Origin of the sequence: Bacillus sp. ISL-18, assembly GCF_018613415.1 — a bacterium.
GTDB lineage: Bacteria > Bacillota > Bacilli > Bacillales > Cytobacillaceae > Neobacillus.
Window position 1 is genome coordinate 1 of the sequence record NZ_JAGGQG010000022.1, and the last position, 57,671, is coordinate 57,671.

Genomic DNA, 57,671 nt, shown 5'->3' on the forward strand with positions numbered 1-57,671 from the left:
TTGATCTCCTACCCCTTTGTAATATAAACTCTGATCATAGGGGGGACCAAGCATAATCACCGCTTTGTACTTGAGTATACTTTTGTCATTTCCTTTTACTTCAATGTTTTCCCGAATATGGACGAGGGGACAGGTCCCTTGTCCCATGAGACTACTTGTCCAATACTCTATCCCTAGCAACTAGAGGAAGGAAAGCTGATAGATGTTAAATACAATGCTGTCCTCTTGCTGTAAGCTGTAAGCATGCACACAGAATAAATATAGAGTGAATCCTGATACAAAATATACGGCAATGATTATCATAAAGAAATAGTGAGCTCAATGGATTTTTCTGTATTTGACATTTATTACAAAAAATGTTAAAGAGAATTATTTTTGTTCGGTGTAAAGGATTTGTAACTTTTCATCTTGATGATCACTGAGAGCAGGGATAGTATTACATTGTGTGTGTTTACACACTAGGAGGCAATACAAATGGAAAAAGGTAATGTAAAATGGTTTAATGGCGAAAAAGGCTTCGGATTCATTGAACGTGAAGGTGGAGTCGATGTATTCGTTCATTTCTCAGCGATTCAAGGAGAAGGTTACAAAACTTTAGAAGAAGGTCAAGCAGTGACTTTTGATGTGGAGCAAGGTCAACGTGGACCTCAAGCTTCAAACGTACGTAAAGCTGCTTAATTTTATAAAACAGGGAAGGCAGGCTCTTTTATGGGAGTCTGCTTTTCTTTTTTCTGTGAAACAAAGAACCCCCACTCATAAAGGGGTAGGGGGGATAAAGATTGTGATGAATTGCACTTAAAGTAACGGCTGCTTTAGCACAATAAGCAATAAAAATGTAGAGCCTTAAAATATGCAAGTTTTTTGCACTACTTGCGTATTTTGGCTCATTTTACATTCATAATACATACTGCCGTTTATCGCATTTTTTAATTGCCAAATACATTAAATCCTATTTGTGATTCTAAACGGGTAAATAGTTAATTTTCTAAAAATTTTCCTTGAAACTTACTTGTAAAAAATAGACAATAAAGTAGTAATTTGTTTTACCGTTTATTGCAAAATTCGCTAGTAATCTATGGAGAAAGGGTAGGGTTATGGAAACAGCAAAGAGAATTGGTACAGAATTTGAACAAGCACGTACCCCGCGTCAAAAGAAATTGATTTTACTTGGGATTCTTGTTCTTATACTCATTTTGGTTATGGTAAGTTTAGCAATAATGGAATTTAATAAAAGAGATTTAAAGAAGTTAGTCTTTATTAGTCCAACAGAAAAAACATTTATAAGAACAAAAACAGTGCCGGCTCGTGTTGTACAAAGTGATACGGAAACGATTTATGTAAATGCATCAAAAGGATCTATTAAAGAGATTTTTGTAAAAGAAGGGGAAACGGTTGCTAAAGGACAACAGCTCTTTTCTTATGAAGGCACAGCATTAAAGGCAGAACTCGGACAAGCAGAAATAAATAAACAATTAGCAGAAACGAGTGCTCAACAGCTGAAAGAGCAAATCACATCGTTAGAAACGGATTTACTGGAAGTTGAGTCTACTACTACACCTGTTACAATTGACCCAACCAATCTAACTGATGTGGGTGATTCAGGTACTATAGCTAATCAATCTATCCTGTCACTCAATGCTGAACTAAATACAGTAAAAGCTGACGCTCGTGCCGCAGAATTAAAGGTAGAAAAATATACGTTGGAGGCTGAAAAGCTCAAAGCCGAACTCGATTCATTAATTGTCTCGAGCAACACTGCAGGAGTAATCGTTAACTTTAACAAAAATGTAGGGCAAGGTTTCCAAGCAAAAGAAAATCAGCAATTAGCGATCATGGAAATCGCATCGAATGCACCGTTTAAAATAGAAGGAAAGCTAACCGAAGCAGAAAAGGCTAAAATTACTCAGGGCCAACCGATAACAGTAACGTCTATTGTCGTTGCTAACAAGAAGTGGAACGGGAAAATAACGGAGGTAAGTGATTATCCTACATATAAAGCACCGGTTAAAAAGGAAAAAGATTCACAAACTGAACCGGTTCCGTCCTATTCTTTTAAAGCAAGTCTTGATTCACAAAAAGGACTATATCCTGGCTACGCTACCTCACTGGACGTGGTTGTGGAGTCAAAACAATTTCTAGCAGTTCCTGAAACAAGTATCATAGGGATTGGAAAATCGACTTATGTAATGGTAGAAAAGAAAGGTATTCTACATAAACAAAAGGTAGAAACGGGTCAAAAAAGAGGTCAATGGGTTGCGATCGTTCAGGGGTTAAAAGGAGAAGACAAGGTAGGAGTCAATCCATCCTGGATTGTCCACCTTGGAACACTTATTAACCTAAATTAAGCAATAATTTAGAGCATTACGTAATTAATCATACACACATTTCAACCAACTGCTTCAGCAGTAAAGTCGGTTGAAGGGGAGAAAACTTCATTTCACAACCTAATTTGCATTGATTTTAACAAGCATTTTGACATTAAAATAGCAATAAAAAATAGCAACTGAATTAGTCAGTTGCTATTTTTTATTCTTCTATTTATATTTACACTTTAATTCATTACAGTTTTTAACTGTTTGTTTTGATTTCTTAAAAACAACCCAACAATACCGAGTACGATAAACAAAGTAAAAAATAAAATAGGTAACTGATAAAAAGTCCAAGGATTTGGAGCATAATAATTTAATTGATGATGTTCTTCAATTGTATTTTCATATGAGGCTTTATATTCATATTGTACAATCCAATGTCCCTTTGCCATTATTACAGTTCCTAAGTCATAATCACTTGGCATAATTTGTTCTATATTTTTAATCACTTGATTGTTCCCAATTACAATCGCTGCTTTTTTATAGTCTAATGGGAAATGCGTCATAGGCGTTCCAATCGATACATCATTTTTCTCTAACCACCCTTTTGAATCTTCCATCGGGAAAACGGCTAATAAATTCAATTGACTTGGATATTTTTTAAAAATGTCCATCAATTGTTTTTCTTCTGCATCATTTATTTTATTAGTAGTGTCAAGAGGATCGAAAACTTCATTGAAGATAGCATTTTTTTCTGTTTCTACTTTCCCAAATTGTTCACCCTTTTTGTAAAAGTGTTCGGCTTCTATCCAGGAAGAAATAAGCGTTATTATGCCAAAAACAAAGAAAACCAGTACAAACGATAATAGATAATTAGTAAATTTCTTTTGTACTCTGAAGAATTCGGATAATCCTTTTACAATTTGGGTTTTGCCACCGAAATTTTCAATTGCGATACGGATAGCTTCTTCTTCCGTTTTTCCGTTCGCCTTTAACTCTTCAACGGCTTCAACTAAATGGGAACGCATTTCTTGCCTTATATCTTCTATTTCTTGTTTGTCTCCCGCAACATCTTTGTAAATAGAATTTACATATTTATCAATTTGTTTAAAAGTTATTCTCCCCCTTCTATAAATGTATCAATAACTTTTTTTACGAATCGCCACTCCTTACGCTTTTCTTCAAAACCTTCTTCGCCTAATGGTGTAAGTTTATAATATTTTCTTCTTCCACCAGGACCTTGTTCATCTCCCCAGTAGGATTCAATCCATTTATTTTTTTCCAATCGCTTTAAAGATAGGTAAAACGTACCCTCTTTTAGTTCAAATTGTTCTTCGCTTTTTTCACGAACCAATTTCGCTAATTCATATCCGTACATATCCCTGTTATGTAATAACGATAAAATTAATGTATCAATGTGACCTTTTAAAACCTCTTTATTAACTTCCAACTTTTGACACCTCCAAATTTAGTTATAAAATATATTACTTAATAATGCAAGGTATTCCTTCAAAAAAAGTTGAAAATACATCCTACCAATCCACAACAGTTTTAACACAGGCTTCAACAACACCGCATAAATTTATGGGGTGTCTCCAATTTGTCTGCGTATTGATGCGCGAATTAGAAAATTGAATCCTCAAAAACATCGCTATGACAATAGCAACAATTCCCAACATAAATCGGCTATAATAAATACTAATAAAAGAAGGTGGTGAGGAAAAGTGGAAAAAACGCTTAATTTGATTTTGACTGAACAAAAAAGACAGGGAGATTTATTGCATCAATTAATTAATACAGTTGCAGCATCGGATGGAAAGATTTTTGAATTGAACGGGAAAATTACTGAAATGGAAGGAAAGATTTTTAAATTAAACGGGAAAATTACCGAAATGGACGGAAAGATTTCTGAATTGAACGAGAAAATTACCGAAATGGACGAAAAAATCACTCAAACAACTGAAAAAGTTACCGAATTAAACGGAAAAGTGAACTCAATTGAAAAAAAACTAGATTCCGTCTTCGAGGAAGTTAAACAAATAAAGGTAACAATGGCAACAAAACATGACCTCGAATACTATGATCAAATGATTTCAGAGCATTCCAGGGAAATTTATAAACTAAAAAATCATTAAACCTCTCCAATTAGACTCCTCAACAATATACTAAAATTCATTCTAACCTTCTTAAATTCAGTTTAATAGAAAATGAACGGAATCAAGTTGATGATTTGTTAAAAAATGTAGCTAAGCCAGTTCAGTAATATCAAGGATTCTAACGAATTCCTATTTTTCTGTAGACCAGAGTGCACTCGGTCTTTTTTTGTGCATATTCTTTGTAAAGCTTTTAAAAGAGTAGAGATGGCACTAATAAAATTTAAATTCTTTTGTCCAATCAAAAAAAATCTTTAACACATGTTATATAGTAAAAACTGAAAATGAGGGAAACCATGCTTGCAAATCAGATTATTTCAACAGGTTTACAATGTTTAGGAACTCCTTATGTGTTTAACGCTCCATCTTTTCAAACAGATTCATTCGTAGGGGTTCCGATTTCTTTTGATCAAATCAAGAAAGGAGATTTACTATTTTTTACGACCAGAGAGCGAAAAAATAGGCAAGGGCTATCAAGAATGGGACATGTAGCCATTTATATTGGACAAGATCAGATGTTTCATACTTATAGACAAGGAAAAAAAGTGTTGATCTCAGAATTAAACTCGTATTGGAAGAAATCATTTATTGGAGCTAAAAGGGTATTGTAGGAAATGTTAAAAAGATTTAATGTTAGTAAATTAACAACGAGGAATTGTCTAGCTATTTATGGAATATTACTATCATATCTATGTGTGAAAGGACGAATATGATATGTTTATTTCAGTTACTAGGTTGCATTTAAAAGGTAAGCGAATGTTACCGAGCTTTTTTTTTCATACCATTAAATCGATTATTCAGTCAAAAAAAGCAGAGGGATTAAAATTTTCTTCTTTTAATAATGAAGGATGGGACACATACTGGACTCTGACTGTATGGGAAAGCAAGGAACATATGAAGGTCTATCGAAATAATGGTAGTCATTTAAAAGCGATGAAAATATCACGAAATATTGCAGATAAATTAGAATCAATTAATTGGGAAGAAGATACGATTCCTTCATGGAATGAGTGTAAAGACAGGTTATATATGAAGTTTGGCAGAATTGAGTGAGGTTGAATTTTCTAAAACGAATGGGTGCCATGCTTTAAGAGTAAGCGTAAAACTGTACCCACATTCTCAATTCATATTAATAATGGGATAATCTCCTTAAAATAAAATTTCAAGGAGATTTTTATATGGCCATAACTCATTTACAAGCAGAGCGGGAGAACCGGATTGCAGCCTAACTAGTGGACAAACCCAATCAAACTGGTGTAGGAAAAATGATTTAATCTTGCATAAGTAAAATGGCACGAGGAACAGCTTAGCCTTATGCAGCATAATAGATTCGGTGCTTCTAGCGAAAAAACCATTGATTCCTGTTGATTGTGTAGTCTTTAACAAGTTATCTATGTAATACTACAAGCTCCCATCTCCATGTAGGTGGGGGTTTTACGGTTACATAGGAACCGTTTATGCGCCGTTTGTCACGGGGTGCCAAATAGAACCGTACACGTGGAAATACTGAACCTATTAGTATAACAAATATATCCATTCGTAATAAGAGAGTATACTGACTAATAATATTAAAATTTCAAATAGTTTTTTAGGTTGTTTCTTCTGCGACCCGAAGTGTATAGTCTATTAAAGCGGTTTCACCTTGGGTTTAGGCTTCTACTTACATAAGGCTTCTTTACTAATTGAAGCCCATCATCGCTTTAATTTTTCAAAAGGGGGAATTGTAGGAGTGAAAAAAAGAGGATTTGCAGCAGTTGTATTGGTAGTTTTCTTCCTTGTTACCGCAACCTTTGTAGGCGCCAAAGCATTGTACGAAACTAAGCCTGTGCCAAAAGGGGAGCGGCACAACATCTCAGAGATTATTCCTTCTAGCGCTAAATGGGAAAAGGTAGTCGTAAGTGATGAGAAAAGATTTATGGAAGGCATCAACTTCGACAAAAACGGGAAAATGTGGATGGTCAGTCCGATGACCAACGAACTCCTTACAGTCGAAGGGGATAAGGCTAAATTTGTTGAAAAAATTGATGGGGCTGTCGGGGCGAAATTCCACAAAGATGGACGCCTATATATCACTTCAATCACCGGAAAACTTCTTGCCTATGACCCTAAAACAGGAAAAGTGAAGACCATTCTTGATAAATACAAAGGGCTTAATGACCTGGTATTTGATCAGGCTGGCGGTCTTTATTTTACCGAGCCAATTGGCTCTAATGTACTCGATCCAGTCGGAAAAGTCTACTATTTGCCTCCAGGTAAGGATGAACCAGTACTGTTTGCAGATCATATTGCTTATCCAAATGGGGTCGCTATTTCTGCTGATGGCCAGCGGGTTTATATTTCTGAATTTGGCAAAAACAGAGTGGTTTCCGTTCCTTCCAAGACCGCTGCGGCATCACCTGAAACTCCATTTGTTTTCGGTCAGTATGAGGGCGGAATTGGGCCGGATGGATTAGCTGTCGATGCGGAGGGCAATTTATATGTAGCGCATTTCCAAGCAGGTGAAATCGTTGTCCAAGATCCAAGCGGATTTAAATACGGGACCATCCGTTTGCCTGAAAGTGCCGGGACATTTACCACGAATCTAACCTTCCATGACGGCTACTTGTATATTACTGAATCCTCCAAAAGTGAAGTCTGGCGAATCAAGGTTAATAAGGATGGGTTAACGCCGTACGGTTTGCAATAAAAATAACAGGGGGTCAGACCCACGTATAGTAAAAACGGTCACGCAAAGCTTGCGTGACCAAAAAATTTAATTGGGTTATATAGTTAATAATTAACAAAGTTCCTTGCAGAGGTTTCTTGCGGTAGCCATTGGCTGGACCAGATGGTTATAGATGATTTCCGGGTCATATCCCAGCAGCAAATCAAAAACTCTCCCTTTAAGATATTATCGCCTGTTAAAGGGAGAGTTTAATTTTAAGTAGTCACCAAAAGAATTTGAGAAATACCTAGATAAATATTTTGGTTACTATTTGATTGTCGATAAAACATAGATCATATACCAAACTATAAAATTTATAAACCTGTTTAATTGAGCTTACTTAAATTCACTTAAGTAAGCTTTTTTTGTAAGTGTTACTGCTAAGATTCTGTCCTATGTATGACGTACAAAGAAGATTGCTTTGGATTCTTCACTATCACTATTCCCGACGCATGGATGCACATTTATCTTGTGAAAGGAAAGCTACCGCTTATCTTGGTTTTAAATCAAATTTAGACGAAACAATGAACAAATAACTGTTTCACTAAATGGAAAAGGGGTAGATACAATATTGTACTTTTAATGGTAGGTAGTTAACGAACAAGATCAATGTGCAAAGGAGGTATAGTATAGGCCATGGAAAATTATGAATACCTAAATGCGTGGGCGAATATTAGTGAATTATTATATTATGCTGCACACGAAGAGTAACAGATTGGAAAAAGTACGGAAATTGCAAAACACAAGATTTTATTTTGAAGAACAATAGGTAGAGGATAAGAAAAAGGGTGAACCACCAGTTGAAGGTGTTCGCCCTTTTTATTTTATCTTTGGACTTTGGAGTGACCTCTTATAGGGAGCTATCCTAATACTTTTAATAAATTTACTTATTAAATTTATATGTATAGATATTACCATTATAAAAAGTCTCAAAATACCCAAGAACGCTATCCTTGCCATCAAATGAAACGGTAGTAATTGCTTTTGATTTCAGAAGGGCCCCTTGGTCGATTTGCAATAGTCTTTTCTGTTCAGGGGTAGGCAAAACGGCCTCCATCTCTAATTCACTGCCAACAACTGTATAGCTTAAAGATTTCAAGTAATCATAAAAGGAGTGATTTAAAGCTTCTACATTGATTGCAGGTAGGACTTCTGTAGATACATAGTTATAGCTTATAGCTATTGGAGTACCATTACCTGTTCGTAATCTAACAAAATAATGAACAAAAACATTTTCTTTTAAATTTAATTTTTTTGAAATCACAGGGATCTCGTTCGATTTTATTAGTTCATAGGTAAGGAGCTTAGATCCAGGTAATAGCCCAATACTCTTCATATCTTCTGTGAAACTAGATTGACTTTCCAATGACTTGGTAACATGTGAGGAAGATACAAAGCTGCCTTTTCCAGAAATCCGCGTGATTTGTTTTTTTTTCAACAAGCCTATTTAGAGCTTTATTTATGGTCATTCTACTGTAACCAAAGAGTTCTGCTAGCTGTTCTTCCGTTTCAATCTGATCACCTACTTTTAGATATATAGGAAATAGCCGTATTTTGATTTTTTATTCAAAAATACGGCTTATTTCAATATATTGTCACATGAAGGGAAATTTTTCGGCTAGAACTAACACAATAAGTTGAGGAAGAAATCCAGAAGTCTATTGCATGTATTCATAAAGCTATGGGTTAGGAATTAACTTTTTTAGATACAGCCAATGCCTACAGTCATTTTTTTAAAACATAACTAATAAAAAAATAATCTTCTGAAAAATAATCAGAAATATTTAATTTTTTTAAATATTATCTATTGACGATATTGGTTTCCGACGTTAATATGGTAAATATAAGGCAAACCTATTAGAGCTGCTAAGAAATTCATTTGATGAACCTATTTATTAAAAATTTTGAATACGCATTCAAAAAAATATTGAATACGCATTCAAAGTGACAGTAATAGATGAGGAGGTTTTTATTGATAAATGATAATTTAATATAAATAAAAATTGAGTAAAAGAAAGTTTGACTATTGCTTTTATAATCGTATTTCTAAAGAGGGGAACAGCATGATCGTAAACAAGTCCATTAAAGAAATTATCGATGGGTATCGAGTTAAACAATTTTCTCCGGTTGAGGTTTTTAGAGAGCTAGTAGACCAAGCCAAAACTATTAATCCTAAACTAAATGCTTTTATAACTATTAATGAAGATTTAGGCTTACAGCAGGCAATAAGATCTGAAAAGAAATTAATGGCTGGCGACGATTTAGGTGTACTTGAGGGAATTCCAATCTCCTTTAAAGATAATATTGACACAAAAGGCATCTTAACAACTAGCGGTTCTCCTATTCATAAAAATCGAATACCTAAGCGTAATGCATATGCAGTGAAATTGCTACAAGATGAAGGCGCAGTCAATATTGGGAAAAATAATCTGTATGAATTTGCATTTGGTATTACTTCAAAAAATCCGTTTTTCGGAGATACCATAAATCCATGGAATAATCGCGTTACGGCTGGTGGTTCTAGCAGTGGTTCAGCTGCGGCAGTTGCTGCTAATCTTTGTTTCGGATCGATTGGAACAGATACAGCTGGTTCTATCCGAGTCCCTTCTTCATGTTGTGGTGTTGTTGGATTAAAACCATCTCGCGATTTAATAAGTAACCAGGGTATTACTATATTATCTCATTCACTTGATCATGTTGGTCCAATCGCCCGAAATGTTGAGGATTTATCCATAATAATGGAAGCTTTTACAAAAAACTCTTTCGGCAAAAATTGTATTTGTGATCTTAGAGGAATGAGGATTGGGATACCTAAGTTATACTTTCAAAATCAAGTAGATAGTCTTGTAATAACATATTTTAATCGTGCATTACATGCACTAGAAGATTTAGGTGCAATTATTATTGAAATTGATATGCCTATTGCAGATGACTCTCGAGATACAGCTCATGTGATTGCTACTTCAGAAGTATGGTATGTACACCGAGATTTAATTCAATCACCGCTTAGTGAATATAGTGATGGCGCTAGAAAAACTTTTGAAAAGAGTAAATCGATCTCTGCCCACACGTACTTAGAAGGATTAAACAAGCAAATCCAATTGGATCAAAGAATAACGAGTCTATTTGAGAATATCGATATACTGGTTACTCCAACAATACCTGTAATACCGACAGAGATTAATGTAACGGATGTAGAATTAGGAGGTGAAAGGGAATCTGTTGATGAAAGCTTAATTCGATTCACCAACTTATTTAATCTGACTGGTCATCCGGCACTGTCCATTCCGTGCGGCTTATCACATGAGTCTATACCAATTGGATTACAATTTATTGCCAACCATTTTAGAGAGGACCTCTTAATCAAGACGGCCTATTCATATGAACAAGCCTATTTATTAGAATTCTATAATAAAAGAATAGAAATGGTAAAAAAACTAAAAGAAAAAGCACTTACTTAAATCCATAGAGATTAGGTAGGAAAAAGCAGGAGAAGGAAGACTGGTTTTTATTTTAGAAAATCTTGAATGCGTATTCAAAATAGGTGCTAACCTTCCTGTATTAAATAAATTAGGTTTAAATTGAATGCGTATTCAAACAATCGTCCTACATTACACCACAGACAATACATACCTTTCCATTACATTACACATCTAGAGTAACCTCCATTTAGTTTTGAAAAAATCCATAGATCAATCAATTATTATTAAATTTTGTATGTTTGCCCCAATTATTGCTATTTTTGAAATCACTAAAAGAAAATTGATATTTAAGACGTTAATAAAGAAAGGAACTTGCGAATGAAACTAAGAAATGGATTTCGAATGATTACAGTTTTCATTTTAATTGCAGTCCTTATGATTACGGGTTGCAGCAAATCCTCCAACAGTAATGAAGGTGGAGAATCTCTTAAGGGAAAGACCGTAACCGTTTTATTATCAGCAGGTGGAGTGGGGCAATTCAATGCTTGGAAAGAAAGATCAAAAGAGTTCACGAAAAAGACTGGTATTAAAGTGAAATTCATCGAAACTCCTTACGAAAATTTATTAGAAAATATTACAACAGACGGTATTGCAAATAGAGGTGAGTATGACCTTGTCGTCCATTTGGATACAATGGGTTCATCGATTTCACAGTTTTTAGAACCTCTTGATCCTTACGTGAAAAAAGACAAATTTGACTTAAACAGATGGCCAAAGTCAGTTCTTGATTTATCTACGTTTGACGGCAAACTTGTTAGCTTACCTGTAAGGGCTCACGTCCAAATGTTATTTTATCGTAAAGACATTTTTAAGAAATTAAATCTGCAGCCACCTGCAACATGGAGTGAGCTGGAATCAGATAGTAAAAAAATAACTGAAAATACAGGACTTTCGGGCATCGTCCCTTACTATGCATCAGGAAATAATGGCCAAAACCTTTATATGTGGACTGCTTATCTGTGGAGTAATGGCGGCGACATTTTTGACAAAAATATGAAACCGACCTTTGCCACAAAAGAGGGTGTGGAGGCAACACAAAAATATATTGATCTCCTCGTAAAAGATAAGGTGGCACCTCCTGGTTCTGTAACATTTGGCGAACAAGATTCCCGGACATACTTCAAGCAAGGCAAGGGAGCCATGTGGATTGGCTGGTGGTGGGTTTATCCTGAGTTTAATAGTCAAGAGTCTGCTGCCAAGGAAGTCGCTGGAAATGTCGGCTTTGCACCGGTTCCGGGATGGGAGGGTAAAGAAAGTCAGGCAAATGTATCCACTTTCCCTTTGGCAATGATGAAAGGTTCTAAAAATAAGGATGCAGCCTGGGAGGTTTTAAAATGGATTGCTGAACCTAGTGAAGAACTGGATATGGTAACCAAGACATTGAAAAATGAAGTTCCTGCTACCGTCCAATCTACCGTGGTTACACAAACTGCCAACCTTCGAAATAAAGAATTAAATGATTTAAGCGGCGGATTTTATAATGTAGCTGCAGATAATTTTGAAAATGCGCGGACATTACCGAAGATTAAGGAATGGCCTCAGGTAGCTGATATTTTAAGTGCTGCCATTTCTAAGATGGCGACAGGCGGATCTGTGGAAGCGAATCTGCAGGCAGCGTCTAAGAAGGTGGAGCAGCTTTTAGATAAAGCTGGATATTATAAGTGAGTTTTTAGAGAATGCCCGGTCCAAAGTGGTTTAGATGGAAACTTTCTAAACCACTTAGGAAAGGGTGAAATGAAAGAAATTTGATAACCCTACTCCAAAGATTAGGAGGGAGTTTTATTGATGAAAAATAGTTTTAAGTATATTTTGCTGGCTCCTGCACTCATTCTGATATTATTAACTACCATTTACCCTTTACTAAAGTCTTTTTGGATTAGTCTTCACAATTGGGACTTAAAGGTATCAGCAGAAATGGGGCCATTTGTTGGGGCTGATAATTATATTCGAGCCTTTTCTGATTCGCAATTTTGGAACAGTGTGTTCATTACATTAATTTTTACTGTATGTACGGTTATTCTAACTCTAGTAATTGGAATTGCAGTTGCCCTCTTATTAAGCAAGGAAAAACGCTTTCTGTCTTATTTAAGAGCAGTAATCATTATTCCTTTTGCCATGAGTGCAGCTCTGATCGGTTATTCTTGGCGTTTTATGTTAAATTCCGATTACGGTTTGTTCAATAAGATCCTGGATCTTTTTATTCCAGCCCAATCACACACAGTTTGGCTAGGAACCCCTCTAACATCCATAGCAGCACTTGTTTCAGTGGTTGTTTGGATATGGCTTCCATTTATGAGCCTAATGTTTATAAGCGGTTTAATGGGGATGTCAAGAGAAGTTTTTGAAGCAGCTGAGATGGATGGAGCTTCTCCATTTCGAACTCTTATACATATAACACTGCCGATGCTTAGGCCAATTATATTAATAGCTGCGATTCTCATGACCATGTTTGCTCTTAAAGCATTTGACCCTGTTGTCACCCTCACTCAAGGAGGACCTGGTAATTCAACTGAAGTACTTAATTTCCTTATTTATAAAATTGGCTTCCGTTATTTTGACATGGGATATGCCTCTGCGCTTGGTTATATTTTAGCTCTAATCACAATCGGATTTGTCATCATATACATGAGAAGGCTTGTGAAGGGAGACGATTGGAACTAATGAGTAACGCACTAGATTTAAGTAAGAAAGAAGATAAAACCAACTTATTGAAAGAAGAAATAAATATAAATAAAGCGTCAAAGAAAAATTCCTTGCGAACTTTCGCTTCCTTTCTTGAAAGCATTGGTGTGTTACTAGTCGTTATCTTCCTTTTCCTTCCTATCATTTGGATTATGTTAACGGCCTTTAAGCCAGAACATGAAGTGTATACCACTAGTATTCTTTTTAAGCCTACACTAGATAATTTCAAAGCCGTTTTTAGCCCGTCTTTCAATTTGGGTAAATATTACTCTAATAGCATCAGTGTTGTCCTAGTGACACTACTAGTAACTATGCCGGTAAGTATTCTCGCCTCCTATAGTCTATCAAGATTTAAAATACCAGGGAAACAACTAATCATGTTTGCAATTCTAGCAACTCAGTTTATTCCGTTGATTGTAAATGTCATTCCATATTTTATTATGTTTAGAAATTGGGGTTTGCTAGATACAACCTTAGCTCTCATCATTGTCAATCTAGGTCATACCATCCCTTATGCCATTTGGTTAATTAAAGGCTTTTTGGATCGAATCCCGATTGATATGGAAGAAGCAGCCACTATTGATGGTGCTAATCGACTTCAGATTATTTGGCATGTGCTGTTGCCAATGGCCAAACCTGGAATTATCACAGCCAGTGTTTTCTGCTTTGTCATCATATGGAATGAATTTATGTTCGCATTAATATTAACTAATCAGGATGCGGTCACATTGCCTGTAGCATTATCATTCTTTAATGGTGAAAAAGGTGTTTTATGGAATCAAATGGCTGCAGCTGGAATCATTTTTGTACTCCCAACTGTTATCTTTATGCTCATTGTACGAAAGCAATTCATTTTAGGGATGACATCAGGGGCAGTTAAATAAATTTGATTAATATTTGTATACTACTAAATCATTTTAAAGGTAGGTCCTTCAAATGGAAAACACGTTGATAAAAGAAGAATCCAGAGTAATTGAAAAGGGGCAAGAAAAAGCAGCAAAAGTAAAGCGGTCAAAGAATTATGGTAACTTGATTTTTTATGCAGATGCAAATGAAGTTAATATGATTGATTCTAAAGATGATTATGACTATATCCATATTAGTGAAAATGAACAGAAAAAACAAAGCATGAGAGGGTTTAATGAAGAGTATAACAATATCGTTGATTACATTGTAAAAATCACAAGACAAATTTGGAAAGAAAAAGACATTGGCTTAATCTATGATACTTACAGTACTGGGGTAAGTGTGCATAAAGGTTTAATCAATAGTCATGGCATTAATGAGGTCATATCAGGTACGCTGCAGACATTACATGCGTTTCCTGACCGAAAAGGATTAGGATGGAGTGTCATTTGGTCCGGTAATGATCAGGATGGATTTTTTACTTCCCATCGCGGCCGATCGATTGCGACAAATCTAGGAGATAGCTATTATGGTCCGGCTACTGGAAAGAAAGTAATTTTTCGAACAACTGCCGACTGCTTAATTCAAGCAAATAAAATATATGAAGAATGGCTTGTCATGGATACTTTTCATTTGGTTCAACAGCTTGGTTTAGATCCTATTGAAGTTGCTAAAAAGATTGCAATTGGAACACAAAAATTGTCACCGGCATTAAAATTCGGTAATCCAGAGACTGCTGAGATGGGATTGCCACCAAAGGTATTTGTTCCATCCTCTGATGAGTTTGAAATTGGCGAATTTATGCTTGAGCTTTTTAACAGGGTATGGGAAAGACGTTCCTTTAATTATGTGAAGAAGTTCTATGAGGAAAAAGCGGTTGTTCATTATGTTTGCAATAAGGACTTAGTCGGTATCACTGAAATTCAAGGAATGTTTATTAGTTTGTTCGCTTCCGTGCCGAATGCAAAGTTAATCCTAGAACGAATTACCTGTAATAAAAGAGATTCCGAACAAGATTGGGACGTGGCTGTTCGTTGGAGATTACAAGGGATCCATGAAGGAACCGGTTATTTTGGCCAGCCAAGCGGTAAAGCAATTGAGATTGCAGGTATGAATCATTATAAAATTCGTAACGAAAAAATTACTGAAGAATGGTTTTTATTTGACGGGATGGAAGTTCTTCGCCAAATTTATCTGCCTGATTCTGACGAGACAGAAGAAGGAACACAGGGGGCGGAAGACGGGAATTTTACTGGTGTTTCCTAATCTAGTTGGAGTTTATTCATAATGGTATTTTAATGGATTCGCTTTAATAGTAATAAAACAAATTTAAAACTCAGCACACATTATGAGGAGGGATTCAATTGGAATATATAAAACAGGCTCAAATAAATGAACCAAACATCATCAACAACGTTGAACAAACGGTTAAAGATATTATCGCCACCGTTCGATCTGAGGGTGATGCAGGAGTAAAGAATTACGAAAAAAAGTTTAGTCATTCAGATCGTGACGTAAGAGTAAGTGAAGATGAAATCGAAAGAAGTATCAAGGCTTTATCCAGTGATGTTAAGGAATTAATTGACCGCGTTGTTGAACGGATTTCTACCTTTTCAAAGGCCCAGCTGGAATGTATCTTGCCGTTGGAGAAGGAATTTGGCCCAGGAATTCAAATGGGGCATCGAATTGTTCCAATCGAAAAAGTGGGAGCGTACGTTCCGGGTGGCCGGTTTCCGCTGTTGTCATCTGGTCCGATGGTAGTTGCTCCGGCAAAAGTAGCAGGAGCTAAAAAAATTGTTGCCTGTAGCCCGGCAAATTACGAAGGAGGAATTCACCCTGCCGTTCTTTACGGACTTGTCCGTTCGGGTGCAACTGACATTTTTGCCATTGGAGGAGCTCAAGCTATCGCTGCAATGGCCTACGGTACCGAATCGGTTCCAGAGGTAGATATTATTGGCGGTCCAGGAAATCGCTTCGTAGCGGAGGCAAAACGCCAAGTATTCGGAAAAGTAGGGATTGATCTTATTGCAGGCCCAAGTGAAGTCTTAGTTTTTGCTGATGAGTCAGCAGAGCCAAAGAATTGTGCTGCGGATCTCTTGGCACAGGCCGAACACGATCCCCATGCACGTGCTATTTTTGTAACGACGTCCCGTACAAAAGCCTATCAAACAATGGAAGAGATTGATCGTTTACTTGATGTATTCTCGCCAAATTCACCAGCACATGAATCATGGGCGAACTTAGGTGAAGTCATTCTTGCTGAAACCTTACAGGAAGGGATCGATATTTGTAATGAATATGCAATCGAGCATCTTCATTTACATTTAAAAAACAGCAGAGATTTAATGGATCGTCTTTACAATTACGGTTCTTTATTCATTGATTCAGATAGTTCGGTCGTTTTTTCAGATAAGGTTTCCGGAACGAATCATACTCTTCCTACCAATAAGGCTGCCAGGTATACCGGCGGACTATGGGTTGGTAGTTATATTAAAGTCATTACTCACCAGCAAATTACCGGTGAGGGAGTTCATCTTTTAGCTTCACATGCCACCAAACAATCAGAAATAGAGGGATTAGAAGGCCATCAATTATCAGCAGCAATAAGGTTATCTAGTATTAAATCCTAATGGTTCTTAAATCATTATATTAAAAAACTTGAATCAAAGCATTCAAGCTTATTACCTAATAATAGGCTGCAAAGGCCCTTATCAATGATTTAACTCTGTAGTTTGGAGTAGAAAGTGAAACATCTTAAGCGGAAATCAACAGCCAAGTTTAACAAAGCCAAAGGAAAAATGGAGTGGTTAATATGGTGAAATTATTAAAAGTTGGGAAGTCGAAGGAAGAAATTGCTGAAACAGAGTTAAATGTATCTCAAACCGTGAAGAGGATGATTGATGAAGTGAAGAAAAAAGGCGATCATGCGGTACGAGAATATTCCAAAAAACTAGATAAGTGGTCTCCGGAAAGTTTTAAATTATCAAACGAGCAAGTTGAGGAAATTATCAATTCCTTACCTGAGGATACCATTAATGATATTAAGTTTGCACAAGCCCAAGTTAGAAGATTTGCAGAAGCGCAAAAATCAGCCTTACGGGAAATTGAGGTTGAAACATTACCAGGCGTCATACTAGGACATAAAAATATACCTGTTGGGAGTGTTGGATGCTATATTCCAGGAGGAAGGTATCCAATGGTCGCGTCTGCTCACATGAGTGTTTTAACGGCAAAAGTTGCAGGGGTCAATCGAGTAATCGCCTGCACACCGCCTATCAACGGGGAGATTCCGGCAGCAACTATTGCGGCCATGTCTTTGGCTGGGGCAGATGAAATATATATCCTCGGAGGAGTACAGGCATTAGCCGCAATGGCTTTAGGTACTGAAACCATCGAACCTGTCGATATGATCGTTGGACCAGGAAATGCTTTTGTTGCTGAAGCAAAACGGCAGCTGTTTGGAATTGTGGGGATCGACCTTCTTGCCGGGCCAACGGAAACCCTAGTCATTGCTGATGAAAAAGCAGACCCGGAAATGATCGCCTGCGATATTCTTGGTCAATCTGAACATGGTCCTACGTCACCGGGAGCTCTCATTACAACCTCTGAAAAGATTGCCAAGGAAACCTTACTCGAAATCGAAAGGCAATTAGCTGTGTTACCTACAGCAGACGTGGCACGGATTGCGTGGGAAGAAAACGGGATGGTTCTTCTTGTTGAAGATGAAGAAGAGGCAGTGATCGAAGCGAACAAGTTAGCATTTGAACATGTAGAGATCTTAACAGAGAATCCTGATTATTTTTTGGAAAATCTAAAGAATTATGGAGCTTTATTTTTGGGTCCGGAAACAAACGTAGCCTATGGTGATAAAGTAATTGGAACAAACCACACGCTGCCAACTAAAAAGGCGGCAAAATACACAGGCGGTTTATGGGTTGGTAAGTTTATTAAAACATGTACCTATCAAAAATGCACGCCTGAAGCCAGTGCATTGATCGGGGAATATGCTGCCCGTCTTTGCCAATTAGAAAATTTTATGGGTCATCGTGAACAAGCCTTGCTGCGCGTAAGACGCTATGGAAATAAAAATGTATTGAGCTAAATTATGTACTGAATCCTATTATATTTCTATTTAAACTCTAGCAGGATTTTAAAAATAGCAAGAACCATTTTATGGATATTTGGGAGGTATTTGATGTTAATGACAATTGTTAAAGAAGAATTTAAAAAGAGAGTGATTCGGTTTGATGAGCTGGTGGCAGATAAGGCTGCTTTTATTGATGCAAAGACTCCCGGCTCCGACAAAAAAGAAAACTTCACGATTATTGGACCGGGTGTATCGGAAAGCAGTAATCGGGTCATTAATTTAGAGGAAGCTCATGGGTTTAACTTTGGAGCTGCTGCTATGCCTAATGGAACCAAAAATTCGCTCCACTCGCACTTAACAGCAGAAGTGTTTATTGTGGCCAAGGGAACCTGGCGATTTTTCTGGGGGAATGATGGGAAAGAAGGGGAGGCCATCTTAAAGGCAGGAGATGTTTTCTCCATTCCGACAAAGATATTCAGAGCCTTCGAAAATATTGGCTCTGACGACGGATTTTTATACTGTATTTTAGGTGAAGATAATCCAGGAAAGGTAACTTGGGCCCCACAAGTCCTAAGGGCTGCCGAAGGATATGGGCTGGTGTTGCTGGAAGATGGCCGCCTAATCGATACAACAGCCGGTCAGGAAGTTCCTGCAGACGCAAAAGTAGTTAAACCAATAAGTAGTGCAGAACTTGCTTTGATTCCAAAAATCAGTGAGGAAGAAATGAGTAAACAGATTTTTCGTTTTCAAGAGCGAGTCCCACACTCGGAATCTTTTCTGGACTGCCGTATTCCAGGCGGAGAGAAGAAAAGCTATGGACTGATTGGACCAGGAATGGCTGAAGCTGTTGATCGATCAACTCTTTTAAGTTACAAACATTCCTTTAATTTAGAACTAATCGAAGCTGAACCCGGGAATGGTTTCAAGTCCTTTAAACTTTCGAATAAACAAGTGGTATTTGTTCAAAAAGGAGAATGGAAAATTTCACTGGGTGAAAAGGGAGAAGAAGGAGAAGTAGTCTTAACGGAAAAGGATATCATGTCGGTCCCTGTGGATGTTTATCGTCAAATAGAGTGTGTGGGCAAAGATACTGGAATTCTATTTATCATCAATAGCGGGGATGATCGCCCGATATTAGAATGGGCACCTGAAGTAATTAATGCTGCTCAAAAAACAGGATTACAACTTGATGAAAATAATAGATTGATTAAATGATAGTATAAATTTGATACCCATAAGCTTTTTGTAATAAGAAAGCTTATGGGTACAAATAGTATCATACTGAAATTAAAAAGAAAGGACGCTGCTTTAGGGGGGAATAGTTACAGATGGATTATTTTACAGACTTAAGAAACCAAAAAGTAATGATAACAGGTGGAAGTAAAGGGATTGGAAGAGATATTGCCATTTCTTTTGCCAAGTTAGGTGCAAAGGTGGTTATTACAGGGAGAGACGAATCCGCGCTGTCTAAAACGACAGAGCAGTTAAAAGAATTCCAACCGGATTGCTTCTACATTGTCTGCGATATGCAGGATGTTAAAGGTATTTATAAAATGGTTGATGAAGCTGTCGAGCGGTTAAATGGTCTTGACGTTCTAGTTAATAATGCAGGAATTAATATCCCGAAACCAGCTTTAGAGGTTTCGGAAGAAGATTGGGATCAAGTTCTTGATACAAATCTAAAAGGAGTTTTCTTTTGCTCGCAGCGGGCCGGGAAACACATGATTCCTCATCGAAAGGGAAAGATTATCAATATTGTTTCACAAATGGCATTTGTGGGATATATTAAACGTGTATCCTACTGTTCTAGTAAAGGCGGCGCAGTTCAGTTGACAAAAGCATTAGCCATTGAATGGGCCCCATTTAATATTAAAGTGAATGCCGTTGCCCCAACCTTTATTGAAACAGACTTTACAATAAAAATGTTTGAGGACCAAGATTTCTACCAGGATGTGATTAGTAGAATCCCATTGGGAAAATTGGCCCGGCCCACTGATGTAACTGGTTCAGTATTGTTTTTAGCTTCGAATATGTCTGATTTTATTACTGGAGAGACCATTCGAGTAGATGGAGGCTGGACAGCAATTTAATCGTGAAGGACTTTAAGCTTGAAAATCAAATATAAACATTACAGTATCATAAATTTAATGATACTTGGTAGAATACAGTTATATCTACTTAGTTGAAAGGAAAAAAACAATATGATAGGTAGAGTAACAGCGGATGATGTGGCAAAGAAAGCAGGTGTCTCACAGTCTACGGTTTCCAGAGTTTTAAATAATTATCCCTTTATAAAAGAATCCACAAGAGAAAAGGTCCTTTCGGCCATCTCAGAGTTAGGTTTTACCCGAGATGAGATCGCGAGGAGTCTTGTTGAAAAGAAAACAAATGCTATTGGTTTAATTCTTGGGGATATTTCCAATCCGTTTTTTGCGGAGTCTGCTGGAGTCATTATTGAACAGGCACAGAAATTAGAATATGATGTGGTGATTTGTAATACCAACCATAATGATGATAACTTGGAAAAATCTATACACACCCTGATTGGAAAAAGAGTAGACGGAATCCTTATTGCTTCTGTGAAACGGGACGATACGAGAGTCAAGCATCTACACGAAAAGGGATTTCCAATTGTTTTATATAATAGTAGTATTGATGACCCGATGGCGAATTTTGTGGTGATTGATAATATCAAAGGTGCAAAAATGGCCGTAAAATATTTGCTTCAGCTCGGTCATAAAAAAATTGCCTATATTGCGGGTCCATTTAAGTATTTAACCACCTATCAGAGATATATTGGATATAAAGAAGCCATTTTGGAAAATGGAATCTCACTAGAACAAGATTTCGTATATAATGGAGATTTTTCTTATCATAAGATTTTTGAATTTACAAAAGAACTATTAACCCAAAAAAATAGACCTACTGCCTTTTTAGCTGTATCAGATCAAATGGCACTCGCCATTTTGGATGCAGCCGCAAGTTTAAATTTAAAAATCCCCGAAGATGTATCGGTAATAGGGTTTGATGACATTCGTTTAGCCAGCAATCAATTTATTGGATTAACAACCGTTTCCCAGCATATGGAAAAAATGGCTTCTCTTGCGCTGGAGAAATTAATCGATTTAATTGATGATCGACCAAACTCATCTGAACCTGTTCAAATAGTTCTTGAGCCTGAACTAATGATTCGTAAGACAACATCAAATAAAACTTGATCACAGTTGATTGATTTTTTTTAATCAACGTTGCCAATATTCTCTGGCCAAAGATATAGAATAAACACCTCTATAGGGGTTGTCCTTTTTTCCCTAAAAAAGATGGTTTGAGCATTTTATTTAAAGAAAGGGTTTGTGATGACAAAGGAACGCTTAATATTTTTACCTGGGACATTGTGTAATGAACTACTTTGGACAGAGCAAATAGATCAATTATCCGATATTGCAGAAATCCATGTCGGTGACTTAACTAATGATGATAGCATTCAGGAAATGGCTAAATCTATTTTAGAAGAGGCGCCAGAAAAGTTTTCGTTAGCTGGTTTGTCGATGGGTGGAATTGTAGCATTGGAATTAATCCATCAAGCACCTGAAAGAGTAAAGAAATTAGCTCTATTGGATACCAATCCACATCCTCCTAAATCAGAACAGATAAAAGGATGGAATCAATTTATTCAAATGGCAAAAGACGGAAAATATATGGATGTTACGGATCAATATCTCTTGCCTTCACTGATTCATCCTGAGCGCCACAAGGACTTGAAACTAATTCATACGATTCGGCAAATGGCAGAGGACGTTGGACCAGAAGCGATGATAAGGCAAATGAAAGCGCTCATGTCACGTCCTGATGTTCTGAAGCAGCACTTACATCAGATTAAGTGTCCGACACTTGTTCTTCTTGGCCGGCAGGATGCACTATGTTCGCTAGAAATGCATGAATATCTTAATTCCAATATCGCTAATGCCATGCTTACAATTATTGAAGATTGCGGTCACCTAAGTACATTGGAAAAGCCAGCGGAAACGGCATCAGCTTTACGTAACTGGCTTCTTTGTTAAGTCGGGATTCACTCCGATCTGATTCCAAGAAGTATGATAACAAACAGAACAAGCACGTTAAGTTTGATTGTCAGTGATATTTCCCATCCCTTTTTACGGAAACAGCGAAACAATTCAAAAGGAGCACATATTGCTGTCAGTCATTTGGTTGAGTTAGGACTTAAAACGTATCTCTTTTATTTCAGACCCTTCTAATTATTCCACTTTTTATCAAAGACTTGAAGGTTACAAGCTTGCACTAAATAAATATAATCTCTCCTCCGAGTATTTTTTTCACATCTTCTGGATCAAATGGCGATTTTTATAAGGTTGCGGCACCGGTTACAATTGTCCCTGAATGAATAATTAATAAAACAATATAGTTGCTTTATGCAAATTGAATGAAATTTGGAGGAAAATGAAGTGATAAATAAAGTAAAACAAAAAATCATGAATGGAGAAAATGTAGTAGGGGTTTTCCTGGGAATTTATGCACCTGCTCTTATCGAAATGATTGGCTTTGCGGGTTATGATTTTGTTGTAATAGATGATGAGCATGGAGCTTTCAGTCATTCAGAGATTGAAAACATGATAAGGGCGGCAGAATTAGTAGATTTAGTGCCTATTGTCAGAGTTTCGTATGATGCTTCAAGTATACAAAAAGCGTTGGACCGTGGAGCCAAAGGTATCCAGGTACCAATGGTTAACAATAAGGAAGATGCGGAACTTGTAATAAGAAGAGCTAAATTTCCCCCATATGGACAGAGAGGGGCTGCTTTTGCTATTCGGGCGGCCCGTTTCGGAAAAGATGGAGGGGAAGCTTATTTTAAGAATACAGATGAGAACATCTTAATTTCCATTCATATTGAAACGCCTGAAGCGGTACAAAACTTTAGAGAAATAATGAGTGTTCCTGGAATTGATATGGCCTTTATTGGTTCAACTGATTTATCAGTTAATATGGGTTTTAAGGCAGAGGGAGCAGGTCATCCTGATGTTCAGGAGGCAATCCATGAGTTGTTCCGGATTGGAAAAGAGGAAGGCTATAAAATAGGGACTGTAGCTGCTAACTCGACAGGAGTGATAAAAGGCTTTGAGTCCGGGGCTTGCTATATCGGTATCACGGCGACTTCTGTTATCTCGAATGCACTGGAACAAGTGATTAATGAACCGAGAAAGACAAAAAGATAATAAAGGAACAGTTTTCATATACTTTGACTTTAAAAAATTTATATCCCAAAATTGAGCGTAGGCTAAAGTGTTGATCGGTATAACCATAATAAAGATGAATTAATTGAATCTAGAAGAATGATCATTTTGGGTATGAGCAGTGCAAGTCTGCATTAATGGAAGGAACATTAAAAGTACTGGAAGGTTAGATACAGTGTAACTGGATATGAATAAGAGGAATTCCTTCATGCATGGCGTTTATCATTTTATTGAAATAACAAAACCATTTAGGCAGGATTATTATTTTGATTGGAGCCTTATGCTATAATAAATGGAAATTTTCTAAGAACTAAAACCTTCAAAAGGAGTGTTGATTTTGACAATAAAAACGATTACGCCAAAAGAACTAGAAGAGAGACTGAAAGGAAATGACCAAACTTACATACTTGATGTCCGCGCAGAGGAAAAATACAATGATTTTCACATTGAAGCGCCTAGGGGCAAAAACTTTAATATTCCAAAAACCACGATCTTTGAACTTGAGGAAAAAAGAGAGGAAGAAGTCGCATCATTACCTAAAAACCATGAAATCGTCGTAACCTGTACAACAGGAAACTCTGCCAAAAAATGTGCTGCCATTTTGTCTGAAAAAAACTATAATGTTGTATTGCTAGAAGGCGGAATAACTGCCTGGAAAGAGTATCTGCAATCACAAAAATGAAAATAATATGGGTTTTAGTATGTAATTAGAAAAGTCTTTAATTTGACATTAAGATTTTCTCCATTAACCTCAAAACACCAAAATGTCCAATAAGAATAAGGAAACAGAAGGATATATAGTGTAATTATCCAAGTGGGAGGAGGGGATGTCAGGGAATCTTCTCCTTCAATATTTCCATTTGTGAGTATCCTTTTTTTTGGTCCTGTTGTGTTTATTATATGGTTTTTAATAAAGATTCTAATAATACAGCAGGAAAAGAACAATTAGCCATGTAATTTATACATTCAACCAATCCCACTCAAATCTTTCACCTTTATACTCAAAACCAATCGGTTTAGATTGAATCATTCCTGCTGCGCGCTTTTCGTTCAACTTCTCCTCGTAATACTGAAAAAATTTCTCTTTTAAGATTCCATTGAAGTAAGCAATAGAATTTTTTACAGCCTTTGTTAATTTAAGTTTTCGAATTAGCTGCTTGAAGGATTGGATGGCAAGGTTAACCATTAGATCCGTTTCCTGATGTAGTTCATAGCCATAGGCAATGATATGGGCCATACGCCAATATTCCTCGATCACTTTTGCATCTGGAAAGAAGCATTTAACGATTTCAACAAAGGGTTGTGGAATACGATTGCTCACATAAGTGTGATCCAAATGAATCGGTTCTTCTTTACGTTTTTTTATCTTTTGATCTTTTTCAGTTTTTAAAAGATCACTAGTTTCTTTAGGGCGGTTCATGCTTTCATGTTTGGGTGGTTCATTAGAAGGAAAACGATTAAATACATAGAGATTGCTGGACTGAGAGCCGTTCTTTCTTTCGGTTTCATAGACAGTGAAAATCCCCATTTGTTTCCCTTTAAGAACCATTCGTTTAAAAGTCGAACGGGAAAGGATGTTTTCTTTACATTCTCGGTTAATCGCTTTTAAAATCGTCCCAATCTTGGCATTACAAACACCAGGAATCTTGGCAGAGAACCGCACAAGTCTCTTTAATCCAATTAATTCACCCTTTGAAAAATCCTTTTTGTGATCAAGCAGCCACATTTCCATATGGCGGTTGAACTCCTGTAAACTTTCGAATTGCGAAAACGATTCAAATCCCTCAATTGTCCCAGATTTTAAATTCATCCGATTAGCCACCTTTTCACCTTCATCTAGGCCAGCTAACGTGTTAAACACACATTTCCGGCATTTCTAAGATACTGGTTTTGGCGATGGAATTCGAATTTCAAAATTTCTAATTTGGGGCCACTTTTTGCATATAAAGCATTTATTTGCCACCAAAATTGAAAATTTGGAGCCGTTTTTTTGCCATTTTGGGTATTTTTATATCAATTTTATTTTTTTGAATAATAGGTGGACCTATATTTAGATTACGGGGGGAGTTTAATAAGGGAAGTGAGGTTGTGCGGATATTTTTCAAAAGATGTTCACACCATTGTCCTTTTTCTTTATTGAACCATCTATAACATGGAAGATGGCCAGAAGATAAATGCTGTTCAATAGAGCTGTTTTGATTCCTCTATTGGATTGCCCAATAAAGGATAGATATAATGGAGTTTAAGCAAATGCGGCAGGAAAGGAATTATACGATGACATTTTTGGGAAAAATAAAACCACACTTACTAAGCAATGATTTTTTAATTCAAGAAACGGTACTTAATGCACTGCACGATTTTCCTAATGTTCCGGAAGAATGGACAGTAGAACTTTTGAAAGAAGCGTTTAACAATAAAGAAAAGCAAACCTCCATTCTCATCTTTGTAGAAAATCAGAAAATCAATGAAAAGTCAGTCAAAATTCTGATTGAAAATATCCCGGAGATGGATCAGTCCAAGGTCCATTTAGTATTGAATTTGTTAGAACGTATTGACCCGGAACTTGCGCTAAAAAATAAGGAGCCTCTGAAAAAATATATTCGAAGGGAAATGTGGCCGTTATATGAGCTAGTCGTAAACGGGACGGAAGAGGAAGTTTATACAGAATATGGGGGAATGTTAAATGATCTTGAGCGTGCTGCATCTTACCAACATGATCTATACATAAAGGCGAAAAAACTGGCAGTATGTATTGTGCAAAACGGCTGGATTACGGAAGACGAAATTGATTTAGTTCTTATGGAGGAATTAAAAGAGCAATGGTTTTCATTTAATGGGATTTTGACAATTTATATGGTCGGATTATTAAAACTGGAAAAGTATATTCCTTTACTGACAAGTTTGTTAATCCGTGATGATGATATCCTGTTAGAAGAAGTCGCAACTGCATTAATTGGTTTTCAATCGGATGAGGTTGTGAAACAGGCAGTACCTTACTTAAGACAATCGGAATCGATTATATTTGCTGCTTCCGTTGTGGAAATATTAAATCAGATCTCGCGGTTCGGGTTTTAAGAGAAGCCTATCATGAGGCAGAAAAAATCGATGATCAAGATATACTGTTTGAAGCCCTCTGTCATCAGTTTTCCATAAAGGCACTACCCGAAATAAGTAATCATATGAAAAAAGAGTATTCCTCTGGCCTTGTGGATATTGAACAAACGGTTTATGGTTACTATTCAATTTTAGGTCTGCAGCACCCTGACATTGAGTTATGGAAACAAGTTGCTATGGGGAGTGAGCTGCATTATAGAAATGCTAGCAATCAAAAGAATCTGAAACAAAGTGTCCCTGTCCGAAAAGAAAATAAAGTAGGCCGAAATGACCCATGTCCATGTGGAAGTGGGAAAAAATATAAAAAGTGTTGCGGTTGATATTGATATATTAATTACAATGGATAATGAGAAACGGCTGATATCTGTATATTCAGCCGTTTTTTATTAAATAGGTGCTAATCAAGCCGTAAATTGCTAATTATAGGAAGAACTCTATTCCAGTTCCAAACAAGTCATTACTCCAATAGTTGCAGCAATCAGAAGTCTTAACTAAAAATAAAGAGGTTTATATACAAGCTGTTGCGTTCTTAAATAGTTGTTTAAAATAAAATTGAACATAAATGCAGACTATTTCTTGACTGCATGGATATAATGGACCGTTTCAAAGGCGGTCAAATAATCCGTCCGGTTACGGAAGAATCGATGGTTTATGGCAGTTGGCGATAAGTGTTCATAAATTAGCAAACCTGCATCTTCAAGTATTTTCTCGATTTCAAGATAGGAGAAGCACGATTTCATTGGTTCACCACCAACCACAGCCAGCTTAAGCATATTTTCCACTCGATTTGAAAATCCTTTTTCCATAAAAAGATTTTCATCTGCATAATCAAAAACAATTGAACTTCCCTCTGGCATAATGGTAAAAAGTTCATTTAACAAGCGAGTGAGTTCCTCTTTCGTAAGATAAAAGGAGACACCCAGAAGACTGAACAACGTTATTTTTTTTTCAAAATCTTTTTCCTGAATGTTTTCAAAAGAATATTGTTTGGTAAAGTCCACCGGGATCAAATGAAGATTTTTTGGAATCTCTAAATTAGCTTGAGAAAGCCTGCTCTTTTTAAATGCCTGTGTAGCAGGATGGTCCATTTCATAGATTTCCAGGGAATTTTCTAATTCCGGATGCCGGAAACAGAATGTATCCATTCCTGCCCCGAGGATTACATATTGTTGCAATCCCAACTTTATTTCATTTACTAAAACTTCCTCGCAATAAGCTGCACGAGCAAGCGGAGTAGGAGATAGCTGGACTTGGGTGATCCATTTTAAGATTTCTCCAGGATGGTCTTTAAACTTCTCAGCAATCTCCCTGTTGAAAAAATGTATCCCATTAATCATATTATCGCTGATGTCTGCAAATTCTTGTTCAGAGATTAGTTTTTTCGCGACAAAATCATCAAAAACCTTAGGAGTGTCATGTTTACTGTGGTATGCTCGGCTGAATGCTGAAACTAAGGAAGTTACACTTGGTTCATTTGCTTTCATTCAATTGCCTCCCATAACAAAAATAAAGATTCCCCTGGCCAGGAGAATCTTATTATATACAGTAATTTTTATTTTGTAAATTATAGCATAAATAGATTCTTTTGTCAAGAATTTTATCGTATGAAGTTAGCCCATCTTCAGGTGTTTGTAAGAATTTTAGAAACTACAAAACTTTTAAATAAAAAACTACATGGTTATAATAAAACCATATAAAAAAAGGTCAACCAGAAATATCTGGCTAACCAAATAATACGAACGGGTGCTTGAGTTCAACAATATTTGGCTGCTAAGTAAGCTTTTATTGTTGTTCCACTACCATGAAAAGTAACATCTGTGAGTTCTGAAAAATGACAATACTTAAATAGACGCGGACAGCCCTCATTTCGAAGAAATGGTTCGAACGCTTCATGAGGGATACTTTCAACTAAATAATTGGCGCGTGTAACTGGTGTATAGATTGAATCTATTGGTATGAATACTCCTACTTGAAGGCCATCACGTTTGTTTTGCTCTGGAGGAACATAACCATGTCCACGTTTTGCAGTTAGGCGCATTCTAAAATGTACATTTTCTTCAAGGGTAGCAAGATGTAAATCGGGAATTAAGATTTCTACATCACTATCATGAGAAATATACCTGCTGTTGATATATAAATGGATAGGACGAGTTCTCGGAGACCCAGTAAGTTTGGACCAAATTTCAACTTGACATAATGTTTCATTAATAGTAAAATCATTTTCATAAATAAATTGATTAAATTGTTTCTCTAACTAAATAGATTACTTTAGCATAAGGTTAATAACTATCTATTGATTCAATGAAAAAGTAAATCTATAACAAAAAGGGAATCTGTAAATATACCTCTTTAGGAATGAATACTATATTACATAATTAGGTAGACTATTAAAAGGCCTGAATGGCCCGTTAAAAGTAAACCGACAATTTTCAAAGTTTAATGGTTTTGACCATTATGCTTAAAAATTGTCGGTTTTTTTGTTTTTTATAAAACAGAAAGGAATACAGCGTAATGAAGGAAATCGGTCAAAGTCATATTTTCATAATGTTGGTTTATTCTATCCACCGATGGAGGGAAGAAAAATGTTAAATTTACTGCCAGAAATATTTTTTGTATTGCTTGCGATATCGGTGCTTAGTGCACTGTTCCTGTTATATCCAAGGGTTCCACTGTCTTTTGTTCGGCTTCACGTCGGTATCACTTTGTTGCCTCCACTGGCTGCCCTAATGGTCCTTGTTACCACCAAGGAGACCATAATTTATGGTCCCTGGTGGCTTGATTCCTTATCATGGATGCTGGTATTGTTTGTCCTTACCATCGGTTTTATCGTGCAGCGCTATTCTGTTCGTTACTTTCTTGGTGATCGTTCCTATCGAAAATATTTTGCCTTGCTGACTATTACTACTACTGCTGATTCAGTTGTCTGGCTAAGTAATGATCTTCGCCTATTGCTGATTTGCTGGGGGGTTACACTCCTGGGGCTAATACTACTGATAAGATTAAAAAAGGAGTGGAGTGTTGCTAGAAACGCAGCTAAACAATCAGGACGACTATTTGCAATAGGCTGGCTTATACTGTTTGGAGCTGTCATCTGGGTAACCCAAGCCACTGGGCATTGGCAGTTGTCGCTTGTCCTCACAAAAAGCAGTCTTACACATCTTGTTTTATGGGAAAGGACTTGTATTAGCCTGATGCTAATCTTGGCTGTCGTAATTCCGGCAGCACAGTGGCCTTTCCAACGCTGGCTATTAAATTCAGTAGTAGCTCCAACTCCTGTATCCGCGGTAATGCATGCGGGATTAGTGAATGCAGGCGGAATTATCTTGACTAGGTTCTCTCCGCTTTTTAGTGGAGATATTGCCCAAATCGTTTTACTTTTAGTGTCTAGTGTTTCAGTCATGACAGGTACCGGAATTATGCTGGTCCAGGTTGATTATAAACGTCAGCTTGTTGGGTCTACGATTGCACAGATGGGGTTTATGTTAATCCAATGTGCGTTAGGTGCTTTTTTGGCAGCCATTATCCACGCAGTCTTACATGGTCTATTTAAGTCAACTCTTTTCTTACAGGCTGGCTCTACGCTTCATCATCACAAGAAGCCAACATCTGAGTCGAACCAGCCATTGTCATTATTATGGACAATCACAGGAGGGATTTTAGGCCTCCTGGTGGCAATTGTTCTTTGGCTATCTTCATCTGGAGAGATTTATCAAATCATAAGCGCTCTTACCTTAGGGTGGTCAGTTTCATTAGCCTGGACCCAGCTGGTGGCTTTTGGATCTGGACATATCGCTCGGATTGCAGGATTTTCTTTATTTGCAGTAGCGGCAATCGTATATAATTTCGTACATGATGCTTTTTATGGTGTATTACAAAATTCAATCCCGAAGGGAATGCAACCACCGGAACCGGCGGCAATTCTACTTCTGATTATTTTATTGGCCGGAAGTGCTGCAGGTTTATGGCTTGCTCGTCATCGTTCATCAGCTGCCTATTCTGTTATTTATCTTTGGCTTGTACGATTGGGTGAGCCTCAAAATAATTTGATAGAAAGTCATCCTAAGTATTTGACGCAATCATTCTTTAGAGGAGGTCATTTACGATGAATACAACATTAGCAAAATCATTACATTGGGAAAAGCTGCCTGACAGCCTTGATTTTGATCTTATTGACTTGGTGAAATCCGCTAGCAGCGTTATTGTACCGCTCGGGCCTATTAACACATTTGCAGCACGTAACCCCTGGGTAGGCTTGGAGGGACAAACGTTTGAAAAAACGGCTTACCGGCTCAAAGATACTTGTGATATAGATATCTATCCCAATGACTCCGTATTTCAATCTGCTTGGGAACGAGGCGAGATTCATCAGGATTTTTTAGAAAATGGGCTTCAACATTGGCTAAACACACAATCTTTGGGGTTGCCGCGTGAGGTCGCAGAGCGGTTCTGCCGAGCTGCACTCATGCAAAAGCAACTACCTTCCAACACTTTGGAAGAACCTGAGTTAAAAAGTATGGCAATGAAACTAAACCGTTTTACATCCCAAATGACCGAAAAACATTCGGTCAAAACCTATAGCCAGCGCTTGGAACAGCTGGGAAGGGTAAACGCAGCTCACGATCTTAACTGCAATATTATCAAGTGGTGTAAATTGTTTCTTGATGAGTCCCAAGCTGTCTGGTCGATGCCAAATCGTGAAGAAGGTTTCTATCGTGCGTGGCGGAAACTAGTCCAGCACGACCCGGCACTTAGTCGTAAGGTACGTAAACAACTAAGTGAGTTGCCGGAAGAAGCTGATGCTGCATTAATGGAAGTTTTGTTCGCACTAGAAATTCCATTTTCAGAAATTCAAGAATATTTTGAAGCCCATTTTCTTGCATTACCGGGCTGGAGTGGCATGATCCTTTGGCGTTCGGAGCAATCGACCGAAGAAAGTTTGCTACTACTTGAGTATTTAGCCGTCCGGATATCGATGGAATGGGCTTTAGTTAAACCCTTTCTTCCCTTGCCTGAAAAAAGAAATAATAAAGTACATTTAGAACCATTGATTACGGCGTGGGCCGAATGGGGGAACCTGCCAATCAATGCTTGGTCTCAGTTATCGTCTACAGAAATAAAGGCATGTTTGACCCTTGCATATCGTTTTGATAAGATTCAACGCCATCGACTATGGCTTGAAGCATGGGAAAAAACATATGAGGACCAATTAAAGAAGATGCTTATATCCCAACAGACGGCAGAAGAGGTGGAAAACATAAAGCCGGCACTGGCTCAGTTTGTATTTTGTATTGATGTTCGTTCAGAGCCTTTTCGCCGCAAACTTGAAAAAGGAGGAGATTTTAAGACTTTTGGAACAGCAGGCTTTTTCGGATTACCGATACAAACATATGAGCTTGGCAGTAACCACACGCATAACTCTTTGCCTGTAATGTTTAAACCGCAATACAAAATAAAAGAGTTTTCACCGGAGTCTGAATCCTATCAACAACGGCATCATGCAGTCAATTCAATAGGTTATACATTTAATGCGATGAAAAATAATCTGATTTCCAGTATGGTATTGCCGGAAATTAGCGGTCCTTGGCTCAGCTTGCAAACTCTCGCTCGCAGCTTTGTGCCTAGGAGTGCAGGCCGGACATTAAGGAAATTGCACGAAAGATGGCTACATAGACCATCCACGGAACTCTTGCTTGACCATACGCAAACATATGATACAGCTTTGCCAACTGGCTTTTCGTTGAAAGAAAAAGTACACTATGTAAGGCAGGCTCTAATAATGATGGGGCTCACCGATCATTTTGCACCACTAGTGGTTATTTGCGGACATGGAAGTCACAGCACCAACAATCCATATAGTTCCGCACTCGACTGCGGTGCATGTGGAGGAGCCTCAAGCGGATTCAATGCAAGAGTGCTGGCAGCATTGTGCAATCTGCCAACCGTAAGGAAGAGCCTCGAAACAGAGGGAATAATCATTCCTAAAGATACCGTTTTTGCAGCTGCTGAGCATATTACCACACTTGATGAATTACGTTGGCTTTACGTTCCAGAACTATCAGATGAAGCTAAGAAAGCATTTAATCGTGTCCAAGCCGAGTTGCCAAAGGTGAGTGAGGAATCCAATTCCGAGCGGATTCCGCATTTGCCAAATCTCGGAACCCATCTTAAAAATCCAAAGGCTGAGGCTCAGCGACTTTCAGAAGATTGGAGTGAGGTGCGTCCGGAATGGGGCTTGGCGCGCAACGCTGCGTTTATCATCGGGGAACGCCGGCTGACCCAAGGTTGCAATCTGGGTGGAAGAGTTTTCCTCAATAATTATAACTGGAAGAAGGATAAAAACGGTGGTATTCTAGCAAACATTATTTCCGGACCAGCAACGGTAGCTCAATGGATTAACCTGCAATATTATGCATCTACTGTTGCCCCTCATTATTATGGAAGCGGGAATAAAACAACCCAAACCGTGACAGCTGGGCTCGGGGTCATGCAGGGAAACGCCAGTGACTTACTATCCGGACTTCCCTGGCAGTCTGTGATGAAATCGGATGAAGAGGCATATCATGAGCCACTACGTTTGCTGGTGGTCATCCAAGCGCCGAGGGAATATGTAAAAAGGATGCTGGACCACGATCATGCCTTTCAGCAAAAAGTGAAAAACGGATGGGTTCGGCTTGCGTCCATTGACCCGGAAGGACATTGGGAGAGTTGGTCTTAACAGTTCCTGGTTTTTACATAAATGTGCTTGTGTGGCCTGCTTTTCTTCTCAGTTCTTATAACAATGGTAAAATAGCTTTCCGAAAGAAAGTGTTACGTCGAAAAAAAAGATTGTTTGTAGAATATTATAGGCAATGTTTGGCCATCTATGAATGTAAATTTGAATAAAGGAAAAGGAATCGGTATGGAAAAATCAAAAGGAATGCTTGAATCTGAAATAAGCAAAGCTTTAACACATTGGGAGAGAAATTATCTTGGACGAGGCTCCGTATCAGTTAAATCAGATATATTACGGGATATGGTGATTGTGATTCTTGGCGCTATTTTAACTCCTGCAGAATATGAAGTATGTCGGGATAAAGAAGGATTGTTATCAGTAAAAGAATATCGCAACAGCTTAGTGGAATCCGGTCTGGATGAATTAAAGGAAATTATCTTAACGATAACAGGGGAAGAAGTAGTTAGCTTTCACACCGATATTAGTACACAAAGTGGAGAACGAGCAATGGTCTTTAAGCTTTCCAGCAATCTGCAAAGCAAATTATGTTAGAAAAAAAGGATATATTCAAGGCTTGAACATCTTTTTCTAAAGGAAAGCAACAGAATCTTATTCAGGGTACAATACAAATTATTAATGAGGTGAATTTGATGTCTAGAGATGACAAGAAAAAAGTACTATATGTGATTGGTATGGATCATAAGTTAGAACGTTTTATTAAAGAAGAAACCAATGTCAATCCGGAAAATATGATTATCTTGCAAAGATATCAACCGGTCATTTCACACCCCTTCGACGAATTAATGAGGGACATCATCATTGCGGTCTTTCAGGAAAATGTTGAAGAAATCGTTGTTGCCTTCGCAGATGATTATCAAAAGAACACTGAGGATATACTGTTCAAAGTTAATAAAAACAAAGAATTAAAGGAGAAAATTCAAACACTGGATTATCTTTTTAATAATACCAACCCGGAATTTCCTAAGGGTACGGTAAGTGAATGGTTACAGGGAGGAAAAACTTTAATGGATGGTGTCCAAAAAACAGTCCACATCATTCGCCATCATCCACTGATTCCGTCACATGTAAAGGTCAAGGAACTATTTATTAAACAGGAGAATGAAAAGCTATCTGGAATTGTCTAAGAATCTATTTACCTATATATTAATGAAATCAGAGTCTTAATTCCTCAAATTTAAAGAAAATTGGACATTTTTGTATGTATTTTAATATCTAAAGAGGCATTCAAATAAGTATGAGTAAGAGGGAAAAAACAAGCTTATACCGTGATAGTAGTACAGAAAATCTGAAATACAAAAGGCATTTGGGGAATAAAACATTCCCCAAATGCCTTTTGTAGTCACTATGATGCTGCCTTCTAAGACAGCTTTTAATGTAGCATATCATTTTGTTTATTATAATATATATTGTGTTCCATCCTCTTGTACCTCAGCATAAAAGACCTCTGATATTGAATCTATCCAGCTCGTTTCAATTAGTTTTCTATGCCGTTGTTACAGGAGGATCAAGCGGTTTAGGATATGTCATGGTAGAAGCACTTCTTGATGAAGGAGCAACGGTTGCAGTGGCATCACGTCCGGGAGCAAAAATGACGGAAGCTGTAAAAAACCTTCAAGATAAGGGATATTCGAATGTTTTTGAACTTCCATTGGATGTCAGGTCAGAGGAATCGGTACAAGATGCAGTGAACTGGGTAAAAACGGAATGGGGTAAGATCGATGTCCTCGTGAACAATGCCGGGATAGGCATGAGGACTGTAGACCCAAAATTCCTTACAGAACCACAGCCTTTCTATCAGGTCTCTCCTGAGATAGCTAATGACAAATTTTTTACACCGCTTTTTAAAGGTCCTTTTATGGCAAGTGAATTTTTACCATATATTCTCTTTGATATAGAATAGTGAATAAGAAACTAATTAACTTACCGACTTTGTAAAGGGGGGAACCATTTTGGGATACAACTGTTATATAGAAGAGTATATCATCAATAATAAAGATGAATTTAAAACAACGCTTTTAAGTGAGGCGGTACAGGTTGCTCCAAATATCAATGATATTTTACAAAAAGGGAATATCGACCTTCCGAAAAATGCCGAAAAGATAGCCCGTTATGTTGTTACTAATAATAAAAAGGAACTCAGTTCTTTTGCAGAAGTAGAGGGGATTGCCTGGGCAAGTAATTCCTTAACGTTGGCGTTCAAATTAGAATGGATACATGCAATTCGGCGTACTTTATGGCATTTCCTACATAAATTGTACTACGACAAAAGTGTTCAACCTCTTGATGACTTTTTCAAACTAGAACAGATGATCAATGATGGTATTGACGAATTTCTAAACACTTTTTTTATCGCCTATTCAAAATACAAAGATAATTTAATTCTATCTCAAAGGAAATTAGTTGAGCATCTATCAGTTCCAATCATTCCAGTTAGCCCTGCTGTTGCGGTATTACCTTTGATTGGTACGTCTGATACATACCGAATGAAGATTATTGAAGAAAAAGTATTAAACGAAATATCAATGAAAAGGATTCAAACATTAATTATTGATCTATCTGGAATATCAGACATGGATGAAGTCGCCGTAGCTTATTTTGAAAAAATATTGATCGGTGTAAATATGATGGGAGCAAGATCAATACTCACTGGATTAAGACCTGAATTGGTAAGAAAAATGGTTAACATAGGAATCAATCTAGATAGGCAAACTGAAACAAAAGGTACTTTACAACAAACGTTAAGTGAATTATTAGGTGTTTAAAAGAGTGGCTGAAAAGTCACTCTTTTATTGTCTGGACTTAACAAAAAATGGAAGTTGTTTTAAAAGGGGGTGTATCTTGAATAAAATCTAAGAATGAGAGTTTAATTTAAATTCTTAATGGTAAAATGTCAAAAAGAATCATAATTGCAATTACATAAAAAATCATAATGCAAAATTTTTGTTTTCATGATGATCAATCGACTGAATGGCACCCCTAGCAATTTCCGCAATATAGGCAGCTGCATTAAGTGACAATGCAATGCAGGCGGAAACCAAAGGCGGCATCGATAAAAGATAAGACGCCAAATAAAGAGAAGACGTTAACCTTTACTTTCATATGTTTAGGAGTTATTATAAATGGAATATCATAAATATGCATTACTACTAGGGGTGCCCCATTGATGGGCTGAGAGAAAAACACCTGTTTTTTAACCCTTTGGACCTGATCTGGATGATACCAGCGTAGGAAAGTAGCTAAAGTGGAAGTCAATTTTTTCATAAGCTGCAAAAGCCAGGTCCATTAGAGGATCTGGCTTTTTCCTATTAATTACAGGGAGCCATAAAAATTAAATAGATAAATAGAGAAGGAGATTACATCATGGAAGAGATCAACGAAGCAAAAAGTATGACTAACAAGGAAATGCCTATTGGGTTGGAGGAGAAACTTCCTCCATTAAAAACCTTTTTATATGCTCTGCAGCATGTGGGTGTATCCAATGTGTGGCTCGATCCAATATTTGTCGCGGCGATGATTGGTTTACCACTCTCACAGTCCGCCAATATCGTCAATGCGATATTCATTACAGCTGGTATCGTTACACTGACGCAAGCTACCAAATTAGTAAGATTGCCTATTATTCAAGGTCCATCTGCCGCCTTTGATTCCATAATGATTGCTGCAGGCAAGGCGAACGGCTTGGCAGCCGCGAGTGGCGGGATTTTTCTAAGTTCCATCATCGTATTTCTGTTGTCTATAACCGGGATCATTGGACGTTTGAAAGGATTATTTACACCCGTTATTTCTGGCACCGTCATCTTTCTGGTGGGAGTATCATTATCTGGGTTTACGTTATACGAATTTTTAGGAGGTTCTCCTGGTGATGAGTCATTTGCCAGCCCATCGATTCTTTTATTATCGATTTCAACTTCTGTTATGGTTGTATTGTTATCTCTTTTTGGCAAAGGCATTTGGAAATCCTATTCATTCTTAATAGCTCTCGTTATTGGTGATGTTCTTGCTATGATTCTAGGAAAAACAAATTTTTCGATGATAGACAGTAAACCGTGGTTCGGAATTCCGCACCTGCTTCCATACGGAAATTTAGATTTTCATTGGGACACATTTCTTACCTTTTTTGTAGCGTATATCGTAGCGATTATTGAAGCAATGGGTGTATATCAAGCATCGGGAGCGATGCTAAATACGGAAATAGATTCAAAACGGATTCGCAATGGCTTTGCAGGTGAATCAGCTGGGTCATTTCTCTCTTCCCTTATTGGCGGTTTCCCAACAACAGCCTATGCACAAAATGTGGGCTTGCTTAGGTTGACAGGAGTGGGATCTAGATATCCAGTGATGGTGGCCGGTGCGATTTTCTTGTTGTTCGGTTTTTTTCCTAAGGTTGGTGCTCTGCTTGCATTAACACCTGATGCAGTGGTTGGGGGTATCTTTTTACCTGCGGCAGCGACGCTTATATCGACTGGTATTTCTATCTTAGCAAAAGCGGAGCATTCAGAAAAAAACTATTTAATTATGGGGCTTTCCATTCTGCTTGCGATTTCACTGCCTAACTATGCCACAAATCTGAAAGGAATCTTGGGTACATTCCTTTCTAACAGTATATTAATCGGAGCATTTTCAAGCGTACTGCTTCAGTTATTACTCATAAACATACCAAATAAACTGAAAAGAGGGGCTCAAAAATGAGAGAAGATTCTAAAATTCTAACCGAACAAATTCTTGAATTTATAAAAAGTTGTGAAGAAGGAAGATTTACTAATCCTGATGAACAGGAAGATTCCTATAATGAGCTGGCACTGAAATTGTTTCGTTACCAGTTCAAGCATAATCCGGCTTATAAAAAATTTTGTCAGGCGAAAAAAAGGACGCCTCTTACCGTCAAACAATGGAATCATATCCCTCCCATGCCCATTCAGGGATATAAAGAATTGACTCTATCTTGTGAGCCAATAGAAGAAGTGGAACACGTTTTTATGACCTCAGGTACTACAAACCCGGAAGCAAAGGGGAAAAATTATCACCCGGATCTTACAGTGTGGGATTCATCCATGAAGGGGCCGTTTAAGCATTTTGTCCTGCCTGACCGGGAGAACATCACCATCTTTGTTCTGTCCCCAGCAGAAGATCTAAACCAACATTCTTCTTTATCGAGATACTTAACCAATGCCGTTTCCTTTTTCGGCACTGAAAATAGCAAATTCTTCTTCACTGATAAGGGACTGGATATAGAAGGGCTGATCACAGAGTTAAGAAGGTGTGAGAAACAAAAGGAGCCTGTACTGCTAATAGGCGCCACCTTTGCCTATGTCCATATACTTGATTATCTAAAAGAAAACCAACTTCAATTCAATCTGGCAAAAGATAGCCGGATTTTTGATACCGGGGGCTTTAAGGGACAGTCCCGTGAAGTGGAAATGGAGAATTTATATGCTGATTTCCATGATTTTTTTCAAGTTGAACGCAAATTTTGCATCAATATGTATGGAATGACGGAGCTAAGTTCGCAAATCTATGATCAAACCCTACGCAGCACTTATCTAAATACTTCAGGAATCTTTGATAAAAAAGGTCCGTCATGGGTAAAGACCGTGATACTTAACACTGATACATTAGAGCCGGTTAAGGATGGGGAGAAAGGCGTCATCGCTCACTATGATCTTGCCAACTGGAATTCCTGCCTAGCGATCTTAACAGAAGATATGGGCTATAAAACGGACCACGGATTTGTGCTCGTCGGTAGAATTAAGGGATCCGAGGCAAGAGGCTGTTCGATTGCGGTGGACCAGCTAATGCAGGTAAATTCAGGTGGTGCCAGCCGAAATGAATAATAGTAAGGAACTGAATGTATTCTATGTACCGGATTCCATGGAATTTACCCAAGTGCAGTCAAAAACAGTTATCACAAAAGATAGGACATATGTATTAAAATTCCCTGTGATCACTGGGGAAGAATTGAGAGGAATCATTCAACAAGTTCAACGGAATCGGGACCAGTATTTATCCACTTTATCCGTTACGGATATTGTTAAAAAAATAGACTTGGCGGTTCAAAAATGGCTGGATCCCGACTATCCGCTCCGAAAATTAGCAGAAAGTCTCATCCCTGTGTTGACAGGATATGATGAAGAAATGGTACGGCTGCAAGTAAAAAGATATATACGGACCTTTCGTAAAAAGGACTTGCTGCGCTTTCTTGACGAGGAGTTTGACCAGCCTGCGATGTTGGACGAGTTTCGTCCTCGAAAATCAGGCGGGATGAGCAGAGCCTTTGGACCAAGAACCATATTCCATGTTTTCTCCGGGAATGTTCCCGGAGTACAGGTATGGAGTTTGATCATGGGAATTTTGGTAAAATCAGGGAATATCGGCAAAACATCGATGGCAGAACCTCTTTTTCCCGTACTCTTTACGGAGTCATTAGCAGAAGTGGACAAAAAATTGGCGGAAACCATCGCCATCCTCCCATGGAAAGGCGGGACGGATGAACTCGAAGAGCCAGCGATAGAAAAATGCGAGGCAGTTATTGTATATGGTTCGAATGAAACGGTTGAAAAACTTAGAATAAAGGTACCTCTTCATAAAAAGTTCTTAAGCTATGGACATAAAATTAGTTTTGCCTACATCGGGAAGGAAGCATTAACTTCAGATCTTTACTATGAAACGATCAAAAAGCTTGCCGAAGATATGTCCATCTACGACCAACAAAGCTGTTTATCTCCGCAAACCATTTATGTGGAAGAGGGGGGTGCGATTAGCGCAAAGCAATTTGCTCAGATGCTGGGAGCAGAGCTAGAACGATATCATAAAAAAAGACCACGGGCAAGGCTTACAAATGAAGAATCTATGGCAATTCAACGGGCAAGAAGCCGCTATCAGCTGGAATCCCTTCAACATGAAAACGTATCTGTACTGTCCAGTCAAACAGATACTTCCTGGACAGTGATTTATCACAAAGAAACGGGTTTTGAAGGATCCCCTTTGAATCGATTCGTTCATGTATTCTCCGTTGAATCAGAGGAAAGTGTCTTTACTGCTATAAGGCCATATCAGCCGTATTTACAATCATGCGGTCTGGCTGTTTCTCCTGACAGATTGTTTTCTTTGGCCAATCAATTGGGTGCATACGGGGTCAATCGAATAAGTTCGATTGGCGAGATGAACCAGGCAAAACCTGGATGGCACCATGATGGCGGGTTTAATCTCCTCGATCTTGTCAGGATGACTGATATCGAGATGAACGTAGAGCAAAATGTGGAGCGGTATGATACCGATTTTGAATAGAAGGAGTGCTAACGGTGAATTTGCAGGATAAAATTGTGTTAATTACGGGGGCTAGCAGAGGGATTGGCGCTGAGATGGCCAAAAGGTTTGCTAAGGAAGGCTCATTTGTCGTTGTTAATTATGTGAAGAATCAAGCCCTTGCCGAAAGTGTGGTAAGTGAAATAGAGAACTTAGGGGGACAGGCAGTTGCCATACGGGCGGATGTCACCAATAGGAATCAGGTCGATGAAATGATGGAACAAATTATTGATTCGCTTGGAGCCATTGATGTAGTGGTAAATAATGCATTAAGCCATTATACCTTTAATCCAAAAACCAGGAAAACGGCCTGGGAAATCGAATGGGAAGACTATAATCGACAATGGGAAGGGAGCGTACAGGGGGCCTTTAACATTTGTAAGGCGGCAATGCCTCACATGAAGAACCAAATGTCCGGAAGAATCATTAATATGGTCAGTAATTTAATCGATTTTCCGATTATTCCTTATCACGACTATACCACCGCGAAGATGGCCTTACTTGGTTTCACCAGAAATCTCGCTCAAGAACTGGGGACATTCGGGATTAATGTGAATGCTGTGTCCCCTGGCCTGACCTATCCGACAGACTCTAGTCAGGAGACAAAGGAAGATGTGAGAAACGCCATTATTCAGTTAACTCCTTTACGCCGTTTGGCTCGTCCAAAAGATATTGCTGGAAGTGTGTTATTTCTCGCTTCTGATTTATCCTCTTTTATTACTGGACAATGCCTGAATGTAGATGGAGGATTGGTAATGAAATAAATAGTTGTACTCAAAAGAAACACGGTTGCACCCAACCGTGTTTTTTGATATGTTGCGCCTTTCATCCAGGCAAACTTTTGTGCCATTAACCCAACTGGACGCAGCCAAGCACGACCACTGTATCACCGGATTTAACACCTGCATTCTCGACACTCCAATAGGAGTCGGGAGAACATCAGATAAGAACAGCACGGCTTCATCTGGCACCTTGGCAGATTCCGGGATTATAAAAGGCATGAAATGGCCATAAGGCACACGCAGCAATTCGGCTTTGTTTCTGAGATGGAAAGATTCCATATTGAACAGTATTGGACTTTTGATAGTAAGTTGTTAACGAATCAGATTCATGTGAAAAGGAGGTATAGACCATGGGAAAATATGAAGATCTAATACACCTAGGTAGATTTGCAATCGTTTTCTCTGTTGAGGGGTAAGCAAAACACCACGGATTTTAACCATTCAACCAATCCCACTCAAATCTTTCACCATTATACTCAAAACCAATCGGTTTCGATTGAATCACGCCAGTTTTGCGATTTTCGTTCAACTCCTCCTCATAATACTGAAAAAATTTCTCTTTTAAGATCCCATTGAAGTAAGCAATCGGGTTTTTTACAGCGTTTGTAAATTTTAGTTTTCGGATTAGCTGTTTGAAGGATTGGATCGCAAGGTTAACAATCAGATCCGTTTCCTGATGTAGTTCATAGCCATAGGCAATGATATGGGCCATACGCCAATATTCTTCGATCACCTTTGCATCTGGAAAGAAGCATTTAACAATTTCAACAAAGGGTTGTGGAATACGATTGCTCACATAAGTGTGATCCAAATGAATCGGTTCTTCTTTACGTTTTTTTATCTTTTGATCTTTTTCAGTTTTTAAAAGATTACTAGTTTCTTTAGGGCGGTCCATGCTTTCTTGTTTGGGTGGTTCATTAGAAGGAAAACGATTAAATACATAGAGATTGCTGGACTGAGAGCCGTTCTTTCTTTCGGTTTCATAGACAGTGAAGATCCCCAATTCTTTCCCTTTAAGAATCATCCGTTTAAAAGTCGAACGGGAAAGGATATTTTCTTTACATTCTTGGTTAATCGCTTTTAAAATCGTTCCAATTTTGGCATTACAGACACCAGGGATCTTGGCAGAGAACCGCTCTAGTCTCTTTAATCCAATTAATTCCCCCTTTGAAAAATCCTTCTTGTGATCAAGCATCCACATTTCCATATGGCGGTTGAACTCCTGTAAACTTTCGAAATGCGAAAACGATTCAAATCCCTCAATCGTGCCAGATTTTAAATTCATCCGATTAGCGTCTATCCGTCAGGGACTTGGTATAAGAACGTAACCCCAGAAGTGGGAACTACGATTGTAAAGCGTCATCTAGCGGAAGGTCATTGCCTTAAGGAGCATGCGATCTATCAATATTCCGAAGCAGGATTCATACAGCAAGAAGGGTCGGAATGCATCGAAGGAGTACAAAAAGCGGTTAAAGAAAAGATGTAACAGCGGGTAGTTGCTGGATTCTAGTTTGAAATTTTGGAAGGTGGCGTAATAGTGTGAAAGGCAAATTATTGGTTATTGGTTTTGGCCCTGGTGATGAAAAACATATTACCGGACGGGCAAAAGAAGCCATCCAAGAAAGTGATATCATCATCGGCTACAAAACCTATGTTGATTTAATCAGGGGATTAATAACGGGAAAGCAAATCATCAGCACAGGAATGACAGAAGAAGTGAGCCGTGCCCAGGAAGCTGTGAAACAGGCTGAGCTCGGTTACACGGTAGCGGTCATTTCGAGCGGTGATGCCGGTGTATATGGAATGGCAGGACTGGTTTACGAAGTACTAATTGAAAAAGGCTGGAAAAAAGACTCAGGGGTAGAAGTAGAGGTGGTCCCTGGCATTTCCGCCATCAACTCCTGTGCTGCTTTATTAGGCGCACCGGTCATGCATGATGCCTGTACGATTAGCTTAAGTGACCATTTGACACCTTGGAGCTTGATCGAGAAACGAATTGAAGCGGCCGCTCAAGCTGATTTTGTGATTGCCCTATACAATCCAAAAAGCGGGAGAAGGACACGGCAGATTATGGAAGCACAAAAAATTCTACTAAAATATCGCTCGCCAGACACCCCTGTTGGATTGGTAAAGAGTGCTTATCGTGATAATCAAAAAATCGTCTTAACCAATTTACAAGAGATGCTCGAACATGAAATTGGCATGTTAACCACCGTTTTAATTGGCAACTCTTCCACATTTTTCTACGATGGCTTGATCATCACTCCGCGCGGTTATCAGCGGAAGTATACGTTAAATCAGGCAATACAGCCGTTGAAACCGCATCAGCGTCTGCAAAAAGAAGCCGAACCTTGGGCACTGGATCAAGAAGAAGAAGAAACATCGGTGAACAAAAAACTAGTCACCCCAACCTTGGTGAAAGAGTCGCCAAGAAAGCTGGCTGAGGAAGCCTTGCAAATGATCCTTGGTGAGAACGATGGACAATCCCAAGGTTTAATGGTGAAACAGGACTTTCAATCTATTTTTGAGGTAGCGGTCAGCCCTGGTGTCGCTAATAAAAAATTTACCGCGACTCAGATGGTCATTCTTTCCGAAATCGTCGGAGAAGAAGGTATCATGGAATACACACAAGACCATTATATGAAGCTGCAAATTTTAACCTCTAAGCCTGATGAGATTGTTGAAAAACTAAAGGCGGCCAACTTTTTGATTGCTCCTGTTGGCGACGTATTAACTGTAAAAGCCTGTGATTTTTGTGACGGAGAAAAGAAGGATTCCATCCCTTATGCCGATGAGCTCCAGGAAAGGCTTGGCGGCATGGAACTCCCCAAAGAAATGAAACTTGGCGTGAATGGCTGCGGTATGGCCTGTTATGGAGCGGTAAAAGAGGATATTGGCATTGTCTACCGCAAGGGAGCGTTTGATTTGTTTTTAGGAGCCAAGACAGCCGGTAGAACCGCACATCCCGGCCAAATCGTAGCGGAAGGAATCGCACCGGAGCAAATTGTTGGGGTCATAGAGGGCATTGTTCAAGAGTACAAACAAAAGGCCTATCCAAATGAACGTTTCTATAAATTTTTTAAACGGGTCAAAGAGGTTCAAGGTTTTGTGTACCAGGATATCACACCAAACCTTAAAATCGAAGCGGCTGTTTGCGGGGAGTAAAGGGAAGATGTCTAGCGGTCAATTGGCAGGATAGCATTTACAAACAAAGGGGAGGAAATATTTTGAAAGCAATTCTATTTGTGGGGCATGGGAGCAGAGATCAAGAGGGAAATCAGCAGGTTCGCGAGTTCATCCGTGAGATGAGAAAAACTTGGGACGATTCTTTCCTGGTCGAGACGTGCTTTTTAGAATTTGAACGACCAACCGTTAATCAAGGAATTGATCTGTGTGTGGAGAAAGGGGCCGACCATATTGTCGTGATTCCAATCATGCTCTTACAGGCAGGACACTCCAAAATTCATATTCCAGCAGCTATTGATGAGGCAAAGAATAAATATCCACTTGTTCAATTTACTTATGGCCGGCCAATTGGTGTTCATGAGGAAACATTTGAAATTCTAAAAACGAGATTAATGGAAATTGGCGAGAATATAGATGCACCTGAAAACGATACGGCTGTCCTTTTGTTAGGACGGGGCGGAAGCGATCCCGATGCGAATAGTGATTTATATAAAATTGCTAGATTACTATGGGAAAAAACAAACTATAAAATCGTCGAACCTGCTTTTATGGGGGTGACCAATCCCCTTGTGAACGAAGGGATTGAGCGCTGTATTAAGCTTGGAGCAAAAAAAGTGGTAATCCTTCCTTACTTTCTATTCACTGGCATCCTGATTAAACGGTTAGAAGAAATGATGGTTCCTATTCAAAATCAATATTCCGCGGTTGAATTTCAGTTGGCTGATTATTTTGGTTATCATCCAAAATTACAGACGATTTTATTCGATCGGGTGGAAGAAGCCCTCGGTGATGAGGTGAAGATGAACTGCGATACCTGCCAATACCGTCTCAATGTGATGGAACATATCGATCATCACCACCACCATGACCATGACCACGACCATCACCATGATCATGAACATGCAGTGGAAAAGGCAGGAGATAGAGGATGATTTTCGTATTAGCCGGTACAAGTGATGCACGAGCCCTTGCTTTAAAAATAAAAAAGGAGGGCTTCGATCTCTTGGCCTCCGTTGTCACTGAAAATGCAGCGGTTGAATTAAGGGAGTCAGGGATACCTGTTCAAGTAGGAAGATTAACCGATGAAGACATGGTGGGGTTAATTGACACAAAAGGGATTCTAGCGGTTGTCGATGCCAGTCATCCGTTTGCTGAAGAAGCTTCGAAAAATGCCATCAAGGCCGCCAAAACGGCGGGAATCCCCTATATCCGGTATGAACGGGAGTCACAAACTTTCCAATATGACAACATGACAGTTGTCGAAAGCTACGCGGAAGCAGCGGAGCTTGCATTGGCCAAAAAAGGCGTAGTGATGCTGACGACCGGCAGCAAGACGCTTCAAATTTTTACAAAAAAACTACTAGGTAATCCGGACATCCGCTTGATTGCCAGGATGCTGCCTCGTGTAGATAATATGGAAAAATGTGAGCAGCTAGGGCTGCCGCAGAAAAATATTGTTGCGATCCAGGGACCATTTTCAAAAGAGTTCGACAAAGCCCTATATAAGCAATATGGCGTGACATTAATGGTGACGAAAGAGAGCGGGAAAGTCGGATCAGTCGATGAAAAGGTGGAAGCCGCCAAAGAACTGGGAATTGAGGTCATCCTGATTGGCCGCCCGAAACTGAATTATGGCATCGTCTATGCTCATTTTGTCGATGTCATCGCAGAATTAGATAAAAAGATTGGTTCCACACCAACCGTCACAACAGAACAATCATTTTAATACAGGAGTGAGAGAAATGGATTTTCGTACCGAATTTAAACCATTAACCGTCCAACCGGAACAGATCGAAGGAAGAAGCTTTGAAATGATTAATGAAGAAATAGAAGAGCACCCTTTTACCGAGGAGCAATATCCGATAGTCCAGCGGATCATCCATGCATCCGCTGACTTTGAACTCGGGAAGAGTGTCCTTTTCCATCCTGACGCTATCCAATCCGGCATCCGGGCGATTCGGAGCGGCAAAATGGTAGTTGCCGATGTTCAAATGATTCAAAGCGGGGCGAATAAAGCGCGAATTGAAAAGTACGGCGGAGAAATCAAGGTCTATATTTCTGACCCGGATGTGGTACAAGAAGCCAAACGGTTAAATACCACACGGGCCATTATTTCGATGCGAAAAGCGATCAAAGAAGCGGACGGCGGCATTTTTGCCATCGGGAACGCCCCAACAGCCTTACTTGAACTCATCCGCCTAATTAAAGAAGGAGAAGCGAAACCAGGTCTTGTCATTGGTCTGCCAGTTGGGTTTGTTTCCGCTGCTGAGTCAAAAGAAGAATTAGCCAAGCTCGATATCCCGTTCATCACCAATATTGGCAGAAAAGGCGGCAGTACCGTAACCGTTGCCGCATTAAATGCCATTTCCATTATGGCCGATCGGGGATAACCCATGCAGGAAGTACCAAAAGGGAAGCTCAGGGAAGGATATACGACTGGGGCCTGCGCAACGGCAACGACCAAAGCAGCGCTGACAGCATTAATTACCGGTGAACCGCAAACAGAATCAACCATTTACTTGCCCGTCAAACGGTTTGCAACTTTTCAGATAGAAAGCTGTGAGGTAACGGAACAAACGGCCACCGCCAGTACGATAAAAGACGCGGGGGATGACCCGGATGCCACCCACGGGGCCTTGATCGTTTCCACCGTGTCATGGCTCGATGAACCGGGTATCATCCTTGACGGGGGTATTGGGGTTGGCCGCGTCACAAAGGACGGCTTGCCCGTTCCAGTTGGCGAGGCCGCGATTAACCCTGTTCCCCGCAGGATGATCCTTGAAACAGCCGAAGGGGTATTAAAAGAATTTGGGATTACGCGAGGCCTAAAGATCGTCATTTCCGTACCAGCCGGTGAAGAAATCGCCAAAAAAACACTCAATGGACGCTTAGGAATCATTGGCGGGATTTCTATCCTCGGAACCCGCGGGATTGTCGTTCCATTTTCCACAGCCGCTTATAAGGCCAGCATCATCCAGGCGATCAGTGTTGCCCGGGCCAGTGGCTGCGAGCACGTTGTCATTACAACAGGCGGGCGGAGCGAGAAAAATGCGATGAAGCAATTCCCCGAACTGTCTGAGGAAGCTTTTATCGAAATGGGTGACTTTGTCGGGTTTACCCTTAAACAATGCAAGAAGCAAGGGGTAAAAAGAGTGTCGATGGTCGGCATGATGGGGAAATTCTCTAAAGTAGCAATGGGGATCATGATGGTCCACTCGAAAAGCGCCCCGGTAGATTTTGATTTTTTAGCGGAGGTGGCAAGCAGTACCGGTGCGGATGCCGCTCTGGTTGAGCAAATTCGAACGGCCAATACGGCATCACAGGTTGGCGATATGATGTCCTTACAGGGCCATCTCTCCTTTTTTGAAATGCTGAGTGACCATTGCTGCCAGGCTGCGTTAAAGGAAGTCGATGGCGGGATCGATATAGATACGACCCTTTATACCATGAAGGGGGAATTGTTAGGAAAGGCGGTGCGAAAGAGTGGCATCAATTAAAATGATCGGCATTGGGGACGAAGGCAAAGTGAGCCTGCTCCCTATGTACGAAAAGTGGATTAATGAAAGTGAACTATTAATAGGAGGAAAGAGACAGCTTTCCTTTTTTCCTGAATTCACCGGCGAAAAAATCGCGATTGAAGGCGGGCTTTCTTCACTCGTCGAACGGCTGCAGTCGGAGACGAGAAACGTAGTGATTCTAGCATCTGGAGACCCGTTGTTCTATGGAATTGGAAGCTATTTATCTTCTAAAATCGATTTGGACATTTATCCTTATTTAAGTTCGATCCAGCTTGCTTTTGCCAGAATGAAAGAAAGATGGCAGGATGCGTATTTCACCAGCGTTCACGGCAGAAGTATAAAAGGGCTGGCACAGCGAGTAGATGGAAAAAAAACGGTCGCAATCTTAACCGACACGGAAAATTCCCCAAATAAAATCGCTCAGTATTTGCTATCCTTTGGCATGACTGAATATGAAGCGTTTGTGGGAGAGAACCTTGGCAGTGACAAGGAACGATGCCGCTGGTTTACCCTTGCTGAAATGAAGGATGAAGAGTTTTCACCGCTCAATGTAGTCATTCTCAAGAAAAAAGGGGAAAGCCCACATTGGCCGATTGGCATTGACGATACGGAGTTTATTCAGCGAAAACCGGATAAGGGCTTAATTACCAAAAAGGAAATCCGTACACTAAGCATTAGTGCCCTAAGGTTACAAGAAGCCAGCACGGTTTGGGATATTGGCACATGCACAGGTTCTGTTGCGATTGAGGCAGCGAAAATCGCCAGGGAAGGACAAGTGTTTGCCATCGAAAAGAACGAGGGCGACCTAGATAACTGCCGACAAAATTTAGCGAAGTTCCGTGTGGATGCAACACTAGTTCACGGGAAAGCACCAGAGGGCTTAGATACCTTCCCAGATCCAGATTCTGTCTTTATTGGCGGGACGGCAGGCGGGATGGAAGACATTTTGGATATTTGTTGCAGCCGATTGAAAGCGTGTGGACGCATTGTCTTGAATGCCGTCACAATTGAAAATCTTTCAGAAGCGATGCGTGCGTTTAAAGAAAGGGGATATGAGACAAATATTACTCTTGCGCAAATATCCAGAAGTAAACCTATTTTGAATCTGACAAGATTTGAAGCATTAAATCCGATTTACATAATAGAAGCGTGGCGTAAGGAAGGGGAATAAACATGTTAGGTACATTATACGGCCTTGGGGTTGGCCCGGGGGATCCAGAGCTCATTACCGTTAAGGCGTTTCGTAAATTAAAGGAATCTCCCGTGATTGCCTATCCGAAGAAACAAAAGGGTAGCAAAAGCTATGCCCATCGAATCATTGATGTCTATTTTCAGCCAAACGAAAAAGAAATGCTCGGCCTTGTCTTTCCGATGACAAAGGATCCAGCCACATTGGAAAGAAAATGGACGGAAACCGTGGAAAATGTGTGGGCGAAGCTGCAGGAGGGTAAGGATGTCGCTTTTGTAACCGAAGGGGATCCTCTTTTATACAGCACGTTTATTCATATGATGCGGTTGATGCAGGAAAAGTATCCGCAGGTTCCAATTGAAGTCGTTCCGGGGATTTCGTCCATCAATGGGGCGGCTTCTAGGCTGGGAATTCCCTTGGCAGATGGGGATGAGCATGTAGCGATTGTTCCGGCGCGGGATGACTATGAAACCATGAAAAAAGTAATTCAAGACAATGATTGTGTCATTTTTATAAAAGTAGCGAAGGTCATTGATTTAATGCTTGAAGTATTACGTGATTTAGATTTGCTTGACAAGGCTTCAGTCGTCACAAAGGTAACATCGGATGAGGAGATTATTTGGCGGGCAGATGAGCTCGAAGGAGCGGAGCTTGAATATTTAACATTAATGGTGGTGAGAAAATGAAGCTTTATATCATTGGTGCCGGACCAGGCGATCCTGATTTAATCACGGTAAAAGGTCTTCAGCATCTTCAGGAGGCAGATGTCGTTCTATATGCGGATTCTCTTGTAAACGAAGACTTAATTGCTAAAGCAAAACCTTCTGCCGAAATATTGAAAACCGCCGGGATGCATTTAGAAGAAATGGTTGACGTCATGGCTGAGCGAATCCAGCAAGGGAAAAAGGTCGTTCGTGTCCACACGGGCGATCCGGCTGTTTACGGGGCGATTATGGAACAAATCGTCTTGTTAAGGAAGAAAGGAATCGAAGTAGAGATAGTTCCGGGTGTGAGCTCTGTGTTTGCAGCTGCCGCGGCCGCGCAAGCCGAGCTGACGATTCCTGATTTAACGCAAACCGTGATTCTGACAAGAGCTGAAGGCAGGACACCTGTGCCCGAATTTGAAAAGCTGGCGGATTTAGCCAAACTTCATTGCACGATTGCGCTTTTCTTAAGTGCGACGTTAACGAAAAAGCTTGTCAAGGAATTGACCGGGGCTGGCTGGAGTATGGATACCCCTGTTGCGGTTGTTTATAAAGCCTCGTGGCCGGATCAAAAAATTGTCCGGACCACACTAGAACGGTTGGATGAAGATATGCGGACGAATGGGATTCGTAAACAGGCGATGATCTTAGCCGGCTGGGCGCTAGACGAAAACATCCACGAACAAGATTATCGTTCCAAGCTGTATGACAAAACGTTTACACATGGATTCCGCCGGGGGGTGGAGTCGTAATGATCGAGCTCCAAGAAGCGCAAAGGGCGGTCATTCAGCAGAAGGGTGACTATGCCGTTGTTGCGATTACAAAGCATGGGGTCGAACTGGCCCGCAAGCTGGGGAATTCGTTTCAAAATGCCGATGTGTACTATATGGCGAAGTTTGAAAAAGGAGATGAGCAGAACAAGGGCATCCAATTATTCACCGGAAGCGTTCGCCTACTTCTTCCCTCTCTTTTTGAGGCCTATAAGGGGCTGATCATCATCATTTCCCTTGGAGCCGTGGTCCGAATGATTGCGCCTATTTTAAAGGATAAAAAAACAGATCCTGCCGTTGTCGTAATCGACGATAAGGGCGAACATGTGATCAGCGTACTGTCAGGCCATATCGGCGGTGCCAATGAACTAACGAAAGAAGTAGCGGCCGCCCTAAAGGCCCGCCCCATTATTACCACCGCTTCAGATGTTCAGGAAACGATTGCGGTTGATTTGCTCGGAAAACGGTTTGGCTGGATTTGGGACTCGGCTGAAAAGCTGACGCCTGTTAGCGCTTCGGTTGTGAACGAAGAAAAAATCGCTGTGGTCCAAGAGTCAGGCGAAAAAGACTGGTGGCCATATGACCGGCCGCTCCCGGGAAATATTCAGCCGTATTCATCAATCCAAGAAGCGCTGGACGCAAAGCCAGATGCAGCACTAGTAGTAACCCATCGGAATTTATCCAAAGACGAAAAAAAGATTTTACATAATGGTGTTTTATATCGACCAAAGGTGATCGTCCTTGGAATGGGCTGCAACCGCGGGACCACTGCATCGGAAATCGAAGCAGTAATCGACGAAACGCTTGAGGAATTAGGGTTTTCGAAAAAAAGTGTCAAAGCTGTTTGCACGATTGATCTAAAAAAGGATGAAGCGGGGCTGCTCGAAGTGGTGAATAAAAACAGCTGGGAGTTTATTTATTACACACCAGCTGAATTGAATGCCATTGAACTTCAGAACCCTTCTGAAACGGTTTTTAAATATACCGGTGCGTACGGTGTCAGTGAGCCGGCCGCCTTATTGTACAGCGGTGCAGAACAGTTAGCGCTAATGAAGAAGAAATCAGGTAATGTCACCATTTCAGTAGCAGTTATTCCCCATTGAGGGAGGAGGGAAAAGAAGATGTCAAATCGCAGACTTGTGATTGCAGGAACAGGCAGTGGTGTCGGAAAAACGACACTGACCATTGGGCTGATGTCTGCTTTAAGGAAAAAAGGTTATACCGTCCAGGGCTTTAAATGCGGCCCAGATTATATCGACCCGACCTATCATACGGCCGTCACGGGAAGAACGTCAAGAAACATTGACAGCTGGATGCTCAACCACGAGATGGTCAAAGAGATTGTCAACCGCGCAAGTGTGGGGGCGGATATTTCCATCATCGAGGGAGTAATGGGTTTCTTTGATGGGAAAAATCCACTCAACAATACCGGCTCCAGTGCCGAAATCAGTCTCATCACCGAAAGTCCTGTTATTTTAGTCGTGAATTGTGCCAGTATGGCCCGGAGTGCGGCAGCCATTGTAAAGGGATTTCAAACGTTTCTGGCGGAAGCCAATATTGTCGGGGTGATTGCTAACCGGGTTGGGAGCGAAGGCCATTTTAAAATCGTTCAAGCCGCGATTGAGCAAGAATGCGGGATTCCCGTCCTTGGCTATTTGAAAAGGAATGAGGAACTTTCGATTCCGGAACGACATTTAGGGTTGATACCCTCCATTGAACGGGGAGAATTGGATCTATTTTTTGAGCAGCTTGGTGATTTAGTGCTGGAAACCATCGATGTAGATTCTTTATATGAGCTGGCGAAAGCGTCCCCTTTAAAGGTAAAGGAATCCCAGTTTAAGAGAGCGGAGCAGGCAACTGTAAAAATTGCGGTCGCACGAGATGCCGCTTTTAATTTTTACTATCAGGAAAACCTCGACATTTTAGCAGCCGCTGGAGCCGAGTTGATCGAGTTCTCTCCATTAAAGGGTGAATGCCTGCCGGAACAAGTCGATGGCTTGTATATCGGTGGCGGGTTCCCAGAGGAATTTGCCGAGGAGCTGACCAAACAGACAGATGTAAAGGACTCGATTCGAGCGGTCATTGATAAAGGACTGCCAACCTTGGCGGAATGCGGCGGGTTTATGTACTTAACCGAATCGTTAGAAACAACGGATGAAACGAGTTACAAAATGGTCGGGATCATTCCCGGAAAGGTGAAAATGCAGACAAAACTAGCGGCTTTAGGATACCGTGAAATCACTGCAGAAGGAGAAAATTTCTTGTTAGCGGGTAATCTAAGTGCAAGAGGTCATGAATTTCACTACTCGACCTTTCATCCAAGAACTGATTTTGAGCCGGCCTACCAAACGAAAGGAATGCGCGGTTTTAAGCAGGAGGGCTATCGAAAAGGCAATTTAATTGCAGGTTATACTCATGTTCATTTTGGCTCATGCCCTGAGCTTGTCGAAAATTGGGTGAAGAAATGTAAGGAGTTCAAACAAAATGGTTAAAGCTCTTCCTCTTATGTTTCAAGGCACCAATTCGGATGTCGGCAAAAGTGTCGTCGTGACAGCCTTTTGTCGGATATTCGCCCAGGACGGTTATAAAACGGTTCCGTTTAAATCACAAAATATGGCGTTAAATTCTTATATCACCGTGGACGGAAAAGAAATCGGCAGAGCACAGGGAGTTCAGGCCGAAGCCGCAGGGATTCAGGCAACCACTGATATGAACCCGATTCTACTAAAACCGAACCGGGATAACCAATCCCAAATTGTCGTCCATGGTAAACCATATAAGAATATGGAAGCAGGAAGGTACCGCCGGGAATTCTTTCAAACGGGATTAGAACTGCAATCACTCTCCACCCTGTCCCAAAATTATGAACGGATTGTCATTGAAGGGGCAGGCAGTTAAGGCATTAAACGTATCTTCTACTCAGATGGCGAATGTTGCCGCTATCGCCGGCTTGACTGCAGGTTTTGTGGGCATTGGAATTTCTTTTCTCTCTGATTACATTCTCAAAAAGAGCGGCAGCCATACGAAATCTCGAGTAATGGTTGTCGGATTTTCATTGTTGATTGGTTCCATTCTCCTTTACTCCATCACAGTGGTACATAGTGCGGCTTGGGCTATGTTTGTCATGTGTGCAGGAGCGGGATTTTTCCATTGCGCAATGTCACTTAACCCACACATCATTAATCGGTTAATTCCGGGCAATAGTTTCATGATTGGAACTTATTCCGGATTAGTCACTGTATCTGGGGCAATCGGACCAATGGTAAGCGGAATTTTGGTCGCAAAAGGCGGCGCTAATATTGTTCAAGGATTTAATAACTCGCTTCTAATGGTTGTCATTCTTTCTGTCATTGCGAGTATTTTGTCCCTCACCTTTGTAAAACCGGATAAGATAAACGTAAAGGAAACGTCCTCGTTGGGGAACGATACAGAAAATGTAATGGTCTAGAGTCAAAGATTGAGGAGCAGGAAGAAATGGCTGCTTCTCTTTCGTCATTTGATTCAATAAATTTTCAAAAATTAATTTTTGTTTAGTTTTTATATAACAAATAGTTAATTTAATATAAATATTATTCGTTTTACTTAAATGAAAGTTATTAATATAATTACGATAAACATTTGTAGTTGGCTTCCAATGTACTGTAATACGGTTGGAATGCAGGTGCAAATTTATATAAAAAATATGATCTGGAGGTTCATTGAATGCTTAGTTCGAAATCAACCCAATCACTTTCTGCCAGCTCTTTTACAAAACAAGTAAATGAAGCAGTCTACCACTCTCTGAATTTTAAAGACAGGCAGGATTTTGAGGATGCACAAAGAGGTCTTATAGCTCCATTCGATTTTAATATTTTTAAAAGCGATACAGGGGAAGTACTTTGGGATACAGATATCGTAGAATTCCTTCGTGGTTCTGCACCTGAAACTGTAAATCCGAGTTTGTGGAGGAATTCACAATTGCAATCGATTTCTGGTTTATTTCAAGTTGTGGATGGTGTTTATCAAGTTCGAGGACTATCCATATCTACCACGGTTTTAATCGAAGGTAAAAACGGACTGATCGTCTGCGACACATTAAAAAGCATTGAATCAGCTAAAGCAGCTTTGGAATTATATTATAAGCATCGACCTAAAAAACCAGTTACAGCTATCATTGTTAGTCAAAGTCATGTTGACCATTTTGGCGGTATTCAAGCAGTACTGGAATATGCGGAAGATCCTACTATTCCTATTATTGTTCCGCAGCATTTTACAAAAGAAGCCATCAGTGAGAATGTCCTTTTAGGTCCCATTATGAAACGACGTGGACAGTATCAATTTGGTCATGTTCTGCCTCCTGGTCCCAGGGGAACAGTCTGTGTAGGGATTGGTACAATTCAGACGAATGGCATTACCACGTTTGAAATGCCGAATGTCGAAATCGAAAATGAAATCCAAACATTGGATATTGATGGATTAACTTTTCAATTCTTATTAACCCCTGACACAGAAGCGCCAGCTGAAATGCATTTTTATTGTGAGGATTACAAAGTTTTATATGCTTCTGAGAATGTAAATAAAACGATGCATCAAATTTACACTGTAAGAGGGGCAAAAACGCGTGATGCCCTACAGTGGGTGAGTGCCATCGAAAAGACGATCGATTTGGTTGAGAATAAAGAAATGGATGCTTTGGTTATGGCGCATGCTTGGCCTGTTTGGGGAAAGGAGAATGCGACCCAGCATTTGAAATTGCAGCGTGATTTATATAAATACATGCATGATCAAACAGTTCGTCTAGCCAATCATGGATATACGATGGATGAAATAGCCGAAACGATCCAACTGCCGGAAACCTTAAATCAATATTGGGGGAATCGGGGGTATTATGGTACCTTAAAGCACAATGTGAAGGGGATTTATAATTTTTATTTAGGCTATTACAGTGGCCATCCATCGGATTTAGATCCACTGCCACAAGTGGAAGCAGGAAAAAAATATGTTCAATATATGGGCGGCGCGGTTCATGTCATTCAACAAGCAAAAGCAGATTATGATAATGGCGAGTATCGTTGGGTGGCTCAAGTTTTGAAACATGTAGTGATGGCTGAACCGGACAATATCGAAGCCAAACGGTTATTAGCAGACACGTTTGAACAATTAGGATACCAGGCAGAGTCAGCAAACTGGCGGAACATGTACCTTGCTGGGGCTATGGAACTAACAACTGGCGTGAATAAAAATGTTCCGACATATGATAGTTCGGCGGTTTTTAGTAAAGTTTCAGTCGATGATTTCTTAAAGTTATTAGCCATTAAATTGAATGGTCCAAAAGCAAATGGCAAAAAGATGACCGTGAATGTGACGATAGCTGATACAAGTGAAGAGTTTGTAATGTATTTGGAAAATTCAGTATTATCACACAAAATAAACAAGTTGGATGATAATCCGGATGTCTCTTTACGTGTTGATAAATCCATATTGTATGGAATGGGAAATGGTCGTCTTACCCCGGCACAAGAATTAAAAGCGAAAACACTGGAGATCTCTGGTGACCCAAATCTATGGAATGATTTTTTATCCTTATTTGATTCATTCAATCCTTTAGTCAATATTGTCACTCCTTAGTGGCGGGGCAAGGTAAGTATACCTTGGGGATTTTCTTGAAAGTGTTTCAAAGTATAGACATAAACAATTCACATTTGAAACTATTTAAATTCGAATAGAAGGCTAGTCCCCCCAATTTTATCAGATTAAGAGTTTTGGCATAAAAATTGCAAGTATAAAAAAAGAACTTGCCTTATTTATCGCTGGTTAATTCTGGTGCGTACCAGCCTAAAAAATTTATTTGAAAGGTGATCGCTATGTTGCAAAATCGAAGCTTTCATTCTTGTCTGCCAACCAATGTACGGTTCGGCTTGGATATTGTTAAAAACGAGCTTGCTCATGAAATTCGTCTTGCTAACAAAAGTAGAGTATTTATTGCCACCGATGAAGGACTTGTAAAAGCCGGATTAATCAAAACGATTACAGCTAATTTGATAGAAAATGAAATTGAAAGTGTTATTTTTTCAGAGGTAGAACCCAATCCAAAAGTTGAAACAATTATGCGGGGGGCATCTCTTTATACACAGGAGTCTTGCGATATGATTTTAGCGATTGGCGGCGGAAGCGCGATGGACTTCGCCAAAGCGGTCGGGGTGGCGGTCACTCATTCTGGCCATATCCTGGATTACCGCAGGGGCGAAAAGGCTATCACTTATCCAATTCCATTATTGTTCGCGATTCCGACAACCGTAGGGACTGGTTCGGAAGTAACCGCAGTGGCGATCGTAACCGATCCTGAAGTTGGCAGAAAATATGCTGTCTCTTCTCCAAATCTTATTCCGAAGATGGCATTTATTGATCCTTTGATGACGGTAACTTTACCGAAACATCATGTTTCGGCAACTGCACTTGATGCTTTAGTCCATGCCATAGAGGCTTATACAGTGGTCCGAGCTGCACCGATATCAGATGGACTTGCATTGCATGCCATCCGAATGATTCGAGAATATCTTCCGGCAAGCTATGCGCATCCAGATAACCTTGAGGCCCGCGCACAGATTCAATTAGCCAGCACGATGGCAGGGATGGCCTTTAGTCTGGCAGGTCTTGGCCTTGTACACTCTTGTTCCCATCCGATGTCGGCTGTCTATCATGTTCCGCATGGAGTGGCCAATGCGATTTTATTGCCTTATGTCATTCAACACAATCTGATTTCCAATATAAAAAAATTTGCTGATATAGCAAGGATCTTCCAGCCAGAGTTAGTATTAAAAA

Annotated in this window: 50 protein-coding genes, 4 pseudogenes and 1 riboswitch (1 of these 55 running past the window's edge); of the genes and pseudogenes, 45 read left to right on the forward strand and 9 right to left on the reverse strand. The window is 39.5% G+C overall.

What is annotated here, in order from left to right; genetic code table 11:
* Nucleotides 1-474 precede the first annotated feature (474 nt).
* Complete coding sequence (locus J7E81_RS24750) at nt 475-678, forward strand: cold-shock protein (protein WP_098532493.1); 204 nt, start codon at nt 475-477, stop codon at nt 676-678.
* Between the two features lie 416 nt (nt 679-1,094).
* Nucleotides 1,095-2,345 carry an efflux RND transporter periplasmic adaptor subunit gene (locus tag J7E81_RS24755; RefSeq protein ID WP_215046503.1) on the forward strand — a complete coding sequence of 417 codons (1,251 nt, stop codon included), beginning with the start codon at nt 1,095-1,097 and terminating at the stop codon, nt 2,343-2,345.
* Nucleotides 2,346-2,551: 206 nt separating this feature from the next.
* On the opposite strand, the gene J7E81_RS24760 is transcribed toward J7E81_RS24755, so the two are convergent.
* Both J7E81_RS24760 and J7E81_RS24765 read right to left on the reverse strand, forming a co-directional pair.
* On the reverse strand, nt 2,552-3,445 hold the full coding sequence (locus J7E81_RS24760; RefSeq protein WP_308162279.1) for a permease prefix domain 1-containing protein: 894 nt from the start codon (nt 3,443-3,445) through the stop codon (nt 2,552-2,554).
* Entirely contained in the window at nt 3,424-3,759 is a 336-nt protein-coding gene (locus tag J7E81_RS24765) for a PadR family transcriptional regulator (RefSeq protein WP_215046507.1), read from the reverse strand. The genes J7E81_RS24760 and J7E81_RS24765 overlap by 22 nt, the downstream gene beginning before the upstream one ends.
* 274 nt (nt 3,760-4,033) lie before the next feature.
* Between J7E81_RS24765 and J7E81_RS24770 the strand changes: the two genes are divergently transcribed.
* The 4 genes from J7E81_RS24770 (at nt 4,034) to J7E81_RS24785 (ending at nt 7,148) form a co-directional block, all read left to right on the forward strand.
* Nucleotides 4,034-4,444: a coiled-coil domain-containing protein gene (locus J7E81_RS24770; RefSeq protein ID WP_215046509.1), complete on the forward strand. Its 411-nt coding sequence runs from the start codon at nt 4,034-4,036 to the stop codon at nt 4,442-4,444.
* Between the two features lie 314 nt (nt 4,445-4,758).
* Nucleotides 4,759-5,073, forward strand: coding sequence for a C40 family peptidase (locus J7E81_RS24775; protein WP_215046510.1), 315 nt, complete (start codon nt 4,759-4,761; stop codon nt 5,071-5,073).
* Nucleotides 5,074-5,176: 103 nt separating this feature from the next.
* Entirely contained in the window at nt 5,177-5,515 is a 339-nt protein-coding gene (locus tag J7E81_RS24780) for a hypothetical protein (RefSeq protein ID WP_215046512.1), read from the forward strand.
* A 676-nt stretch (nt 5,516-6,191) separates the two neighbouring features.
* Nucleotides 6,192-7,148 (forward strand): SMP-30/gluconolactonase/LRE family protein, encoded by a 957-nt coding sequence (locus J7E81_RS24785; RefSeq protein ID WP_215046514.1) that lies wholly within the window; start codon nt 6,192-6,194, stop codon nt 7,146-7,148.
* 901 nt (nt 7,149-8,049) lie between these two features.
* On the opposite strand, the gene J7E81_RS24790 is transcribed toward J7E81_RS24785, so the two are convergent.
* Nucleotides 8,050-8,604, reverse strand: a complete 555-nt coding sequence (locus J7E81_RS24790) for a GntR family transcriptional regulator (RefSeq protein ID WP_215046516.1) — start codon at nt 8,602-8,604, stop codon at nt 8,050-8,052.
* Complete coding sequence (locus tag J7E81_RS31415; protein ID WP_215046640.1) at nt 8,516-8,725, reverse strand: GntR family transcriptional regulator; 210 nt, start codon at nt 8,723-8,725, stop codon at nt 8,516-8,518. Before J7E81_RS31415 ends, J7E81_RS24790 begins: the two co-directional genes overlap by 89 nt.
* Before the next feature lie 504 nt (nt 8,726-9,229).
* On the opposite strand from J7E81_RS31415, the gene J7E81_RS24800 reads away from it, so the two are divergent.
* From J7E81_RS24800 to J7E81_RS24860, 13 genes are all read left to right on the forward strand, one after another.
* Entirely contained in the window at nt 9,230-10,627 is a 1,398-nt protein-coding gene (locus J7E81_RS24800; RefSeq protein ID WP_215046518.1) for an amidase, read from the forward strand.
* A 339-nt stretch (nt 10,628-10,966) separates the two neighbouring features.
* Entirely contained in the window at nt 10,967-12,313 is a 1,347-nt protein-coding gene (locus tag J7E81_RS24805; RefSeq protein ID WP_251028861.1) for an ABC transporter substrate-binding protein, read from the forward strand.
* A 120-nt stretch (nt 12,314-12,433) separates the two neighbouring features.
* The gene (locus J7E81_RS24810; protein ID WP_215046644.1) at nt 12,434-13,309 is read left to right on the forward strand and encodes a carbohydrate ABC transporter permease; all 876 of its coding nucleotides are present in this window, start codon (nt 12,434-12,436) and stop codon (nt 13,307-13,309) included.
* Entirely contained in the window at nt 13,309-14,214 is a 906-nt protein-coding gene (locus tag J7E81_RS24815; protein ID WP_215046520.1) for a carbohydrate ABC transporter permease, read from the forward strand. Before J7E81_RS24810 ends, J7E81_RS24815 begins: the two co-directional genes overlap by 1 nt.
* Nucleotides 14,215-14,266: 52 nt before the next feature.
* Complete coding sequence (locus J7E81_RS24820) at nt 14,267-15,502, forward strand: ester cyclase (RefSeq protein WP_215046522.1); 1,236 nt, start codon at nt 14,267-14,269, stop codon at nt 15,500-15,502.
* A 98-nt stretch (nt 15,503-15,600) separates the two neighbouring features.
* Nucleotides 15,601-16,866, forward strand: a complete 1,266-nt coding sequence (gene hisD, locus J7E81_RS24825; protein ID WP_215046524.1) for a histidinol dehydrogenase — start codon at nt 15,601-15,603, stop codon at nt 16,864-16,866.
* Between the two features lie 182 nt (nt 16,867-17,048).
* Nucleotides 17,049-18,338 carry a histidinol dehydrogenase gene (hisD, locus tag J7E81_RS24830; protein ID WP_215046526.1) on the forward strand — a complete coding sequence of 430 codons (1,290 nt, stop codon included), beginning with the start codon at nt 17,049-17,051 and terminating at the stop codon, nt 18,336-18,338.
* Between the two features lie 93 nt (nt 18,339-18,431).
* Nucleotides 18,432-19,538 (forward strand): cupin domain-containing protein, encoded by a 1,107-nt coding sequence (locus J7E81_RS24835; RefSeq protein WP_215046528.1) that lies wholly within the window; start codon nt 18,432-18,434, stop codon nt 19,536-19,538.
* 113 nt (nt 19,539-19,651) lie between these two features.
* Nucleotides 19,652-20,413 carry an SDR family NAD(P)-dependent oxidoreductase gene (locus J7E81_RS24840; protein ID WP_215046530.1) on the forward strand — a complete coding sequence of 254 codons (762 nt, stop codon included), beginning with the start codon at nt 19,652-19,654 and terminating at the stop codon, nt 20,411-20,413.
* A gap of 111 nt (nt 20,414-20,524) precedes the next feature.
* The gene (locus tag J7E81_RS24845; protein ID WP_215046532.1) at nt 20,525-21,541 is read left to right on the forward strand and encodes a LacI family DNA-binding transcriptional regulator; all 1,017 of its coding nucleotides are present in this window, start codon (nt 20,525-20,527) and stop codon (nt 21,539-21,541) included.
* Between the two features lie 138 nt (nt 21,542-21,679).
* Nucleotides 21,680-22,384, forward strand: a complete 705-nt coding sequence (locus J7E81_RS24850) for an alpha/beta fold hydrolase (protein WP_215046534.1) — start codon at nt 21,680-21,682, stop codon at nt 22,382-22,384.
* Nucleotides 22,385-22,786: 402 nt separating this feature from the next.
* Nucleotides 22,787-23,554, forward strand: coding sequence for an HpcH/HpaI aldolase family protein (locus tag J7E81_RS24855; protein WP_215046536.1), 768 nt, complete (start codon nt 22,787-22,789; stop codon nt 23,552-23,554).
* Nucleotides 23,555-23,909: 355 nt separating this feature from the next.
* Nucleotides 23,910-24,254: a rhodanese-like domain-containing protein gene (locus J7E81_RS24860; RefSeq protein WP_215046538.1), complete on the forward strand. Its 345-nt coding sequence runs from the start codon at nt 23,910-23,912 to the stop codon at nt 24,252-24,254.
* Nucleotides 24,255-24,530: 276 nt separating this feature from the next.
* Here the strand turns inward: J7E81_RS24860 and J7E81_RS24865 are convergent, their stop codons facing one another.
* Nucleotides 24,531-25,382: a hypothetical protein gene (locus tag J7E81_RS24865; protein ID WP_251028862.1), complete on the reverse strand. Its 852-nt coding sequence runs from the start codon at nt 25,380-25,382 to the stop codon at nt 24,531-24,533.
* Between the two features lie 425 nt (nt 25,383-25,807).
* Between J7E81_RS24865 and J7E81_RS24870 the strand changes: the two genes are divergently transcribed.
* Together J7E81_RS24870 and J7E81_RS30695 are read left to right on the forward strand one after the other, a co-directional pair.
* A complete protein-coding gene (locus tag J7E81_RS24870; protein WP_251028863.1) occupies nt 25,808-26,647 on the forward strand; it encodes a hypothetical protein in 840 nt (279 codons plus the stop codon).
* Nucleotides 26,648-26,922: 275 nt separating this feature from the next.
* Nucleotides 26,923-27,006: pseudogene (locus tag J7E81_RS30695) on the forward strand (SEC-C metal-binding domain-containing protein); the annotation flags it as partial.
* Nucleotides 27,007-27,255: 249 nt separating this feature from the next.
* Here J7E81_RS30695 and J7E81_RS24875 read toward each other — a convergent pair.
* Both J7E81_RS24875 and J7E81_RS30700 read right to left on the reverse strand, forming a co-directional pair.
* A complete protein-coding gene (locus J7E81_RS24875; RefSeq protein WP_215046540.1) occupies nt 27,256-28,170 on the reverse strand; it encodes a class I SAM-dependent methyltransferase in 915 nt (304 codons plus the stop codon).
* Between the two features lie 416 nt (nt 28,171-28,586).
* A pseudogene (locus J7E81_RS30700) lies at nt 28,587-28,868 on the reverse strand (hypothetical protein); the annotation flags it as partial.
* A gap of 400 nt (nt 28,869-29,268) precedes the next feature.
* Here J7E81_RS30700 and J7E81_RS24885 point away from each other — a divergent pair.
* The 10 genes from J7E81_RS24885 (at nt 29,269) to J7E81_RS24930 (ending at nt 41,485) form a co-directional block, all read left to right on the forward strand.
* Nucleotides 29,269-30,792, forward strand: a complete 1,524-nt coding sequence (locus J7E81_RS24885) for an NADH dehydrogenase subunit 5 (protein ID WP_251028864.1) — start codon at nt 29,269-29,271, stop codon at nt 30,790-30,792.
* Nucleotides 30,789-33,401: a DUF2309 domain-containing protein gene (locus J7E81_RS24890; RefSeq protein ID WP_215046543.1), complete on the forward strand. Its 2,613-nt coding sequence runs from the start codon at nt 30,789-30,791 to the stop codon at nt 33,399-33,401. Before J7E81_RS24885 ends, J7E81_RS24890 begins: the two co-directional genes overlap by 4 nt.
* Nucleotides 33,402-33,584: 183 nt before the next feature.
* Nucleotides 33,585-33,950, forward strand: a complete 366-nt coding sequence (locus tag J7E81_RS24895) for a Na-translocating system protein MpsC family protein (RefSeq protein WP_215046545.1) — start codon at nt 33,585-33,587, stop codon at nt 33,948-33,950.
* Nucleotides 33,951-34,048: 98 nt separating this feature from the next.
* Nucleotides 34,049-34,543 (forward strand): carbonic anhydrase, encoded by a 495-nt coding sequence (locus J7E81_RS24900; RefSeq protein WP_215046547.1) that lies wholly within the window; start codon nt 34,049-34,051, stop codon nt 34,541-34,543.
* A 326-nt stretch (nt 34,544-34,869) separates the two neighbouring features.
* Nucleotides 34,870-35,319 (forward strand): SDR family NAD(P)-dependent oxidoreductase, encoded by a 450-nt coding sequence (locus J7E81_RS24905; protein ID WP_251028865.1) that lies wholly within the window; start codon nt 34,870-34,872, stop codon nt 35,317-35,319.
* A 49-nt stretch (nt 35,320-35,368) separates the two neighbouring features.
* Nucleotides 35,369-36,181 carry an STAS domain-containing protein gene (locus tag J7E81_RS24910; RefSeq protein ID WP_251028866.1) on the forward strand — a complete coding sequence of 271 codons (813 nt, stop codon included), beginning with the start codon at nt 35,369-35,371 and terminating at the stop codon, nt 36,179-36,181.
* 376 nt (nt 36,182-36,557) lie between these two features.
* A riboswitch (TPP riboswitch) is annotated at nt 36,558-36,667 on the forward strand.
* Between the two features lie 112 nt (nt 36,668-36,779).
* Nucleotides 36,780-38,108: a solute carrier family 23 protein gene (locus J7E81_RS24915; RefSeq protein ID WP_215046549.1), complete on the forward strand. Its 1,329-nt coding sequence runs from the start codon at nt 36,780-36,782 to the stop codon at nt 38,106-38,108.
* Nucleotides 38,105-39,250: a LuxE/PaaK family acyltransferase gene (locus J7E81_RS24920; RefSeq protein WP_215046551.1), complete on the forward strand. Its 1,146-nt coding sequence runs from the start codon at nt 38,105-38,107 to the stop codon at nt 39,248-39,250. Before J7E81_RS24915 ends, J7E81_RS24920 begins: the two co-directional genes overlap by 4 nt.
* Nucleotides 39,243-40,703, forward strand: coding sequence for an acyl-CoA reductase (locus tag J7E81_RS24925; RefSeq protein WP_215046553.1), 1,461 nt, complete (start codon nt 39,243-39,245; stop codon nt 40,701-40,703). Before J7E81_RS24920 ends, J7E81_RS24925 begins: the two co-directional genes overlap by 8 nt.
* A 14-nt stretch (nt 40,704-40,717) precedes the next feature.
* The gene (locus tag J7E81_RS24930) at nt 40,718-41,485 is read left to right on the forward strand and encodes a 3-oxoacyl-ACP reductase (protein ID WP_215046555.1); all 768 of its coding nucleotides are present in this window, start codon (nt 40,718-40,720) and stop codon (nt 41,483-41,485) included.
* A 53-nt stretch (nt 41,486-41,538) separates the two neighbouring features.
* Here the strand turns inward: J7E81_RS24930 and J7E81_RS30705 are convergent.
* Nucleotides 41,539-41,758 (reverse strand): annotated as a pseudogene (locus tag J7E81_RS30705) (glutathione-dependent formaldehyde dehydrogenase); the annotation flags it as partial.
* 178 nt (nt 41,759-41,936) lie between these two features.
* A complete protein-coding gene (locus tag J7E81_RS24935) occupies nt 41,937-42,788 on the reverse strand; it encodes a hypothetical protein (protein ID WP_215046557.1) in 852 nt (283 codons plus the stop codon).
* 254 nt (nt 42,789-43,042) lie between these two features.
* Between J7E81_RS24935 and cobJ the strand changes: the two genes are divergently transcribed.
* The 14 genes and pseudogenes from cobJ to J7E81_RS25005 form a co-directional block, all read left to right on the forward strand.
* Nucleotides 43,043-44,668 carry a precorrin-3B C(17)-methyltransferase gene (gene cobJ, locus J7E81_RS24940; RefSeq protein ID WP_215046559.1) on the forward strand — a complete coding sequence of 542 codons (1,626 nt, stop codon included), beginning with the start codon at nt 43,043-43,045 and terminating at the stop codon, nt 44,666-44,668.
* Nucleotides 44,669-44,730: 62 nt separating this feature from the next.
* Complete coding sequence (locus J7E81_RS24945; RefSeq protein WP_215046561.1) at nt 44,731-45,621, forward strand: sirohydrochlorin chelatase; 891 nt, start codon at nt 44,731-44,733, stop codon at nt 45,619-45,621.
* Nucleotides 45,618-46,415: a precorrin-6A reductase gene (cobK, locus tag J7E81_RS24950; protein WP_215046563.1), complete on the forward strand. Its 798-nt coding sequence runs from the start codon at nt 45,618-45,620 to the stop codon at nt 46,413-46,415. Before J7E81_RS24945 ends, cobK begins: the two co-directional genes overlap by 4 nt.
* Before the next feature lie 16 nt (nt 46,416-46,431).
* The gene (locus J7E81_RS24955; RefSeq protein ID WP_215046565.1) at nt 46,432-47,079 is read left to right on the forward strand and encodes a precorrin-8X methylmutase; all 648 of its coding nucleotides are present in this window, start codon (nt 46,432-46,434) and stop codon (nt 47,077-47,079) included.
* 3 nt (nt 47,080-47,082) lie between these two features.
* A complete protein-coding gene (locus J7E81_RS24960; protein WP_215046567.1) occupies nt 47,083-48,186 on the forward strand; it encodes a cobalt-precorrin-5B (C(1))-methyltransferase in 1,104 nt (367 codons plus the stop codon).
* Between the two features lies 1 nt (nt 48,187).
* Entirely contained in the window at nt 48,188-49,378 is a 1,191-nt protein-coding gene (gene cbiE, locus J7E81_RS24965) for a precorrin-6y C5,15-methyltransferase (decarboxylating) subunit CbiE (RefSeq protein WP_215046654.1), read from the forward strand.
* Nucleotides 49,379-49,380: 2 nt separating this feature from the next.
* Complete coding sequence (gene cobI / locus J7E81_RS24970) at nt 49,381-50,082, forward strand: precorrin-2 C(20)-methyltransferase (RefSeq protein WP_098527933.1); 702 nt, start codon at nt 49,381-49,383, stop codon at nt 50,080-50,082.
* Entirely contained in the window at nt 50,079-50,852 is a 774-nt protein-coding gene (gene cobM / locus J7E81_RS24975) for a precorrin-4 C(11)-methyltransferase (protein WP_215046569.1), read from the forward strand. The genes cobI and cobM overlap by 4 nt, the downstream gene beginning before the upstream one ends.
* Nucleotides 50,852-51,973: a cobalt-precorrin 5A hydrolase gene (locus J7E81_RS24980; protein WP_215046571.1), complete on the forward strand. Its 1,122-nt coding sequence runs from the start codon at nt 50,852-50,854 to the stop codon at nt 51,971-51,973. The genes cobM and J7E81_RS24980 overlap by 1 nt, the downstream gene beginning before the upstream one ends.
* Before the next feature lie 18 nt (nt 51,974-51,991).
* Nucleotides 51,992-53,362: a cobyrinic acid a,c-diamide synthase CobB gene (locus J7E81_RS24985; RefSeq protein WP_215046573.1), complete on the forward strand. Its 1,371-nt coding sequence runs from the start codon at nt 51,992-51,994 to the stop codon at nt 53,360-53,362.
* Nucleotides 53,355-53,765, forward strand: a pseudogene (locus J7E81_RS31420) (nucleotide-binding protein); the annotation flags it as partial. The gene J7E81_RS24985 and the pseudogene J7E81_RS31420, both read left to right, overlap by 8 nt.
* Nucleotides 53,766-53,793: 28 nt before the next feature.
* A complete protein-coding gene (locus J7E81_RS31425; protein WP_374104096.1) occupies nt 53,794-54,318 on the forward strand; it encodes an MFS transporter in 525 nt (174 codons plus the stop codon).
* A 254-nt stretch (nt 54,319-54,572) separates the two neighbouring features.
* Entirely contained in the window at nt 54,573-56,477 is a 1,905-nt protein-coding gene (locus J7E81_RS25000) for an alkyl/aryl-sulfatase (protein ID WP_215046577.1), read from the forward strand.
* Between the two features lie 236 nt (nt 56,478-56,713).
* A protein-coding gene (locus J7E81_RS25005; RefSeq protein ID WP_215046579.1) for an iron-containing alcohol dehydrogenase family protein crosses the window boundary here: on the forward strand, nt 56,714-57,671 show its 5' portion. Its footprint extends 221 nt past the window's final position; only the first 958 of its 1,179 coding nucleotides appear in the window; the start codon lies at nt 56,714-56,716; its stop codon lies beyond the right edge, outside the window.

What these genes read in the sequence shown, in the direction of transcription:
- J7E81_RS24750 (WP_098532493.1), top strand. Translation starts at nt 475, where the DNA reads ATGGAAAAAGGTAATGTAAAATGGTTTAATGGCGAAAAAGGCTTCGGA.
- J7E81_RS24755 (WP_215046503.1), top strand. Translation starts at nt 1,095, where the DNA reads ATGGAAACAGCAAAGAGAATTGGTACAGAATTTGAACAAGCACGTACC.
- J7E81_RS24775 (WP_215046510.1), top strand. Translation starts at nt 4,759, where the DNA reads ATGCTTGCAAATCAGATTATTTCAACAGGTTTACAATGTTTAGGAACT.
- J7E81_RS24780 (WP_215046512.1), top strand. Translation starts at nt 5,177, where the DNA reads ATGTTTATTTCAGTTACTAGGTTGCATTTAAAAGGTAAGCGAATGTTA.
- J7E81_RS24800 (WP_215046518.1), top strand. Translation starts at nt 9,230, where the DNA reads ATGATCGTAAACAAGTCCATTAAAGAAATTATCGATGGGTATCGAGTT.
- J7E81_RS24805 (WP_251028861.1), top strand. Translation starts at nt 10,967, where the DNA reads ATGAAACTAAGAAATGGATTTCGAATGATTACAGTTTTCATTTTAATT.
- J7E81_RS24810 (WP_215046644.1), top strand. Translation starts at nt 12,434, where the DNA reads ATGAAAAATAGTTTTAAGTATATTTTGCTGGCTCCTGCACTCATTCTG.
- J7E81_RS24815 (WP_215046520.1), top strand. Translation starts at nt 13,309, where the DNA reads ATGAGTAACGCACTAGATTTAAGTAAGAAAGAAGATAAAACCAACTTA.
- J7E81_RS24820 (WP_215046522.1), top strand. Translation starts at nt 14,267, where the DNA reads ATGGAAAACACGTTGATAAAAGAAGAATCCAGAGTAATTGAAAAGGGG.
- hisD (WP_215046526.1), top strand. Translation starts at nt 17,049, where the DNA reads ATGGTGAAATTATTAAAAGTTGGGAAGTCGAAGGAAGAAATTGCTGAA.
- J7E81_RS24835 (WP_215046528.1), top strand. Translation starts at nt 18,432, where the DNA reads ATGTTAATGACAATTGTTAAAGAAGAATTTAAAAAGAGAGTGATTCGG.
- J7E81_RS24840 (WP_215046530.1), top strand. Translation starts at nt 19,652, where the DNA reads ATGGATTATTTTACAGACTTAAGAAACCAAAAAGTAATGATAACAGGT.
- J7E81_RS24845 (WP_215046532.1), top strand. Translation starts at nt 20,525, where the DNA reads ATGATAGGTAGAGTAACAGCGGATGATGTGGCAAAGAAAGCAGGTGTC.
- J7E81_RS24850 (WP_215046534.1), top strand. Translation starts at nt 21,680, where the DNA reads ATGACAAAGGAACGCTTAATATTTTTACCTGGGACATTGTGTAATGAA.
- J7E81_RS24865 (WP_251028862.1), bottom strand. Translation starts at nt 25,382, where the DNA reads ATGAATTTAAAATCTGGGACAATTGAGGGATTTGAATCGTTTTCGCAA.
- J7E81_RS24870 (WP_251028863.1), top strand. Translation starts at nt 25,808, where the DNA reads ATGGAGTTTAAGCAAATGCGGCAGGAAAGGAATTATACGATGACATTT.
- J7E81_RS24875 (WP_215046540.1), bottom strand. Translation starts at nt 28,170, where the DNA reads ATGAAAGCAAATGAACCAAGTGTAACTTCCTTAGTTTCAGCATTCAGC.
- J7E81_RS24885 (WP_251028864.1), top strand. Translation starts at nt 29,269, where the DNA reads ATGTTAAATTTACTGCCAGAAATATTTTTTGTATTGCTTGCGATATCG.
- J7E81_RS24890 (WP_215046543.1), top strand. Translation starts at nt 30,789, where the DNA reads ATGAATACAACATTAGCAAAATCATTACATTGGGAAAAGCTGCCTGAC.
- J7E81_RS24895 (WP_215046545.1), top strand. Translation starts at nt 33,585, where the DNA reads ATGGAAAAATCAAAAGGAATGCTTGAATCTGAAATAAGCAAAGCTTTA.
- J7E81_RS24900 (WP_215046547.1), top strand. Translation starts at nt 34,049, where the DNA reads ATGTCTAGAGATGACAAGAAAAAAGTACTATATGTGATTGGTATGGAT.
- J7E81_RS24915 (WP_215046549.1), top strand. Translation starts at nt 36,780, where the DNA reads ATGGAAGAGATCAACGAAGCAAAAAGTATGACTAACAAGGAAATGCCT.
- J7E81_RS24920 (WP_215046551.1), top strand. Translation starts at nt 38,105, where the DNA reads ATGAGAGAAGATTCTAAAATTCTAACCGAACAAATTCTTGAATTTATA.
- J7E81_RS24925 (WP_215046553.1), top strand. Translation starts at nt 39,243, where the DNA reads ATGAATAATAGTAAGGAACTGAATGTATTCTATGTACCGGATTCCATG.
- J7E81_RS24935 (WP_215046557.1), bottom strand. Translation starts at nt 42,788, where the DNA reads ATGAATTTAAAATCTGGCACGATTGAGGGATTTGAATCGTTTTCGCAT.
- cobK (WP_215046563.1), top strand. Translation starts at nt 45,618, where the DNA reads ATGATTTTCGTATTAGCCGGTACAAGTGATGCACGAGCCCTTGCTTTA.
- J7E81_RS24955 (WP_215046565.1), top strand. Translation starts at nt 46,432, where the DNA reads ATGGATTTTCGTACCGAATTTAAACCATTAACCGTCCAACCGGAACAG.
- J7E81_RS24960 (WP_215046567.1), top strand. Translation starts at nt 47,083, where the DNA reads ATGCAGGAAGTACCAAAAGGGAAGCTCAGGGAAGGATATACGACTGGG.
- cbiE (WP_215046654.1), top strand. Translation starts at nt 48,188, where the DNA reads ATGATCGGCATTGGGGACGAAGGCAAAGTGAGCCTGCTCCCTATGTAC.
- cobI (WP_098527933.1), top strand. Translation starts at nt 49,381, where the DNA reads ATGTTAGGTACATTATACGGCCTTGGGGTTGGCCCGGGGGATCCAGAG.
- cobM (WP_215046569.1), top strand. Translation starts at nt 50,079, where the DNA reads ATGAAGCTTTATATCATTGGTGCCGGACCAGGCGATCCTGATTTAATC.
- J7E81_RS24980 (WP_215046571.1), top strand. Translation starts at nt 50,852, where the DNA reads ATGATCGAGCTCCAAGAAGCGCAAAGGGCGGTCATTCAGCAGAAGGGT.
- J7E81_RS24985 (WP_215046573.1), top strand. Translation starts at nt 51,992, where the DNA reads ATGTCAAATCGCAGACTTGTGATTGCAGGAACAGGCAGTGGTGTCGGA.
- J7E81_RS31425 (WP_374104096.1), top strand. Translation starts at nt 53,794, where the DNA reads ATGGCGAATGTTGCCGCTATCGCCGGCTTGACTGCAGGTTTTGTGGGC.
- J7E81_RS25000 (WP_215046577.1), top strand. Translation starts at nt 54,573, where the DNA reads ATGCTTAGTTCGAAATCAACCCAATCACTTTCTGCCAGCTCTTTTACA.